This window comes from Candidatus Baltobacteraceae bacterium (genome assembly GCA_036489885.1).
Lineage (GTDB): Bacteria > Vulcanimicrobiota > Vulcanimicrobiia > Vulcanimicrobiales > Vulcanimicrobiaceae > JAFAMS01.
In genome coordinates this window covers 980416-1034878 of sequence record DASXEW010000001.1, presented here as the reverse complement: position 1 = coordinate 1034878, position 54463 = coordinate 980416, and the positions used below count along the sequence as shown (strand labels likewise).

The window sequence follows — 54463 nt, the reverse complement described above, 5'->3', positions numbered from 1 at the left end:
GAGCGATGGACGATCGTAATTCCAACCCCAGTCGATCATAAACCAAACGTAGATCACGCTAAGGGTTGCGAGCGTGTGGAGCGCGAGGTTCATGACCGTGCGCCACGTCCGTTGTGCGCGCAGGTCCAGGATCCAACGTGCGACGAGTCCGACGACGACGATGACGAGGATGCAATCACTGAATGCGAACGTCAGATGGTTCGTCAGTCCGGTAAGCATCGTTTGCGCAGCCGGATAGAACGTATTCGCGTAGTACCCGTCCAGAAAATTCTGAGAAGGCGTCAGCAACAACGCGGCCACGCCTGCGATAATCGCCAGAAGGCGAGCTATGCCCATTGGGAAAGAGGAACCCCATGGAAACGCTCGAGGTTCCGGTTGCTCCGGAAATAGTCACGCGAACGGTCGAAGTTCGCCGCTTGATTCACCGTCATCCCGAATTGGGTTTCGAGGAGCAGCGCACCGCCGCGCTGGTCGAGAGTGAGCTGGATGCGATCGGCATCGAACATCGTCGCGTTGCAAAGACGGGCGTCGTCGGGATCATTCGCGGCGCGAAGCCGGGGCACGTCGTCGGTCTGCGCGCCGACATGGATGCGCTCCCGCTCGACGAGCAATCCGGCGAGCCGTTCAGCTCGGAAGTTCCCGGTAAGATGCATGCCTGCGGACACGATGCGCACACGGCCATGCTGCTCGGTGCCGCACGCGAGCTGGTGCGGACGCGCGATCAGCTCGAGGGTACGACCGTCCTGCTGTTTCAGCCGGCGGAAGAAGGCCCGGGCGGCGCGCTGCCGATGATCGAGGCCGGCGTCATGGAGAATCCGAAGATCGAAGCAGTTGCGATGCTTCACGTCGACAATCGTCTCGACGTTGGAATCGTCGGCGTCACGCCGGGCGTCGTAAACGCTGCAGCTGATGAATTTCACGTGACGATCACCGGCGTCGGTGGTCACGGAGCTGCGCCGCATCGCGCGGTCGACACGATTCCGTGCGCAGCTGCGACCGTCTTGGCGCTGCAAAATATTGCGGCTCGCGAAACGGACCCGCTTGCGACCGTCGTCGTCACGGTCGGAACGATCAACGGCGGTTACCGCAACAACATCATCGCCGATAACGTGAAGATGACCGGCACGTTTCGTTCGCAAGACAAGACCGTGCGCGAAGGCCTCGAGACGCGCGCTCGCCGCATCGTGGAGAGCGTTGCCGCCGCATATAACTGCAAAGCCAAGCTCGAAGTGTTCTACATGTATCCGCCCGTTCACAATGACGTTCCGATGACGGAAGCGTTCGCGGTGCAGATGCGACATGCGTATCCGGGAATTCGCGTCGAGAGTCCGCCGGCGACAATGGGCGGTGAAGACTTCGCGTACTTCGCCGAACGCGCACCGGGCACGCTGGTGCGTCTGGGGATCCGGAACGAAAGCCAGGGGATAACCCACTCGGGGCACAGTCCGAAGTTCCGCATCGACGAACGGGCACTTCCAATAGGCATTGCGACGCTGGTCGAGTTCGCCCGCTCTGCGGGATCGGGCCGTATCTTGGGGCAGTGAGCCCGGGGGACCACTATATCTTGGGGTCGAACAACGTGGATGATGGCTGCTATGGGTCCCGGCGAACGTCTTGCCGGCTCACTGTACCAAAGCGCAGACCTAGACGTACCGGCGAAGACGGCCTTCGAGCTGCTCCGAGCGGTCGAGAAGTGGCCGGTATGGCTATCGTTTCTGCGCAGCGTGCGCCGCGTCGAGGCGGCTAAACCTTTTGGACCCGGGAGCGAGGTTACGATCCGCTCGATGATCCCGGGCGCCGAAGAAGAGCTCTACGAGGTCGATCGATTCGTCGAAGGCCACATGGTCTCGCTGGTCGGCGCATATTCGGTCCGGCGCCGCATCGACGTGCGCATTGAGGGGAAGACCGCGCGCTCGAAGCTGGTCGTGCGGCTTGATTATCCGACCTACGGTGGGGTCTTTCCGGCCCTCGTCGACCGGGTAACCACTCGCCGGCGGCTCGACGGTCAACTGGCCGACTCTCTCCTCCACTTTAAGGGCTTGGTCGAGTACGAAGGCGACCCGTCCGAAACCGCGGTTCTGGTTGCGGTCGAAGCCGTTAGCAGTCATTGACGCTAATTGCTAGAGGTGGGTATACTAGAAGGCACCCAGTTTAAGGAGAGACCCAGGCTTGCCATTGTATGAATACGGCTGCCCGAAATGCGGGCATGTCGCGGACGTTCGCCACGGCTTTGACGATAAGCCGGAGGTAGCGTGCGAAAAATGTAGCGCCGGCATGACGCGCCGTTTCAGCGCTGCGCCGATCGTATTCAAAGGGTCGGGATTCTACGTCACGGATTCGCGTGGATCGAATAGCAGCAACAAATCCGAAAAGTCCGAATCGACCGAGAAGCCTTCGGAGAAGAGCGAGCCCGCCAAGAGCGAGCCCGCCAAGAGCGAGACGAAACCAGAGCCGAAGAAAGACGCTGCCGCGTAGTTCTGCGATGATCGTCGTCGCGTTTACGATTGCGTGCGTTCTCGTCTTCGCCGCTGCGTTTTATAGTTTTGCGCGTGCCGTACTAATTGCGATGCACCTATCGCGCCGCGCCAATGCAATGGTTCCGCGCACGCTGCTCTCGCAGTTGCGCTTCGCGCAAATCGATGCAAAGCGCACTGCAAAATCGTTGGGCGCAATCGGCGCGCTCACACCGCGCGCTGGAATGGCGAGCGCGTCGATCCTGGCAAGTGTGCATACGTATCGCGCGCTGCTCGCGCGATGGGGATTAGCCTAAGCGATCATCCTCAGGCGGTTCCCACGTCCAGCCCGGAACGGCGGCAGGACCTGTGGAAGCGCCAAAAGCTGGTGCGTCGGGAGCCGGTGGAACCGGGAAAGGCGCGCCGAACGGCGGATGTTCTGCGGCTGGAGCTGCAGGCGGCGTTGGCGCTGCAAAGCGCGGATTCGCCGGCGTTGGTTGGAGCTGACTATCGGGGAGCCCGAACGGATTGAGGGTCAACTCCGGTGCGGCAAACGCCGGTGCTACGGCGGGTTGCGCGACGGGTTGAGGTGCGCCCATGGGCGCTACCGTTACGGGGGGTGCGGCCGGTTGGGGCGCGCTCGGCGCCGCTATTGTCTCTGAAGTGATAACTGTGGGTGCCGCGGGAGAGGCGGTATTGGCGGCAGCCGGTGCGAGAATCGGCGTCGGTTGCGGCGCGGAAATCGCGGGAGCGACCGGCGTCGACCGAACGGTTTCGACCGTTGTCGTAGGCGCGGGAGCGATTGCTGCGTCGGAATAAACGGGCTTCGGAATTTCGCCCATCGCCGCGCCGATTAATACCAGTCGCGCTTGCGGAAGCAGCATCGCATTCGAGCGCTTCGCAATGCGTCGCAGCTCCTCAACATCTTCTTCGGGCGCCTCTTCAGCCTCGATGGTGTCGAGCAGAAGATCAACGGTGTCGATCAAATACTCGATCGGCGGAAGTTTGCCGAACTGGAAGATCGACTGCGCGACGTCGGGTTTGACCATCATCAGCAGCTTTTTCCAGTAGTCGACGCCTTGATAGTGTTCGAACGAGCCGAACTCACGCTTCGCGCGCTGATAGAGCGCTGCGATGCGGCGGCCGAGCGGATCGGTCGGCGGCGCGAGCTCGATAAGTGCGACGCGCTTTGCAACGCGCGCCAGCTCGGTCAGAATCTGCGAGTGGAATGACGGATCGACTTCATGCAGGTATCCGACGGCTATTGCGGCGTCAAATGCGAGATCGCGCGCCGGAATAACGGACGTGCTGCCTCGGATCGTGCGCACGCCGAGGTCGGCGTATTCACGAATGGTCGCTTCGCGTGCTTCGATGACTGCAACTTTGCAGCCGATTTCGATTGCTCGGCGGATGTAGCCGATATTGCTGCTGAAGCCGCAAAAAACAACGGCTTCGCCCGCGGTTAACGCGAGCGTATCGAACGTAAGCGCTTCGATGCGGCGGGCTTCGTGTTCGAACTCTAGTGGTGAGTAGGTATGCGAAGGTCGAGCCGAGCTGATAGTCGTCGTCATCGTAGTTTGCGGTTCCACGACGCCGGGGGGCTCCCTTGCCCGTCCACAGGATAACGGTCAGTTATCGGTATGGGGACCGTAAACTTTTAGCAAGGCCTGGTGGGGGAGGTGGGATTTGAACCCACAAGGGCTTTCACCCGGTCGCTTTTGAGGCGACTGCGTAGACCGTTCCGCCACTCCCCCGTCCGTATGCGGCTTTCGCGTGTAGCAGGGGGGAGTCTTGCGGCTGGCGCGCACATGGGACACCTTTAGTGATGCGCACGATATCGCGAACGCGCAACGATCTCTCGGACCTCCTCGGAATCGAGGGAATCGTTGCGCTGGATGCCTTCGAAAGCAAAGCACTGGCCAACAATCCTCTCGGCGATCGTTCGGACCGCCCGCTGGGCGTTTACACGCCGCCGGGTTATGACCCCGAAGGCTCGAGACGCTATCCGGTTCTGTATCTGCTGCACGGATATACGGGCGATCTGGCCGGCGTCGTCGGCACGCGCCTGTGGGAGAAGAACGTCGTCCAACGTCTCGACCGTTTGATCGCCGGAAAGAAGATGTCGCCCGCGATCATGGTGATCGTCGACGGCGTGACGCGCCTGGGCGGATCGCAGTACGTCAACTCGATTCACAACGGGGACTACGCATCATACGTGGTGCACGAGACGCTCGCGCACGTCGATCGAAATTATCGTACGATTCCGCGAGCCGAGGGAAGAGGCGTACTCGGAAAATCGACCGGTGGCTTCGGATCGTTGTATCTTACGATGAACTATCCCGGGCATTTCGGGGCGTTCGCATCGCACAGTGGCGATTCGTATTTCCGAATGTGCCAGGTGAAGTCGCTCATCACGTGCGGACGCGTCTTGGAGAGATATCCAAACTTCGAAGCGTTCGTCCAAGCCTTCGAGGCGAAAGAGAAGCCAAAGTTTGAAGAGGTCTCCACGATGGAGATGCTCGGGTATGCGGCGGCGTATTCGCCGACGGCCGCAAAAGCGTTCGCGTTCGATTTGCCGATCGACGTGAAAACCGGTGCGTTCCGAGACGACGTTTGGGCGCGGTGGCTCGCATTCGATCCGACCGAGCAGATCCCGCACAAGCGAACGGAGCTCGCGGCGCTACGTCTACGGTATATCGATTGTGGACGGCGTGACGAATACGGCTTGGATATCGGAGCGCGCGTCATGGCGCAGCAGATTCGCGATCTGGGTCTCGACGTACGGCACGAAGAGTTCGATGATGACCACATGCGGATCGGCTATCGTTACGACGTTTCGCTTCCGGCTTTGGCCGAGGTTCTCGACCGGGAGTAAACGTAGACGAGCGCGCCGGCGGCGAGCGAGAGCAGCGTAAAGACGTCCGCGACGACGCCTGCGCTCAGGACGACGTAAACCCACGCTGCGAGCGCGATCAACGGCGGCAACGGAAAGAGCGGCATGCGATACGGCATCGCAACGTCTGCGCCGCGCAGGCGTAGAATCGACGCAAATGCCCCGATCCCGCCCAGCACGACGATGCCGACGCCGATGATCGCGATGATTTGATCGAGCGGCAGGAAGCAGCAGGCGAGCGCCGCGACGCCGATTGCGACAAGCGAGACGACCGGATAGGCGTCGCGCGGATGCAGTCGCGCAAAAACTGCAAGAAATAGTCCGTCGCGGGCAGCCGCATACGGAACGCGCGAAGCCGCAAGCAAGAGCGCAAAGGTCGACGCGAATGCGGTGATGAGGATGAGCACGGTAACCGCGCTCGCAAACGGCGCTCCGAGTGCGCGTTCGACGACGGTTGATGCAACGAATGAGGCGCCGAGCAACTGCTGCCACGGCGTGGATCCAAGAATCCCGGTCTGCAACGCGAGATACAATGCGGCGACGATCGCGACGGCGGCGATGATCGAGCGCGGGATCGTCTTCGCCGGCGTAATTACTTCCTCGCCGATGCTGGTTATCGTGTTGTAGCCGAGATAGTCGTAAAGGGTCACGGTCAGTCCGCTGCCCAGACCCGCGATCAAAGGCCAAAATGTGTGAGCTTGGGGATCGGGCGTAAAGGCGAGATGCGGATCGAAACGGATCCAAGCGGCGAGCGTTACGATGACGAGCGTCAGGGTCGCAGCGCCGAAGAGCACGACCGAGATCAAGGCGACGCGAACGATGACGCGTGCGAGCAAGAAGATCGTCACCACGCCGATTGCAACCGCAAGCAGATGCTGCGCAAGATCGCTGGCTCGCAGCGCGGGCAGAATATAGGTCGCGTACTGCGCGAAACCGATGTATCCGCTGGCGAGTAAGAACGGCGTCGTGATCACGAACTGCCAGACGAAAAGAAACGCCAACAGACGCCCGCTGCGCGGACCAAATAGCTCGAGAAAGAACGCGTAGAGCCCGCCCGAGCGCGGGAGAGCGGCGCCGAGCTCGGCCCATACCAGTCCGTCGCAAATCGCGACGAGCGCGCCCAATATCCACGCCGCAAGCGAAAGCGGCCCGTGCAAGGCGGCAAGGACGAGCGGAATTGTGATGAGAAGACCGATTCCGATCATTGCGATCGCATTGGTCGCGATCGCGGCGGAGAGTCCGACCCCGCGGATCAGGTCAGTGCGGCCGCTCGGGAGGTCGAGAGTGCGTGATCGAGGTCGGCAACGAGATCGTCAGCGTCTTCGATACCGACGGAAAGGCGAATGAGCCCATCGGTGACGCCGCGCCGCTCGCGGTCTTCCTTTGGAATCGAACCGTGCGTCATACGCGCTGGAATGGAGATCAAGGATTCGACGCCGCCTAGGCTCTCAGCGAGGCTGAAAAATTTGAGCCGTCGCACGAAGTCGTGCGCACGTTCTTGCGGGCCGCGGAGCACGAAGCTGAGCATCCCGCCGAATCCGCGCATCTGACGTTTGGCCAGCTGATGTTGCGGATGCGACTCGAGACCGGGATAGTAGACGCGCTCGACCTCACCATGCTTGGCGAGAAACTCCGCGATCGTGCGCGCGTTCTTTTCGTGTTCGCGCATCCGGATCGCGAGCGTCTTGGCACCGCGCATCACGAGATACGCATCCATTGGTCCCGGCACACCGCCGACGGCGTTTTGATGAAATTTGATCGTTTCGGCGATCTCGGGCGAGTTCGTCATCGTCGCACCACCGATAACGTCGCTGTGACCGCCGAGATATTTTGTCGTCGAGTGGACGACGACGTCTGCGCCGAGCGCGAGCGGCGACTGCAAGTAGGGTGTCGCAAAAGTATTGTCGACCACCACGACTTGACGCGGTCCTTTGAGTGCCGCGATTGCAGCAATGTCGATCAGCTTGAGCAGCGGATTCGTTGGCGTTTCGAGCCATAACATACGCGTGCTCGGACGCATAGCGCTGCGGATGCTCGCGTCATCGGTCATGTCCACGTACGTGAACTCGAGCCCGTAGCGGGCAAGCACGCGGGAAAACAGCCGGTACGTCCCGCCGTACAGGTCGTCCGTGACGACCACGTGATCGCCCGCTGAGAGCAGGTTGAGCGTCGCCGAAGCCGCGGCCATACCGCTCGCAAACGCACTGCAGAATTTGGCGTCCTCGAGCGACGCGAGCTGCGTTTCGAGTGCGACGCGCGTCGGATTCACGGTGCGACTGTAGTCGAACCCTTTGTGTTCGCCGACGGCCGTTTGCGTGTACGTTGAGGTTTGGTAAATCGGTACGATCGTTGCGCCGGTCGTGGGGTCCGCGTCCTGACCGGTATGAATGGCTCGCGTCGAGAATCGCATGGTATACTACCCTTCTCGCCGGACGAGGAGACGACATGCAATTGCGCGAGAAAGCAACGACCGCCGACGACATTCGCGAAGCGCAGCACGAGTGGGAGCAGATGTCACTCCTACCGTTCATGGAACGGCGTGCCGAGCGGCGGCCCGAGTTTCGGACGATCAGCGGTACGCCGCTCGAGCGCATCTACACGCCGGCGCACATCGAGAATCTCGACTACATCGCCGATCTCGGCTTTCCGGGACAGTTTCCCTACGCGCGCGGCCCGTATCCGACGATGTATCGCGCGCAGCCGTGGACGATGCGACAGATCGCGGGCTTCGGAACGGCCGACGACACCAACGGGCGGTTCAAGTATCTCATCTCTCAAGGTCAAACCGGCATCTCGACCGATTTCGATATGCCGACGTTGATGGGTTACGACAGCGACGACGTGCGTAGCGAAGGCGAAGTCGGGCGCGAGGGTGTCGCCGTCGATACCGTCGACGACATGCACGATCTCTACCGCGACATCGATCTCGAGACGATCTCCGTTTCTATGACGATCAATCCGAGCGCCTGGATATTGCTCGCGATGTATCTCGTCGTCGCCGAAGAGCGCGGCTTCGACTGGAAGAAGCTGTCGGGTACCGTTCAGAACGACATCATCAAAGAGTATATCGCGCAAAAGGAGTGGATCTATCCGCCGCGTCAGGCGATGCGGATCGTGCGCGATTCGATCGTCTTTTCGGCGAAGCATCTCCCGCGCTACAACCCGGTCAACGTGAGCGGTTATCACACGCGCGAGGCCGGCTCAACGGCGGTGCAAGAAGTCGCGTTCACGCTTGGCGCCGGGATCGCGTATGTCGAGGAGGTTCGCAAGCTCGGGATCGACGTCGACGAGTTTGCGCCGCGATTGTCGTTTTATTTCGTCTCGCAGATCGACTTCTTGGAAGAGGTCGCCAAGTTCCGGGCGGCACGGCGCATTTGGGCGCGCGTGATGAAGGAGCGGTTCGGCGCGAAGAAAGCCGAGTCGATGCGATTGCGCTTCCATTGCCAGACGGCCGGTGCTTCCTGTACGGCACGCGAGCCCCTGAACAACATCGCGCGCACGGCGATTGAAGCGCTGGCTGCGGTGTGCGGGGGGGCCCAGTCCTTGCACACCAACGGCTACGATGAGGCGCTCGCGATTCCAAGCGAACCGGCGATGAAGATCGCTTTGCGTACCCAGCAGATCATTGCCGAAGAGACGGGCGTCGCAAACACGATCGACCCTCTAGCCGGCTCGTACGCGATCGAGAAGATGACCGCCGACATCGAGCGCGACGTGTTCGCGTATTTCGCTGAGATCGACCGGCGCGGCGGCGTCGTCCGCTGCATCGAGGACAACTACTTCCAAGCCGAGATCGCGGATGCGGCCTTCGAATTCCATAAACGCAAGGAACGCGGCGAATTCCAGTTCGTCGGCGTTTCGAAGTACCGCGACGAGAGTGCGAATCCGAAAGTCGAGCTCCACCACGTCGATGAAGCCGCCTCAAACCGGCAACTTGGCCGCCTCGCAGCAGTCAAGAAACGACGCGACGAAGCCAACGTCGAAAAAACGCTGGCGGAACTCGTTCGCGTCGCGAAGTCGGACGAGAACCTGATGCCGGCGACGCTCGAAGCGGTTCGGGTCCGCGCGACGGGTGGTGAGATCGTCAACGCGCTACGGCCGATCTTTGGGACATATACGGAGACGCCGATTTTCTAATGCCGATCAAGGTACTCGTTGCAAAACCCGGACTGGACGGACACGACCGCGGCGCAAAGATCGTGGCGCGTGCGTTACGCGACGCCGGAATGGAAGTCGTATACACCGGCCTGCACCAGACGCCTGAGATGATCGTTACGGCGGCGCTGCAAGAAGACGTCGACGTCGTTGGCATCAGCATTCTGTCGGGCGCGCACATGACGATCTTTCCTCGCGTCTTCTCGCTTATGCAAGAGCGCGGAATGGACGACGTGATCGTGGTCGCCGGCGGCGTCATTCAGGAAGAAGACCGGCCCAAGTTGCGCGACCTTGGTGTCGCCGACATTTTCGACGCGGATGCGACGACGCAAGATCTCATCGACGGCATCAATCGCCTGGTGCGAGAGCGAGGCACCGATGATCGCCGCACCGCCTAAATCGAAATATTGGGATGAGCGGCTCGAAACGATGCCGCCGGATGAGCGCGATGCCGTCGTTCTCGCTAAAATTCAGAAGACGATGCAATGGGCGTACGAACGCTCAGCCTTCTATCGTAAGCGCTGGTCGGCTGCGGGACTGGAGCCGGGCGATATTCGAAGCCTCGCTGATTTCGAGCGCGTGCCGACGATCTCGAAAGCCGATCTTCGCGCCGATCAAACCGAGAATCCGCCGTTCGGTTCCTATCTGTGCGTCGACGTCGCGGACGTCAAACGCATTCACGGTACCTCGGGGACGAGCGGTCGTCCAACGGCCTTCGCGTGGACGCGTCGCGATATGGATGCGATCGCCGAGGATCACGCACGCATCATGTGGAGCTTCGGCCTGCGGCCGAATGATTGCGTCTTCGTCGGCTCGATACTTTCGCTCTATGTCGGATCGTGGGGCGCGCTCATGGGTGCGGAGCGGCTCGGCGCGAGCGTCTTTCCGTTTGGTGCAGGCGTGAAAGGACAAACGCAACAGGCGCTGACCTGGATCGATCAGATGCAGCCGACCGCGTTTTATGGAACGCCGTCATATGCGCTGCGCCTCGCGGAGACGGCCCGGACGATCGGTTACGATCCGCAAAAACTCGGCTTCCGTATCATGTTCTTTTCCGGCGAGCCCGGCGCCGGAATCCCGGCGACGAAGCATCTGATCGAAGAAACATTCGGCGTGATCTGCATCGACAGCGGAAGTATGGGCGAGATGACTCCTTGGATGAATTTGTGTGAGTGCAGTGAGCGCACCGGCATGCATTTGTGGCAGGACGTCGTGTACACCGAGCTTCTCGATCCGGGGACGTGGCGCCGTGTCCCGTTCGGTGCTCACGGCACGCCGGTCTATACGTCGCTCGATCGTGAGTGTCAGCCGATGATTCGTCTGGTCTCCGGCGACTTTGCGGAATGGACCGACGCGCCGTGTCCGTGCGGACGAACCTATCCGCGTTTCCCGCACGGCGTGATCGGGCGCATCGACGACATGCTCGTCATCCGCGGCGAAAACGTTTATCCGAGCGCGATCGAAGAAGCGATACGTGCGTTCGTGGGTGAGTTCTCAGGCGAGTTCGAGATCGTGGTTCGCAAGGAGCGGCACATGGACGAGCTGATCGTCCGGCTCGAGTATGCCGGAAACGCACCCGATGAATACGCCGAGAAGTTATCGACCGCCGTCCGGGCCAAAGCCGGCGTACGTCCGGCAATCGAACTCTGTGAACCCGATTCGCTGGCGCGAACCGATTTGAAGTCGCGACGCGTCCGCGACGAACGCTAAGAGGTCGCGCTCAGGAAGCTGATGATGTCTTGTCGCGCGATGATCCCGATCGGCTTGTCGTGTTCGCTGACGACGATCGCGGAATTCGCAAGCGTTAACAGCTTGTACGCCTGGTCGACTTCTGCGCCGACGTCGAGCGTCGGAAATGGCCGGCCCATCACTTCCTTGATCGGTTTGTGAATCAAATCCGAGTGATCGAAGACGGACTGCATCACCGCGACGTCGTTCACGCTCCCGACGACCGTATCGCCGCGCATCACTGGCATCTGCGAGATACCGTGCGTGCGCAGAAGATCGAGTGCGTGCTTGACGACGTCGTCCTCACCGATTGCGATCATCGGCGGTAACGGCCGTTTGCTGCGCAGAACGTCGCCGACGGTGACCTTCGCACGCTGATCCTCGAGAAAACCGTTTGCGATCATCCACTCGTCGTTGAAGATCTTCGACATGTAGCCGCGGCCCGAGTCGGGCATGACCACGACGAGAACGTCGCCTTCGTTCAAAGTCTGTGCGACGCGCGCGGCGGCAGCCACTGCCGTACCCGACGAACCGCCGACGAGCAGACCCTCTTCGCGTGCGATGCGGCGCGCCATGAGGAACGATTCCTTGTCTGAGACACGTAAGATCTTATCGATTACGCGCATGTCGACAGTCTGCGGGAGATACGACATTCCGATTCCCTCGACTTTGTACGATTTTGGCGTGTCGCCGGAATAGATCGAGCCTTCGGGGTCAGCGCCCGTCACGACGATCTTTGGATTCTGTTCCTTGAGAAAGCGTGCCGTGCCCGAGATCGTCCCGCCGGTGCCCATGCCGCAGACAAAGTGGGTGATGCGTCCTTGCGTCTGCTCCCAAATTTCAGGACCAGTGGATTTGAAATGCGCATCCGGATTCATGTGATTGTGCCATTGATCCGGAATGAAGGCGCCGGGGATCTCGGCGGCGAGCCGGCTCGCAACCGAATAGTACGATTCGGGTGAATCGTTCGCGACGTTGGTCGGCGTCACGACCACTTCCGCGCCGTACGCCCGCAAGAGATCGATCTTCTCTTTCGACATTTTATCGGGCATTACGAGGATGCAGCGATAACCGCGAATTGCGGCGGCCATGGCAAGACCCGTCCCCGTGTTCCCGCTTGTGGCTTCGATGATCGTCGCGCCGGGACGCAGTACTCCACTGCTCTCGGCGTCTTCGAGCATCGCGACCGCCGGGCGGTCTTTCACGCTTCCGCCCGGGTTCATGTACTCGACCTTGGCGAGGACAAGGCACTTCGCGCCGTCCATGACCTTGTTGAGCCGAACCAGCGGCGTGCGGCCAACGGCCTGGAGCGCGTTTTCGTAGTAGCCGTGCTGGGGAAGGACTGAAGGGGTCTGCGACTTCACAGCAGACATCGTTCCTCGCGATTCCGCAACCGAGGAACGGCAGCCTGCGTTTTGAAGATCACCGACGGACGAGAAGGGATTTTGATGCCAACGGATTTTCGCAGCGGGTCAGTTTTTCCGCGCCGTGGACGTGAGTCGTTCGGCGGCTACCTCTGGTTAGTACGCGTTTTCGACAAGGGGCGCGCGGCACGCGACAGCACGATTCACGATTATATTTATCCGTGTCCTATGGACCGCGGCGTATTCGACCGCTGGGGCATCACGTCGAATGCGTTTGATGCAGCCATCGCGACGCGCGATACCGACGATGAGATTTTGACGTGGATTCAAGCGCGGGTCCCCGAAGAGCGGCGTGAAGCCGCGAACCGGTGGCTGCTCGACGAGAAGAACGCGAATCTCGACCGTCAGGATGCCGAAGAAGGCGTGGTCCCCGCGTAAGGTGCGCCGCATCTTCGCGTTTGCTGCGATTGCAGTGCTGACTGCGTGCAACAACGCTGTCCCACCACAGCAAAATTATGCAACAATCACCGGCGTCATCACCGACGGCACTAGCGGACAGCCGATCGTAGGCGCAACGGTGACGGTCGATTCTGTTCTTTCGGCGACGACGGGTGCTGACGGAAGCTACACGATCGCGAACATTCCGGTCGGCCCATTTACGGCTAGTGAGACGGCCGGCGGGTTTCAAGATCACCAGGATCAAGGTTCGGTCGCAGCCGGCGACCACTTCACGCTAAACGCCACGCTCTATCACTAGCGGCCCCTTAGGGCGCGTCGTAATCGCGCCGGACAAGTTCAAGGGCTCTGCCAGCGCGCATGACGTTGCGAACGCCGTCGCACGCGGCGTTCGGTCGGTCTCGCCGGGGAGTAAACTGATCCTGCGTCCTATGGCGGATGGCGGCGACGGTACCGTGGAACTGTTCCTCGATTCGGGCGCGCGTGCGTGTACGGCGAACGTGCACGATCCGCTTGGACGCGTGATCTCGGCGAAGTTTGCACTCGATGGCGAGCAGGCAATCGTTGAGCTCGCGAGCGCAAGTGGGCTGGTTCTCGAGAAGCCCGAGGAGCGCAATCCGTGGCGCGCAGATTCGCGCGGCACCGGCGAGCTCATTCGCGCGGCGCTCGACTCCGGTGCGACGTCGATCGTCGTCGGCATCGGCGGCAGCGCGATCAACGATGCCGGCATTGGACTCTTGCGCGCACTTGGCGCGAGAACGCAGCCCGCGAACGCCTTGCACGGCATCGAGAGCATCGACTTGGGCGGGCTCGATCCGCGCATCGCAAAAACGAAACTGCTGGTCGCATCGGACGTCGACAATCCGCTTTGCGGTCCAAACGGTGCGTCTGCGATCTTCGGTCCGCAGAAGGGTGCGAAGCCCGAGGATGTGCCGAAGCTCGACGCCGCGCTGGCGCAGACGGCCGATGCGATGGCGCGCGCTCTCGGCCGTGATTTGCGCGACGTTCCCGGGGCGGGCGCTGCCGGTGGTGCGGGATTTGCACTGCTTGCGCTTGGGGCGAAACTACGCCGCGGCGTCGACATCGTCGCCGAGCTATGCGGCCTGCCGCAAGCCTTGACCGGCGCGACGCTCTGCATCACGGGTGAAGGCTCGATTGATGCGCAGACGCTCCGCGGAAAGACGGTCTTCGGCGTGGGGCGCTACGCGGCGAAAGCCAAGGTCCCGGTGATCGCGCTTGGCGGGCGCGTCGAGAGGAGCGTTGAGGCAGAGCTCGCTGCGCATGGGATCGTGTGCGAACCCATTGTCACGTCACCCATGCCGCTCGAAGCGGCAATGCACGATGCGGTCGCGCTGATTGAAGCCGCAGCCGCGCGCGTGGCGCGGACCTTTGCGCTAGAGTGACGCGGCCGGCGGCGCGATCGTCGGCGCCGGCGGCGTACGCTTGACGAAGGTCGCGCGTTCGGCGATAGCCTCCGCTATCAAATCGACGACGACTTCGGCTAGACGATCCGGATCGTGTCGCACGTTCGTCGTTTCACCGATGACGTCGGCTAAGACCGGACGCACACCGAGCTTCTTGATGGCTTCGACGTCCGGTTCAACCCAAATCTGGCCTTCCTCGGCATACACGTCACGCAGGCGGCGCGGCGGCTGGCTGTTTACGATGACGTAGTCACATACTTTTGCGCCGGCATGCGCGAGAAGAACCTCGAGATGGCGCGAGGCTTTGAATTCTTCGGTCTCGCCCGGCTGCGTCATGACGTTCGTGACGTAGACCTTGACTGCATTGGCGCTTTCGATCTCGCGCGAGATGCGATCGACCAGTAGATTCGGCAAGATCGAGGTGTAGAGCGACCCGGGCCCAAGTATGATCGCATCCGCAGTACGAATCGCATCGATCACTTCGCCCAGAGGTGCAGAGTGTTCGGGTTCGAGCGTGATCGATTCGATTTTCTTGCGCGCCTGCGTGATCGCGCTTTCACCCTCGATGATCGTTCCGTCTTCCATTGTAGCGCGCAGCCACGTCACCGCAAGGGTTGCAGGCAACACGCGGCCTTTGATGTTCAGAACGCGGCTTGATTCTTTCACGGCGGTATCGAAGTTTCCGGTCACGCCCGTCATCGCCGCGAGGAAGAGATTGCCGAACGAGTGCCCCGTGAGGCCTTCGCCTTCGTGAAAGCGATATTGAAAGAGATCGGTCACGAGCGCTTCGTCATCGGCCAAAGCCACGAGACAGTTGCGCAGGTCGCCGGGTGGAAGAATGCCGAGCTCTTTTTGCAAGCGTCCGGAGCTGCCGCCGTCGTCGCTGACGGTTACGACAGCGGTCAAGTTGTGCGTGTATCGCTTTAGTCCGCGTAACAACGTCGAGAGTCCGGTTCCACCTCCGACGGCGACGATGCGGTAACCCGCGCGTAAGCGCGATGCGAAGAGCGCATCGACGATACGGTCCTTACGATCCGGCGTGAGCGCATCGACGATCGAGTGCATCCACTGGCGCATGCCGACCGCAACGAGTATCGCGCCGCCGGCCATGAATAGCCATTGCAGCCACGCGAGCGGAAGATAGCCGTCGAGTGTTTCGTCGACCCAAGTATTGATCTCGAAATGCGCGCCTTCGGCCGTCAACCAACGGTTGAGTCCGTTGACGAACAGAATCGCGCCGAGAATCGCCATGACGAGCCAGCGTTTGACACCAAGGCCCGGATAGAACCAACGCGCGATCTGCTTTGCCCGCTGCCCGATCATTTTGAAGGCGCTCCGCCCCAGGCTGCGCGCGCCCCATGCGTTGCACGGGGCCCCCAAATGCGCGGGCCTGTCACTGTCGCGAAAGCGCAAGCATTCCCCGAGGTGGCCCGCAACAACATTATCTCAGAATGTCCCGCGCTGCCAGCTCGACGTCGAGTTGGCAGTTCTTTCTCAGAAATTCGTTCAGACGTCCAGCGAGATAGACGGAGCGATGACGCCCGCCGGTGCAGCCAATCGCGATCGTCAGTTGCGCTTTCCCCTCTTCGATAAAGCGTGGTATCAGGAAATCAAGCAACTTTTCGGCGTGCTGTAAAAAGGTCCGCGTTTGCGGTAATCGCTCGAGATAGTCGCCGACTGCTTTGTCGAGTCCCGTGAGCTCGCGAAGCTCGTCGACGTAATACGGGTTCGGTAAGAATCGCACGTCGAAAACCATGTCGGCGTCGAGCGGCAGGCCGTATTTATATCCGAACGACACGAGCGTAACGTGGAGCAGCGGTTCGCCGGTTTGCTGCGCGTATGTCTCCGCGATGCGCCGGCGCAACTGAATTGCACTCATCGTGCTCGTGTCCCAGACCCGTGCGGCGCGGTCGCGCACGGGTGCAAGCGCGCTCCGTTCGGACGCAATTGCTTCGGTCAATCGTTCGCGCGCGACGGGATGCTTGCGGCGCGTCTCGCTGAAACGGCGCACCAGCGCCTCTTCCGTGGCATCCAAGAAGAGTATCTCCGGGGAAGCGCCGTTGGTGGAGGCTGAAGCGATGCTCGTGGAGAGATCACCGAAGGGGCCGGATGTCCTAACATCCGGCGCGATTGCGAGCCGATCGTACCCGGAGGCCGCGGCAAGCGTCACTATCTGGGGAAGTAACGTGGGTGGTAAGTTGTCGAGGCAATAGAACCCCAAATCCTCGAACGCTGCCAACGCCTGGCTCTTGCCTGCGCCGGACAACCCCGTTACGATGACCAAACGGCGAACGCTCACCGAAGGAGCCTCTCTAGGATGAAACTGTTCTCGGCTGAGAAAGCGAACTCACTGATCCCCACGGTTTCGCCGCTCATCGAGGAGTTGTGGGCCAAACGGCGCGAGCTTGCAATTCGATTGCTCGAGAACGATCCGGCGCTGCGCCGTGGAGCGTCAACACGCTCACGCAAGTTCACGGAGCTCAAAGCTGAGATCGTACGGTTGATCAATCGCATCGAAGAGCACGGCTGCGTCGTGAAAGATCTCGATCTCGGCCTCCTCGATTTTCCCGCGCTGCGCGACGGACGCCCGATCTATCTTTGTTGGAAAGCCGGTGAGCCGGAGATCGGCCACTGGCACGGCACCGACGAAGCGTTCGTCGACCGCAAGCCGCTGGAGTAGCAGCCGCCCGAGCTATACGTGCTGCGGCTGAACCTTGATAAAGTCTTCAGCCAGCCCCTGGAGCCGTACGTCGCCGAATTCTACCGTGTAGGCGCCGGCTGCAACGTCTTTGACCTCGCCGGTCTCGGGGACGTTCGCAAGCTGCGGAACCTTGCTGCGAATCTCGTCCGGAAGACGAACCGTGTCTCCGACACTGAGCTCAGGTGCTTCAAAGAGCTTGTTGAGTTGGGACATCAACATGTCGAGCGGAATGCCGTAACCCTGGCTAACCTGTTCGATCGTCTCATGCTCGCTGATCGCGCAGTTCGAGCAGCCGCCCAAATGAAACCGGGCGAAGACACGGCGAGCACCCGCATGTACTTTGAACGCTTGCTCGACGGTCAGATCTTTCGAGAATTGGTCAGCCACGAGGTCACCCCACTAGAGAAATCTCTCTGCCTTAAGACGCTTGCGGCAGCCACTCGGTTTCGAGATACGCGGAGCTCGCCTATAAGCCGGATTCTGTCCCGGCGAAGCCGGGGATCATCATCTCTCTGGGTTCACCGTTACCGGTGAGCTCGGTGCGATGTTGCTCGTGCGGTTGGGCACCGCCCCCGAAGGGGTATTCGAGCGATCTTGCTCCAGGTGGGGTTTACCCGAGCCCGCGTCACCGCGGTGCTCCGTGAGCTCTTACCTCACGATTTCACCCTTACCGGTTGCCCGGCGGTATGTTTCTGTGGCACTTTCCTTCGAGTTACCTCGACAGGACGTTATCCTGCACCCTTGCCCATAGGAGCCCGGACTTTCCTCACGCGCCGTTCGGCGCGCGCGATGATCCGGCGAGCTCCGCGAAGCTCAGCCGTCATTATACCGGGGCGCGGCGAATTCGGCTAGGCCGAACCGAAAAGGCCGGCGGACAGAAATCCTTGGCTGGCGTTTGCGCCGCGCAGAACGTCGAGCGAAATCAAACTTTGCTCGATGCTCTTGTTGAAAGTGTTGACGGTGTTCGGAACGTTCGTATCGCCGATTGACGATGCCGACGCGGTGAGATTCGTCGAAGCGATATTGTTCGAGTTGATCTGATTTTGCAGCGACGTGGCTTGCGCACCAAGCTGTGCCTGAGCCGAGAGCACGGAGTTGAGCGCGTTGCCGATGACGCCGATGCTGCTTTCGGCATTTGCGGTCGTTCCGAAATCAAGGTTCGAAACGCCCAGCGACGATGACGACAGGTTGCTGAAGTTCAGCTGCGTTGTCGCGCCTTGGTTCGCACCGGTTTGCACCGTCAGCGAATTGCCGGCAGAGAAGCTGGTCGCGCCCGTTACGTCGATCGTCGCGGAGCCCGTGTCGGTGCTGCTGAAGTTGCCCAGCGTGAACGACACGCCGCCCGCCGTCACGGCTGAGCCGGACGAGAACGAGCCGACGTTGGTGACGTTACCGGTGGCGTCGTCGACGAGATTGACTTGAGCTTGGCCGGCGCTGACCGAGACTTGAATCGATTGGCCGGGCGTCGTCGCGGGCGTCGTGATTCCGGCGCTCGTGTTGATGACGCTGTTGCCGCTGCTCAGCAGAAGATCGTTGTTCGTGACGGCCGAACTTGCGGGCGTCGCTGCTTGCGTTCCGGCGAATTGACCTTGGAGCAGGTTTACGCCGTTGAAATTCGTGTTCTGCGCGATCGTGTTGATCTGCTGAATCTGCTGATTCGCTTGGGCTTGAATATCTTGCTGATCCGACGGGGAGAGCAGATCGTTCGAAGCTGCCACCGATTCGGTGTTCAGGCTCCCGAGGATGCCGGTGATCGATTGCGCGCCGCCTTCAGCGACGTTCGTAGCGTTCAGCGCATCTTGCGCGTTGAGCGAGCCCTGGTCGAATCCAGACGCCTGCGCCTCGAGCGCGTTGAAGATTGCAAGGCCCGACGGATCCACCGCCGCCGACGTTATCCGGTTACCGGATGAAAGCTGGTTACCCGACTGCAGTAAGCTTTGCTGGAAGCTATAAAGCGAGGTAAGGCTACTACTGCCTAAGCCACTAATACCGCTCACTGAGAGCCTCCTTGGAAGCGGGCAAACCCAAGCTCATCTTCCCATGAAATCGGCATGTCAGGCAAGCGAGCTGAGACACCTCTTCAAGAAAGTACGCTTGTCTTACTGCTCAGGACGAGAATCTGGTGGAGGCAAGGAGACTCGAACTCCTGACCCTCACGCTGCCAGCGTGATGCTCTACCAACTGAGCTATGCCCCCAGATCCGGCTTGGTGGAGATGAGGAGATTCGAACTCCTGACCCCCTGCTTGCAAAGCAGGTGCTCTACCAACTGAGCTACATCCCCGCGAGCGGCGTCGTCGTATTATCCCTTCGACGGGCAGGACCTCCGGTTTGACCCGTTGACATCGACGACGGCTGCAATTTACGATAAGCCGCCGAGAAAACGAGGGCCATTAGCTCAGCTGGTTAGAGCGCATGCTTGATAAGCATGAGGTCCGTGGTTCGAACCCACGATGGCCCACCAGAAACTAGAAGGACGCAAGAAGTGAGCACCGTCAGCTCGATTACCGTCGATCACAAGAACCTGCGCGACGTGGCACGCGCGATCGTGAAAGCGACGGGAAGCGACGATGCCGAGGCGGCCATCGTCGCCGATCACCTGGTTGAAGCAAATCTGCGCGGCCACGACAGTCATGGCGTCGGGATGCTGCCGCTCTACGTTAAGAATTTCCAAGGCGGCAACCTGAAGGCGAATCAACATGCGCGCATGTTGAGCGAAGACGGGGCAATCGCAGTCTTCAGCGGCGAGATGGGCTACGGTCAGAAGATCGCGCGTGAGGTGATGGATTGGGCGATCGAACGCGCTCGGAAAAACGGTGTTGCGATCGTCGCATTGCGCGACGTGCAGCACATTGCGCGCGTCGGCAGCTACGGCGAACAGGCTGCAGATGCGGGCTTGATCGCAATGTTATTTGTAAACGCGCTGAGCGGTCACCCGTTCGTGGCGGCGTTCGGCGGTTCGGACGGCCGGTTTTCAACGAATCCTATTTGCGTTGCAATTCCCGGCAAGAACCCTGATGAGCCGCTCGTCCTCGATTTTGCAACGAGCACGGTCGCGATGGGTAAAGTGCGTGTCGCGTACAACTCCGGCAAACAAGTCGCGCCGGGATTGTTGATCGATGAACGCGGAAAACCAACGACGGACCCCGGCGTACTCTGGCCGGATCGTTCCAAAGGTGCAATCTTGCCGTTCGGCTTGCACAAGGGCTTTGGTCTGGGGGTTGTCGCCGAGCTGCTCGGCGGCGCTCTGACCGGGAACCTTACGTATCAACCGGAAAATTCGCGTGACGTCGGCATCAAGAACGGAATGCTCGCAATCGTCTTCGATCCGAAGCGGTTCGGCAGTCTTGAAACATTCCAAGACGAGATGCAAGCGTTCTTGGATTTCGTGAAAGCCTCGCCGCCGTCGGATCCGAGCGCCCCGGTCCTAATTGCGGGCGAGCCGGAACGCAACACCCGCAAGAAGCGGATGGCCGAGGGGATTCCGATCGACGCAAAGACGTGGGCCGACATTCGCGCGGCTGCAGATTCGCTCGGTATCGGCGCCCGCAAGATCGAGGAAGTCGCGCACGGCGCAACCTGATTCGGTCGCGGAGCTCTTTGCGCGAGCCTGGCAGCTCGAAGCACAGGGACGCGATGCCGAAGCCCAGGCAGCCTACATCAAGGTGATCGAGCAGGACGGCAGACACTTCGACGCGCTCGTCGCGCTCGGTAATCTTTTGAATCGAACGGGTTATCGTAATGCGGCGCGCCTTTCGTATTTGGAGGCCGCAAAGGCTCGCGAAAGCGCGCTCGTCTATGTCAATCTCGGAAATACGTATCTCGACACGAACGACAACGAGCTTGCGGAGGCACATTTCGAACGTGCGCTGGAGCTCGACGCGACGCAACCCGAAGCGCACCAAGGCCTGAGCTACGTCTTTGCGCGGATGGGTGACGAAGAAGGCGCTGCGCGTCATCGCGATGCCGGCTTTCGTGACCGCGCGGTTACCGCGTTTCCTTATCGTGGTTCCGGCACGCCGATCCAAGCGGTACTCTTGGTTAGCGCGCTTGGAGGTAACGTCGCGACCGGCGAGTTTCTCGATGACCGGCTCTACGCGACGACGCGGATCTTCGTCGACTACTATCGTGAGACAAAGTTGCCGAGAGCCGATCTCACGTTCAATGCCATCGGGGATGCCGATCGCTGCGCCGATACCCTTGCGCGGGCGGCAAGTCTCCTCTTGGGGGGTTCTTCACCCGTCATAAACGCGCCGCAGTTCGTGCAGCGGACCGGACGCGTCGCCGTTAGCGAACGCGCGGCGGGCATTGCAAATCTCGTAGCGCCCAAGACTCTTAGCATCTCGAAAGCCGAGATCGCCGCGCGCCCGCCGTTCGCATTTCCGTTCCTCGTACGCGCACCGGGCTTTCACACCGGCATGTACTTTTCGCTCGTGCGTGATGAAGAAGAGCTTGCGTCCGCGCTCGGGGCGCTTCCGGGCGAGAACGTCATGGCGATAGAATTCCTCGATGCGCGCGGTGAGGACGGAAACTACCGCAAGTACCGGGTGATGATCGTTGACGGCGAGCTGTATCCGTTACATCTCGGCATCGCATCCGATTGGAAGGTGCACTACTTCACCTCGGACATGCTCGCCGATATGGAGTATCGCAGTGAGGAACAACGTTTTCTAAGCGACATGGATGGCGCAATTGGTGCGCGCGCTGTTGAAGCGTTGCGCGAACTTGCGCAACGCCTGGGCTTGGAATACGCCGGTGTCGACTTCGGCATCGATCGCGAGCGCAACGTCCTGCTCTTTGAGGCGAACGCAACGATGGTGGTCCCGTCACGTGAGGCAAATCCGGATCTTGCCTATCGCCTCCCGTACCAGGAACGCGTCATTGCAGCCGTCCGCGAGATGCTGACTAGATCAGCCGGATCCACTCGTTCATGAGCTGATCGTCGCGTTTCGTTTGCGCCATACCAAGATCGATGATGGCGTTGATCTCGCGCTGCTGCTCCGCGAGAACCTTCATCATCGCATCGAAACGCGCGGCTTGTGCAGCGAGTGCGAGTTGAATCTCGCTTTGCTGCGCGGTGTTGCCGCTCTGATCGACGCCGTCCGTCGTACGCGCACGGGGCGTGGGACGGCGTGGAGCCGGCGTCGCGACGTTCGAAGCTGGAGCCGGGGCGGGCGGAGCGGCGGGCGCCGCTCGCATTAGCCGATCGATCGGATGAACTCTTTCATGATGCCGATGTCCGCTTTGCGCTGCTCCATCGAGACTTCGCGCAACGTGTTGGACTCGCGCTGTAGCTCCGATTTCTCGTCCGTCATCATGTCGAATTGGTTGGCTTGCTTTTGGACGCCGAGCTGAAAATAGGCCATTTGCTCGTTCAGTGCGTCTTGCTGACCAAGCACGTTGCTCTCCCAACCCGAGAGGATGCCGTTTCCGACGTTCCCGGTCGTGGAAATCGGGTCGCCGCTGCCCAAGACGCCGCCACCAATCGCGCCCGCGACTGCGCCGCCCGGTCCGCCTACTGCAAACCCTTGAGCGGCGCCCGAGAGGGCGCCCAATATATTGAAGCTCATGCCCCTCGTTCACGGCGGAGAAGGCCGCGACAAGGCCTTCCGTTGACAAGGATGCCCCCTGCCGCATACGATAAGGCGTCTTTTTGGTCTCTTGTCTATGGGTTCCGCGGTTAATAAGGAAAACACGGTCGACGTCGGTCCTCTGCTCGGGCCCGCACGTCGGACGATTACCGTCGACTCCAAGATCGACGTGCCGGCCTTCGACGACCTTCGCTTCGTCGGTCCAGCCCACGTCGACTTAGAGCTCCGCGGGGTCGATCGTGGGATCCAGATCGAGGGAACCATCGATGCCCAGGCCGTTGCGGATTGCCGCCGCTGCTTGGAAGAGGTCGAGATCCCGCTACACCTGGACGTCGACGAGCGGATCGCGCCGGGCGAGGAAGCGGACCCACTTTCCGAAAGCAATGTACTAACCGGCGAACGGCTGGACTTGGGAGACTTCGTTAGGCAAGTAACGTTCACGGCGCTACCCATGGGGGCGCTGTGTTCGGAGGGCTGCCAGGGGCTCTGCCCGCAGTGCGGGCGCAATCGTAACAACGGCGCATGCACGTGCCCGCCACTAGGGGATACCGATAATGGCTAATCTTAAATGGAAGACACCGCGTTCAAAAACGCGTAGCCGCCGCGCGGCGAACTGGAAGCTCTCGGCGGTGACCGCGGTCGAGTGTCCGCAGTGCCACCAGCCCAAGCGACCGCACTTCGCGTGTGAGAACTGCGGCACGTACAACGGCCGCACCGTCGTCAAACCCAAAGACGAAGCAGCCGGTAAGCGCGGCTGAGATTGGGCGTACGGATCGCAGGCGTCGGACATTACGCGCCCGCTAAAGTCCTAACGAACGCAGATCTCGAGAAAATCCTCGACACGTCGGACGAATGGATTACAACTCGTACCGGCATGAAACGCCGTCACGTTTCGGCCGCGGATGAGGCCACCAGCGATCTTGCGATCAACGCCGCCAAAGAAGCGCTGGCGCGTGCGAACTTAAAACCCAAACAAATTGATTGCTACGTCGTCGCGACGGTAACGCCCGATTTCGCGTTCCCGGCGACGGGTTGCATCGTTGCCTCGAAGCTCGGCTGCTCCGGTAAGCCGGCCTTCGATATCGAAATCGCTTGCAGCGGCTTCATTTACGGTTTAACCGTCGTTTCGAGCTTGATCCGTGCTGGCGTGTACAAGCGCGTCATGTTGATCGGCGCAGAAACCTTGACGAAGCTCGTCAATTACGAAGATCGTTCGACTGCAATTCTTTTTGGTGACGGCGCCGGCGCCGTGATCCTCGAGGAGTCGGCAGTCGATTCGTTTTTATCGGCTGATCTCGGAAGCGACGGCACGACGCCCGAAACGCTGTATCTTCCGGCCGGAGGCTCACGACTGCCGATCACACCGGCGTCGCTCGCGGCGCATCAAGACAAGATTCACATGGCGGGACGCGAGGTGTTCAAATACGCGGTCAACCGCATGGTGGAATCTTCGCTCAATGCGCTCTCTCGCGCCAATCTTTCCCCGGCCGACGTTTCGTATCTGATTCCGCATCAAGCCAATCGCCGCATCATCGATGCGGCTGCGCAACGCCTCTCAATGCCGCCGGAAAAAGTCATCGTGAACATTCACGAATACGGCAACACGAGCGCGGCGTCGATTCCGATGGCGCTGTCCGAAGCCGAGAGCGAAGGCAAGCTCAAGAGCGATGATTTGATCGTCTTCACGGGCTTCGGCGCGGGGCTTTCGTGGGGGGCCGTGGCCTGGCGCTGGGCGGCCTGATGGAGGCACGCAGCCGCGCCGGGGTTATCTTTCCCGGGCAAGGCTCGCAGGTCGTCGGCATGGGCGCCGGCGTCGCTGCAAATTCGCAGGCTGCACGCGATCTTTTCGAGCGCTCGGCAAAAGTCGTCGGATATGATTTGCTTGCGCTGTGCCGCGAGGGTCCGGAAGACCGTTTGCGCGAGACGCGCTTCAGTCAACCCGCGATCTTCGTAACGAATTGCGCGCTCGCCGTCGCAGCAAACCTTTCGCCGGTCGTTTCGGCCGGACATAGTTTTGGTGAATACTGCAGTCTCGTGCTTGCAGGTTCACTCCTATTCGAAGACGCGCTCGAGCTCGTCAATGCGCGCGGTATTGCGATGCAACGCGCGGCAGAGATGGCAGCCGGCGGCATGTCTGCAATCTTAGGTCTCGATTCACAGAAGATCGAAGTCGCGGTGAACCAAGCGCGGGCTGAAGGCGCGGGGCGTGTCTCGCTCGCGAACTTCAACTCGCCAACGCAAATCGTGATTTCGGGAGATCTGGCGGCGGTTCGCCGGGCCGGCGATCTTTGTCTCGAAGCCGGCGCAAAGCGCGTCGTTGCGCTCAACGTCTCGGGTGCGTGGCATAGCGAGCTGATGCAACCGGCGGTTCCGCTCTTCTCGCCCGTCGTCGAGCGCGCGCGTGTAGCGATGCCGAGTTTCCCTGTTATTTCGAATGTCGATGCGCAAGCGTATCGCGACGTCCCTCACATCAAGGAAAACTTGATCAAGTCTTTGACGGCGGAAGTCTTGTGGCACGCGACGGCGATGAAGGTGATTGGTGTTGATGGCGGGATCGATCTCGTCGTCGAGTTCGGCGCCAGCCCCGTGCTCGTCCCAATGCTTAAGCGGCTCGAAGGCGTCCCCGAAACGGACAGCGTTTCCGACAACGCGGGAGTGCTTCGCCTGCAATCGCGTTTGGGCGCGTTGACCTCGCGCTGACATGGAGTTCTCGGGACGCAGCGCGCTCATCACCGGAGCAAGCCGTGGAATCGGACGGGCCATCGCGGTTGAATTTGCGCTGGCGGGCGCCGACCTGGCGCTGTTAGGTCGCGACCAGGCCGCGCTCGAGGAAACGCGCGCCGCCTGCATCGAGGTCCACCCGACCGGCAAAGTCGAGATCCTCGTCGCCGACGTGGCTGAACCGCCCGCCGTGGCGGACGCAGTCGAGCAGACTCTCGAGCACTTCGGGCGCCTGGACTTCGCGATCGCGAACGCCGGCCAATCGATCGATGGGCTCATTCTGCGCCTGCGGCACGGCGACGTCGATCGCTTGATCGACGTAAACCTCAAGTCCGCGGTCTATCTGGCGGAGGCGGCGGCTAAGCCGATGCTGCGCCAGCGGGGCGGGTCGATCGTGTTCCTCTCCAGCGTTGTGGGCATTACCGGAAATGCGGGCCAGTCGATCTACGCGTTGACCAAAGCGGGCCTGCTGGGCCTGGCCAAGTCCTTGGCAAAGGAGTTGGGGTCGCGGGGGGTAAGAGTCAACGCCGTCGCTCCGGGCTACATCGAAACCGCGATGACGACCGCTATGCCCGAGAACGCCAAGGCGCAGTATCTTAACACGATTCCGCTCGGCCGCCCCGGAAGACCTCAGGACGTCAGCGGTGTCGTGCGCTTTCTGTGTTCAGACGCAGCAGCATACATTACCGGTCAGACACTCGTGGTCGACGGCGGCCTCGTAACGTACTAGAGGAAGGAGTTCCATGTCAGCAGCCACCGGCACGTTCGATAAAGTCAAGAAAATTATCGTCGAGCAACTCGGCGTCGAAGAAGGCGAAGTGACGCCGGAAGCGTCGATCACCGACGACTTGGGCGCGGACTCGCTCGATCAAGTCGAGCTGGTCATGGCATTCGAGACCGAGTTCAACATCGACATCCCCGACGAAGAAGCGGAGAAGATCAAAACGGTCGGCGATGCCGTTACCAAGATCGACGCGATGAGTTCGGCGGGTTCGAGCAGCTAGGAACTCCGTGCTCGAAGCGCTCTCGGAACGACTTGGCGCGATATTTCAGCGCCTGCGTTCGCGTGGTCGTCTTACTGAATCCGACGTTGGCGAGGTCATGCGAGAAGTGCGCATCGCACTTCTCGAAGCCGACGTCAATCTTTCCGTAACGAAGGACTTTGTCGCGCGCATTCGCGAGCGCGCCGTTGGAAGCGAAGTCCTCACTTCACTAACGCCGGCACAGTCCGTTGTCAAGATCGTTCATGACGAACTCGTCACCTTGCTCGGCGGCGCGAACGCGCGTTTGCAGTTCGCAGACGCACCCCCGACCGTCATCATGCTCGTCGGCCTACAGGGTTCCGGAAAAACAACGCAAGCCGGTAAGTTGGCGCAACGCCTGAAAGAAGGCGGACGGCGGAGTTTGCTGGTCGCAGCGGACGTTTATCGGCCCGCAGCTATTACGCAGCTGCAGACGCTCGGCAAACAAATCGACATTTCGGTTTATGATGAAGGGGCCGGCGATCCGGTTCGCATTGCAGAGCACGGTGTCGCTGAAGCGCGCCGGCTTGGGATTCCGACCGTCATCGTCGACACCGCGGGCCGGCTTCAGATCGACGACGATCTCATGCGCGAACTCGAACGCATGCGCGCGGCAATTGCGCCGACCGAAATCCTGCTCGTCGCAGATGCGATGACGGGTCAAGAAGCTACGAACGTTGCCAAGGGCTTCAACGAGCGTCTCGGCATTACGGGCGTCATTCTTACGAAGCTCGACGGCGATACGCGCGGTGGTGCGGCGCTCTCGATTCATCACGTCACCGGCGCACCGATCAAATTCGTCGGCGTCGGCGAGAAGCTCGGAGCCCTCGAGCCGTTCCATCCGGAACGCTTGGCATCGCGGATTCTCGGCATGGGCGACGTGTTGACCCTGATCGAGAAGACGCAGGCCGTTTATTCGGAAGAGCAAGCGCGCGAGCTCGCGACCAAGCTGCGCACTCAAGATTTTACGCTCGACGATTTTCTGGGTCAGCTTCGTCAAGTGCGCAAGATGGGATCGATGGGCGAGCTGCTCAAGATGATCCCGGGAATGTCGCGTGCGCTGCCCAAAGACGTGGAAATCGACGAAGGCGAGCTTTCGAAAATCGAAGCGATCATCTGCTCAATGACTGCGCGCGAGCGTGGTAATCCCTCGATCCTGAACGGCTCGCGCCGCAAGCGCATCGCGCAAGGCAGCGGAACGCAAGTTTCTGACGTCAACCGGCTCGTGAAGCAGTTCGACGCCTCTCGTCAGATGATGAAACAATTTACCGGCGGCAAACGCGGCCGGAGATTCCCTATGGAGAGCTATGGTTAAGATCCGTCTACGGCGCATGGGCGCCAAGAAACAGCCAACGTACCGTTTTGTCGTCGCAGATTCGAAGAGTCCGCGCGACGGCCGGTTTATCGAAATTCTCGGTCATTACAATCCGCGAACCGAGCCGAAGACGCTCGTCGTCGATGAGACACGCGCGCGCGAATGGCTTTCCAAGGGGGCACAGCCGTCGGCTCCGGTCAGGCGTTTGTTTGCAGAGAAAGGTCTGTGCGAGCGCGGTCCGATTCCAGACACGAAACGCGCTCCCAAGAATGCGAAAGCGGACTAAACGATGAGCGCTTTCGACGACGAATTCGGGCTATTCGGCGAAGAGGCACCGCGCGAGGACGAAGAGCGCAAGCCGACTCTCGGCGCGCGCCGCATCGCGTCCAGTGAAACGATTATCGACGACGTTGAGCTGGAAGAAGGTGGTCCGCCGCGCCGCCGTGGGGAGCGTGGTGGCGGCGAACGTGGTGGTCCACGCGGAAGGCGCACGCGCCGGCCGGCGGCCGATCCCGCAACCTCAAGCCGCCGCGCCGCCGAGCTGCTGTATTTTCTCGTGCAAAAGCTCGTAAGCAAACCCGGCGTAATCGCGGTACAAACCGTGCCGTCGGATCGCGGGCCTGTACTTGAAGTGGAAGTCGATCAGGAAGACATAGGTAAAGTCGTCGGACGCGCAGGCCGCGTTGCGCAGGCTTTACGCACGCTCGTGCGCGCCAGCGCCGAAGGGAAAGTCGGCGTGGAAATCATCGAAGTCGAAGACCTCGATGACGAAGGAGAAGGAGCAGGCGACACGGTTGCGGCGGACGTGACTGACTCGTAAGAGCGCGGGTCATGTCGCGCTCGGGCGAATCGTCGGAACGTTCGGCGTCCGCGGTGAACTAAAACTCGCGCCGTCGAGCATCGGCGTCGACGCGGTGTGCAAGGGCACGCCTGTGAGGTTGCGTTTCGAAGACGGTCGCGATGAACGCGACGCGAAAATCGCGCAGTCACGTCAACAAAAGCGCCTCATGATCGTGCGCTTCGATGAGATCGAGACCGCAAATGATGCAGAATCCCTGGTCGGTGCCGAGCTCTGGACGTCGCGCGATAACGCCGCGCTCGCCGAGAACGAGTATTTAGACGACGACCTTATCGGCTGCGCGTTGCTCGATGGCGAACGGACGATCGGCGTTGTTCGCGCGGTGCGCCATTATCCCGCACAAGACGTGCTGGAGCTCGAGGGCGGCGCAATGGTACCTCTCGTTCGCGCGTTCGTACGCGAGATCGATGTCGATGCGCGTCTGATTCGCGTCGAACTACCCCCGGGTCTCGTCGAGGGTGAAGCCCTCTAGCTGCTGGGCTTGCTGGTAGGCGGCGCCGGGAACTCCATTTGTTGGATCGTGACTCCCGTTGCCGTTGGTCCCGGAGTCGGCGTCGGACCTGACGCAGCTTCATCCGGCGGGACGGTCGGAGCCGGCGTCGCCTTTGCCTTGCCTTTTCTCTTGAAGAGGCCGCCGAGTTTCTCGAGGTTCGCTCCCGGCGACTCTTTAGGTTCGGCAGTCGCCGACGGTTGTGGATTCTCTTGTAGCGACGCCAGCGCACGTTCAGCGTGCTCGTGAATCATTTGTCCGAGGAGCGCGCCTTGGCCATTCGCATCCGAGTACGTTAGGAATTGTACCGAGTTGCTGGCGACGACGGTGCCGCTCGAGGTGCTGACCACTTGTTCGACAACGCTGACTTCTGCGCCGAGCGGCGTGATGAAACCGGTGATGTAATAGTCGCAGCCGAGCTGGCGCGCCGAGATCAAGAAATCCGTTCGCTGCGTTCCGGGGACAGGCGGCACAACTTTGACGCCGTTGTCCGAGAGCTGCTGAGCGAACATTACCGCGAGGCGTTCGCCGGAGTCTTTTTGCGCATCACCGTTCACGGTCAGCGGATAGACGACGACGAGCGGCGGTGGGAGAAGCGAAGGCGATATCGCGCCAAGCCAGCAGACGCTCGCTGATAGCAGGGCAAGCGCCATAAGTATACGGGGACGCACTATTGCGTATTCGTCCCCAAGAGCGGCGGAGCCCCCTCTTCGAGCCCTACCGCGCTGATTTCGGCACCATATAAGAAGATGTTGCCTAAGAGATAGAACCAGAGCAGTAACGCGAGGACAGTCGAAAGCGCGCCATAGACGTGAAAGAGATTCGTACGCGCGGTGAAAATCGTGAACGCAATCTGAGCGACCTCGTATGCGATGGCCGTAAAGATCGCCCCGGAGATCCCGAAACTCCACGGCAGCTTGCGATTCGGCAAGAACCGATAGAGCGTAGCAGCCACGACGAAGATCAAAAAGATCGATACGCCGAACGCTGTAAGCTGCGCGAGGACCGGCGATGAAAAGCCTCCGGCGTGCGCGAGGTAGGTTACCGCCGGCGGGACAAACGTCGAGAGCAGTAAGAGCAGTCCCATCGCCGGAAGCATGACGATCGCCAATGCAATGTCGTGAACCAGCGGTCGGCCGGCCGGTACGTTCAGCGCACGGTTGAGAGCGAACGCCAAACCTTGAAAGAGATTCTTGCCGGACCATATGAGCGCGACGACGGCGATTGCGCCCGAGATACCGCGCACGGCGATTGCGTTCTTGAGGTTGTCGGCCAAGAGATCGTGCAACGCCGGAGCGACGTCATCGATCGTCGAGAGCACGAGATCCTGACCGTCTTGCGAGCCGAAGATGAAGCCGAAGACCGCGATCGCGAGCAACCCGAGCGGAATCATGGCAAAGACAGCATTGTATGCCAGTGCTTGGGCGAGAAACGCGCATCCATCGCGGGAAAAACGGACGCCGGCTGCACGCAGGATGCCGATCAATCGCCGCACCGGGACGTATTCGTCCCGAAGTGATCGCGTTCATCGTCGTCACGGTCGTCCTCGGCGGTATGTCGTTACCGTCGTCACAACCGGCGTGGGTGAGTCCGGACGGATTCGTCTATGCCCCGATCGATCCCATCGTGCGTAGGATCGCAGAACGCGTGCAAATCGATCCGCGGGACCTTGCCATTACGTTCGAAGGCAACGGGAAACGTGTCGTAGTCAGGACGCCGCTCGATGTAATTGCGGAAGCCGACGGGACGATTTACGTGCGACTGGGAACGGTCGTGCGCGATCTCGGGGGAAGCGCAAGCTTTGACGCTGTACGAAAAGTCGTGACAGTTGAAATGCCGGGTCCCTCGCCGGTGGCGACGGCGACGCCGTTCAATTCGGCGAATCCGAGCGTCGCACCGACGATGGTCTTTACACCCCAGCCGCTGACGACACCGCGAGCGTCGCCGACAGGCATTCCGCAGCCGCGGCGTACGCCGGTTCCCGTTGTGCCTTCATTTCCGTGAATCTGCGTGAAGCCGAGCCGGCGGAGATTCGTGCGGCAATTCGTTCGGGCGAATACGACGGACCGACTGCGGGTCTTGCGCCGCAGTACGTGCAGACGAACCTCGTCGTCATTCCGAGCGATCACGCCGGTGAAATGGCCGATCTCTGTGCCCGCAATCCCGTGCCGTGCGCGTTGATCGAAACGCTGCCGCCGGGAAAGTTCACGCCGCAATGTGCGCCGGATGCGGACATTCGCACGGACCTTTCGCAATACCGCGTTTATCGTAAAGGTTTGCTCCTGGACAAGCGGCACGACATTCTCGATCTCTGGCACGAAGATTTTGTTACGTTCTTGATCGGTTGCTCGTACACGTTTGAGTATGCGCTCGAACAAGCCGGGTTCCCGATGCGACATCACGCTGAAGGAAAGAGCGTTCCGATGTACCGCACCTCGCTGCGATTGATGCCGGCCGGACGTCTGTGGGGTCATATGGTGGTCAGCATGCGTCCGTTCAAGCCGGAAGATGTTGAAACCGTTCGTGAGGTCACGCGTCCGTATCGCGCTGCGCACGGTGAGCCCGTACATTGGGGCGACCCCGAAGCCATCGGCATTCGGCGTCTCGATCATCCCGACGAGGGCGACGCAGTCACACTCGAGCGTGGAGAGATCCCGGTGTTTTGGGGCTGCGGCGTCACGCCGCAGCATGTCGCTATCGAAAGCCGCATTCCGTATGTGATCGTGCACGAGCCCGGACACATGTTCATTACGGACATGCATCACGAGGAGCTGGCGCTACAGACCGGCCGCCGTTAGCTCCTCGATAAACGCCTGCGTGCGGGGGCTCTCGAACCATGCGGTAACGAGATCACGAAGCGACGCGTGTTTGCGTAGCTCCGTGACGTGAGATTGAATGTTTGCCGCCGTCGGGCGATCCGCGGCGAGCTCGCGTTTTAAGGCTTCGATGCGAGCTCGCGCTTCGGGATCGTTGGGAGTGACGGCATTGAGTTTGTCGGCTGGAAAGTCTGTGCGTTCGTCGGGCATGTCTCCTTAGTTCCCAGCCGCCTCCGGAGTTGCCGCTTTTCGGCGCGTCGCGGTGTTGCCGATTCCGCCGAGGATTCCAAGAGCAACAAATATCCAACTGAGCGTCGGTGTCCAGACGGAGCTGAGGCCGAATACGGCATCCAAGCTGTAGGCCCCAAATCCGGTGAAGGCGAGCAAGAACGCGAAGCCGCCGTAGACGAGTGGGAGCTCGTAGCCGTTGTTCTGGCCGAAGAATCCGTTGGGAACGTGCACGGTCAGCGCGGCTGTCGTCATCACGACGATGATAAACATCGGGCCGATGGGGCCGAGGAGTCCGAACGCAACCAGCAGGCCGCCGGCTAGCTCGCTAAAGCCCGCAGCTGCCGCGTACGCGCGTCCGGGGCGAAATCCGATTTGCTCGAAAAAGCTTCCCGTTCCGGCCAAGCCATAGCCGCCGAACATTCCGAAGAGTTTCTGCGCGCCGTGGGCGGCGAATCCGAGCCCGATAAGGCGTACAAGCAATAGTGCGAGGTCCAAAAGAGTTCTCCTTACGAAAGATAAGCTACCAACATTCTAGTAGGTATGGTATACTTACGTCAAGTAGCCTAGCCCATTGGAAATAAGTATGCACCTTCGGACCGAGCCCGTAATTGTTACGCACGACGACTCAACCGACAACGGCGAGATGAGCCCTTTTTGCCCGCGCTTCCAGTACACTCTCGAGCTGATCGGGCGGCGGTGGGTCGGGGCTATCCTTCGGACGCTGATGGCTGCTCCGCGGCGCTTCAATGAGATATTAGCCGCGATTCCCGGCCTCTCGGACCGGCTCCTGACGGAGCGTCTGCGCGAGCTCGAGTCGGAAGGCATCGTTGCGCGCGTCGTGCACGGCGAGCGGCCGGTTCGGGTCTGTTACGAGTTGACGGCTTGCGGGCGCAGCCTCGGGCCGATCATAAGCAACGTAGCCCAGTGGGCCGAAGCTTGGGTTCACTAGCCGCGCGCTAGTACGATTTCGGCATCCCCAAAACGTTGTGTGCGATGAACGCGAGCACGAGATTATTTGCAATCGGCGCGACGAGAAAGAGCCGCGATTCGCGGAACTTTCGTTCGATGCCATACTCTTCGGCGAGTCCGTAGCCGCCGTGCGTATCCATCGCGGCTTGCGCAGCTGCCCACGTGGCTTGTGATGCGAGCAGCTTTGCAGCGTTGGATTCGAATCCAGGTTGTTCGCCGGCGTCGAAGAGCTCAGCCGCTTTCCAGCGCATGAGGCTGGCTGCTTCCAGCTGCGCATACGCCTGGGCCAATGGAAATTGCACGCCCTGATTTTGGCCGATCGGCCGTCCGAAGACGACACGTTCGCTCGCATAGCGTGACGCACGCTCGATGAACCAATAGCCGTCGCCCAAAACTTCCGACGCAAGGAGAATACGCTCGGCGTTCATCCCGCTGAGAATGTAGCGAAAGCCCTTGCCCTCTTCGCCGATCAAGTTCTCCGCGGGCACCTTTAGGTTTTGGATGAAGACCTCGTTCGTTTCGTGATTCTCCATCGTGCGAATCGGTTTGACCGTGATCGCGCTGCCGGCTTCACGGAGATCGACGAGCAGAACGCTGAGACCGTCCGTTTTACGCTCGACCTCCTCGTACGCCGTTGTTCGGACCAGCAGTAGCATCAGATCCGAGTGTTGCACGCGCGAGGTCCAAACTTTTTGACCGTTGACGATGTAATGGTCGCCTTTGCGAACGGCCATCGTCTGAATCCGCGTCGTATCGGACCCTGCATTGGGTTCGGTCACGCCGAAAGCTTGTAGACGCAGCTTCCCACTTGCAATCCCGGGGAGATAACGTTGCTTTTGCTCGGCGTTGCCGTGACGAAGCACGGTGCCCATCGTGTACATCTGCGCGTGCGCGGCAACGGCGGTTCCGTCCGAACGATCGATGGTTTCGAGAACGATTGCGGCTTCCATGATCCCCAAGCCGCCGCCGCCGTACTCCTCGGGGATTAGGATCGAGAGCCAACCACCGTCGGTAAGGGCTTTCACGAATTCCTCGGGATATTTGCGTTCGCGGTCGAGCGCCGTCCAATATTCGTGTCCGAAGCGGCTGCACAGCTGCGCAACGGCGTCGCGTATCGCGATACGCTCGGGCGTCATAATCGTTGTCGTCACGTTGCTTATTTGCGGCCTCCGAGTCGCATCGCCTTGCGAAAGATCATGTCGCGAAAGCGCGCGGGCAGCAGCGGGACGATCGTCCCTCCCAAACGCGCCGAGGCGCCGATGAGATAGTGCGTCCGCGGCTTGCGCGCGAAAAGCGCGTCGACGATTGCGCGCGTAACTCGGCCGGTCGGAATCCCCATACGTTCCTCGCGTTCGGATTGAGCCCGCACGGCTTGCATCGCGAGCACATAGCGCGCGGGCAGCGTATCCCATCGTCCTTCATATTGTTCGCGGCCTTTGCGCCAGATGGGCGTCTTCACGGATCCGGGCTCGATAAGGGCGACTAAGATGCCGTCGGGTGCAAGCTCGAACCGCAGCCCGTCAACCAGCGCGCGTAGAGCGAATTTCGATGCACTGTAGGGTGCAATGTATGGCATTGAAATGCGCCCTGAGACCGAACCGACGAAGATGATGCGGCCGCGGCTCTCGCGCAGCTGCGGTAAGAATGCTTGTGTTACGGCGATTTGTCCCAGAACGTTGACGTCGAATTGCGAACGCAGCTCGGCCTCCGAGACGTGTTCGAGCGGTCCGGCAACGACGATCCCCGCGTTGTTGATCAGACCCACAAGCCGAAAGCCTGCGGCGCGAACGATTTGCGCTGCGGCCGCAATTGATGTGGGCTCGGTGACGTCGAGGCGCACGGGACGAAGATTGGAATGCGCGCGCAGCAGTCGTGCGCCGTCGGCATCATTGCGTACGCCCGCAAAGATGACGTTGCCCATTTGCGCCAGCTCGAGCGCGGCCGCTGCGCCGATCCCCGTCGACGCACCCGTTACGACGATCGCCTGCGTAACGTTCATGTTGCGTTTGCGCCGTCGAGCGTCTCGCGATGAAAATTGTAGAGGTACTCGATGATGTCGATAGTGCGCGGAAATTCCGGGTGAGCGCGCTGCGGCTTGAGACGATACGTCACCCCGTCTAACTCGGCGATGTCAAGCTGAAGAAGACCCTGCAGCGCACGCAGGGTCAACCGATTGGGATCGCTGCGCAACTCGGGCTCGACGAAAAGCACCCTCGGAAGCGTGGCGAGTGCGGCTTCGATTGCATGGTGCGCCTCGGGCGCAGTGAATGTTTGGTCACCACGTTCGTGCAGCCACGCGCCGAGCAACGCACTGGTCGTGACCGGACGGATACGCTTAATCTGCAGATCGAGTGGGACGTCGGGCTCCGCCTTTCCCACGCGATACAGCATCGAAAGCCTGCGGCCGACCAGCGGATCGTAGCTAATTCCTGCGAGCCAGATTTGCGCGAGGGGCGCGAGGCGCGGGAGCGAACCGCGCAAGCGCTGCATCTTTCCGTCGCCGGAATAATCGCCTTCGGGTGCAAGGAAGATTGTCGAGCCGGAGCGCTGCAGATTTTCGAAATGCTGTAAATCTTCCTCGAGTTGCGCGCGCGTAAACTGGAGGATCTCTTTGCGATAGGGTTCCAAGACTTCCATGAGCCTGACGCGCGAACGGCCGGCCGCGAAATGCTCGGCGCGCAGCAAGTCGCCGATGCGCGTCACCGTTCCGGGTAGCCGTGCTCGGGCTTTTTCGGTGAACACGACCTCCGCGTCGAGATCACCGTGCAGACCTTGCAGCACGTACGCGACGCTCACGAAGGGGCGCTCGTTCAGTTCGTTTTCGATCGGTTGTAAGCCGATCGAGGAGAAAAGCCAGCCGAAGTTTAGCATGCGCAGCACGGAACTCAGCCGGGGGATGCGTTCAGCGAAGAAACCCGGCTCCCACATCCGCCGCGACGACACGGTGAAAATCGGCCAGCGCCACGAGAACGTCGCAATCGTAAGATCCGAGATCAGCACGGCGGATTCGACCTCGTGCTGATGGTTTGCGATCAGAAGTGTCGGTCCGCGTTTGCGTGGGAATCGTCCCCAGCCGCGGATGCGGTAGGGAAAGCGATAGTAGATGGAGCCGAAGAGTACCGATCCCCACCGTAACGGCTGGAGTGGGAGTGGTGCTACACGAAGAGCGGACTGCGGATCGGACATCAGCTACGTGTCGAACCACGCTCAGCGCGTGCGTCGCGGTTGATCCGCTCTTGAATTCGCGCATCGCAGAATACGGCGTCGGCTAGCGCCGGAAATGCTCCGACGATAAACGCGGGGATCCGGTAAAACGCCGGAACGATGCGTTTGCGCTTTGGCCGGCGCAACGCTGCAACGATTGCATCCGCAACGATTTCCGGTCCCGGCAGATTGTTGCCATGCGCCGGATTCATCGGACTGCGGACGAAGCCGGGCTGGATCAAGGTGACATCGATTCCGCAGCTGCGCACTTCACGCCGAACGCTATCGGTAAGACCGCGCAAGCCGAACTTCGATCCCGAGTAGATGCCCATGATGCCGGCCTCGCCGGCAAGCGATCCGATGTTGACGATCGATCCACGTCCCTGCGCTTTCATAACCGGCAACACGGCGTGCATGAGCCGCGCCGGTCCGAGCAAATTGACCGCTAGGACTCTTTCGAGATCGTTGTCGCTCGAATCGCAGATCGACGGACTCGAGCCGATTCCCGCAGCGTTGATGAGGATGTCGATGCGTCCGAACTCGACGAGCGTCTTGGCGACGAGCACGTCGATTTGGTCGCGGCGCGTGATATCGGTTGGGACGATGAGAGCGCGCACGCCCTGCTCTTGGGCTTTGTGTGCCAATACGTCCAATGCGGGATCGGGAAGTGCTGCCAAGACGACGTTGACCTTTTGATTGATGAGGGCTCGCACCGTGGCGGAGCCGATTGCGCCGGAGGCGCCAGCTATGATCGCGACGCGTTCCGAGCCACGGGAGTCCATGGCGCGCAGTTATCCGGCGTCGAAGGCGCGGCCCTCCCGAATGGACTTGGGGCGAGCCACGGAGCGGCTATTTGGGGATGAGGTCTTCGATGCCCCAATCACCGTCGCTGCGCGAGCAACGCCGCTGGATGACCGTAGCTGCCGCTGTGACCGTCGTCCTGATCCTAGCGTTCGCTTTTTATCTGCTACGCCTCGTAATTCTGCCGTTCGGCGTTGCCGCGGCGCTGGCGTTTCTCGCGGCTCCGCTCGTACGGCGCCTACAAAAGCAGGCGGGGTGGCCGCACTGGGCAGCCGCGCTCATCGTCTATCTTGGCTACTTCGTCCTTATCGCGCTCGCCGGAACCGGCACGGCGCTCTATTTGATTCCGGAGATCTCGAGTGTCGTGAGTCGGGCGCCGCAGATCACCGAACACTTGCTGACCGTGGCGTTCCGCGGGCCACAGCTGCATGCACTCGGTCAAACATTCTACGCAAGGACCCTTTCGCAGAGCGCCGTCCGCGAATTCGAAACGCTGGTGCGTGACCCGGCGAAGTTGATTTTCGCAGGGATTGAATCAATCTCGGGTCTCGTCGGATTCTTCCTCACCATCGCGCTGCTAGGCTATTTTCTGTTCCAAGGCCCGGAGCTGGCGCGTGGAGTCCTGTGGCTGGTTCCACCAAAGCATCGGCGACGCGCGCGCGTCTTGGCTGCAGAGGTCGAGCCCGTCGTCTACTATTACGTGCGCGGCCTCATCGTGATCGTCGCCTACGCGATGATTGCAACGGGACTCGTGACCGGACTCATCTTGCATTTGCCTCATGCGATATTGCTGGCGATCGCCGTCGGTCTGCTCGAGTCGATTCCTATGGTTGGGCCGGCGCTCGCATTGATTTTGCTCGGCTTCGTCGTGGCAGAACACGCGACGCCGGCGCTCCTGTTCGGGTTCGGCGTGTTCGCAGCTGCGTTGCGGCTGTCGATCGACAACTTGATCGGACCGATCGTCCTGGGCCGCTACGTCATGTTACCGCCGCCGGTCATTATCTTTTCATTTCTTGCCGGCGGCGTCTTATTTGGTTTCGTCGGCGTACTGCTCGCTATTCCGACTGCGGCTGCGATAAGAGTCGTATTGGCCGATCTGTATGGAGATCGGCGCACGCTTAACTTGCTGCGGCAGGGCGAGATGGCGCTTCGTCAAGAAGCGCCGGGGTAGTGGCGGCCACGATCCTCTCGCGCATCGTTGTGATGTTTGCGTCGACGTTTTACTTAACGTGCGTTGCACGAGCCGATGAGGCAAGTCCCAAGCCTCCCGAGATCGTGCAGCGCGTTATCGCTTCCTACGAAGCGAACGTTCACGGCGTGGTTGGAATGCAGCGCCATTTTTCGACGCTGATTGATGCCGGCATCGTGAAACATACGGAACGAAGCGACAGCGCGATCCTCTTCAAGGATGGGGCCTTCGCCCAGCTCCATTATTACGCCGTTATCGAAGACGGCAAGGAGTTTTCCGCCGCACAGCTGAGCGATCGCGACGAACAAGCCTCCGAAGGCTGGTCGTCCGGCAAAGTGTTTTTCAAAGAGCCCTACGACCGCAGGTTTGCGCCGGACTATTCGTTTGCAGTCGTCTCGCCGTGCACTGATTGCGAGAGCGGGACGGTGGCGGTCAAATTCGAGAGCGCAAAACACGACGATCAACATGGCGCAGGGACGATGTGGATCGCGCCGGCTGACGGGCGCGTCGTCAAAATCACGTATTCTCCGTATGTGTTGCCGTCGAAGTATGCGACGGCGGGGACGGTCACTGAGACGACCGGCTCGCCGCTTGCGAATCTCTGGTACGTCGTTCGCATCGATGAATCGTATCAAGGGCGCATAATGCTGCTGCACGGGACAGGAACGTTCACTGCGCTCTTCGACCACTTTGAGCGCTTCGGATCCGTCGCCGAGGGTACGGCCGCGGTCCGCGAAGGGACGATCGGTACGGCCAAAATATAGTGCGCTTTCTTTGCGCAGCCGTCGTCCTCATGATCGTCGCAATGGGCGTCGGACGATTCGCGTACACGCCGCTTTTGCCTCTGATGGAACACGGTGCAGGGCTTTCATATCAGATGGCCGGCTTGATCGCGTCGTCAAACCTTGCCGGCTATTTGGTCGGCGCGATTTTCGCCAGTGGTGCGCGCTTTCGCGCGCGCCGATTGCAAGCCGCATGGTGGGCAATCGCGGTTGTCATCGTGACGACGGCGCTCGTCGCCGTTACGCCACAGGCGGCGTGGACCGTGATTCGATTCATCACCGGCGTTGCGAGCGGCTTTGCGTTCGTTCTCGGCTCGAGCATTCTGCTGGATCGCGCCGCGCGCGAAGGACGACCCGATTGGATCGCAATCTTTTACGGTGGCGTCGGTGCCGGGATTGCGCTGACCGCTATCGCAGTTCCGCCGCTCGGCGCGTGGGGAGGCTGGCGTGCTGGTTGGCTCGGACTCGCCCTTATCTCTTTCGCGATATGTTGCGTGACGATGCCGTGGCTGACGGATTCGGCAAATGCGGAGATTGCCTCGGATGAACAAGAAGGCTCGAATCTCGATCCCCGCTTGTTCGCTTGGCTGTTTGCCGCGTATAGCGCTCAAGGCATGGGCTATGTCATCCCGGCGACGTTCATGGTGGCGATGATTGCGTCGTCCCCGTCTATCGCCGGATTTGCATCTGCGAGTTGGATCGTGGTCGGTCTCGTCGCGATCCCCTCGACGATCATTTGGAATCGGCTCGGTATCGCATTCGGGCGCGACGTCGCACTCGTGCTCGCGCTCCTCGTTATGGCAATCGGCGCGATCGCGCCGGTCGGCGCGCCGAACGCCTTCGGCGTCATTGTTGCGGCGGCGACGCTCGGCGGGACCTTTCTGGGGGTTGTAGCCCTCACGACGGGGCTTGCGCGGGCATTGCAGCCGCACCAGAGCCACATCGCGATCGGACGATTGACGGCCGGGTTCGGCGTCGGTCAAATACTCGGTCCGGCGGTTGCGGGTATCCTAATCGCCGATTCGGGAAGCTACACGACGGCACTCGTCGTAGCATCAAGCGTGCTCTTTTTGTCAGCCTTATTGATGGCGTGCGGTGCTATCTCAGCCCGGACGCGCCTCGCATGAGAACGGTGAGTGAGCTTGCGCGCGCACTCGTTGCGTTGCTCTACGCGCGTCTGCCTGTTGGAGATGAGCCGGAGAAGGTTCTCTCGCGAGTCGATCGGGCGGTCCGTGATTTAGAAAAAGCCGACCGAGACTATCAGAAGACGATCGAGCGCACCCTGCCGCGAACGCAAGCGCGCGAGATGCTGGCTACTATGGAGAAATTCCGGCGCGACGTCGTCGCGATTCGCAATCAAGCCCGCAACTCGGCGCCGTACGGTGACTTCGATCCGCTCGACACGTTCGTTCCGTCCTTTGGCGGTTCGCACGCGGAGGCGACGCGCGCAGCCAACGTCGGCGATCGTGCACGTCAAATGGTCGACGACGCACGCGCCCACGTGAACTCGCACGTCGTCGAGAAGATCGGTCCAAGCGAGCTGCAGCGTCTATTGGATGCCAAACGAAAACGGGGCGTCGACTTCGAGCGTATCATCGCCAAGGCGGTGCCGCGCGACGTCGGTGAGCCGATGATCGCGCAGCTCGCACAGGTCGCGGACGGCTGGTTCTAGGCTACGTCGGCTTCTTAGGACGCAGCGGCTCGTACGTAGCTTTGGATTCGTCCTGGACGTTGCTTGGGCGTTCGCCTTTTTCCAATTTCGCAAGCAGCTCGTCAAAAAGCTTCGCACCGAGCGGGACGAGCGTTTCGTAATAAAGCGTCGATGGCTTGGTTTCGGCGGGAATCGGGACCGAGCCCTGAATCGCGAGCGGGCCCGTGTCGATGCCTTCGTCAACCCAAAACCAGGTAGAGCCCGTCTCTTTGTCGCCCATCTTGAGAGTCCAGTACACGGCGTCGCCGCCACGGTGACGCGGCAGCAAGCTCGGGTGGAAACAGAGAACGCCGAGTCCGGCCTCTGCAATCTCGGGCGCTTTGAGGATGCGCGTAACGTTCGAGAGGACGATCAGGTCGTAGGGGCGCTCGTCAACGACCTGATGCCCGCGCTTCGCGCAGATCTCGAGTGTCGCATCGTAGATCGGGCCCGTGCCGAAGACTTTAATTCGCATTGGCCGGGTTGTACGCAGTCTGCATCACATTACCTGGCGACCGACGTCGCATTTTCAGATGCGTGGTACCAGGCAGTTATGACGTATTTTTTGCCGGTTTGGACCGGATCGGCGCGATGGAGATATTCCGGCGGGAAGACGATCACGGTGCCGGTGAGCGGAGAAACGCTGACGTTCAGCTCGCTGAAGGTCGTCTCGCCGCCCGCGAAACGATCGTTGAGATAGCAGACAACGGAAAGCACGCGGCGTAGTGCGCCGGGCGTCGGGCCATCGCGATGGTCGACATACTTTCCGCCCGGGGCGTAGCGCACGAGTTGTACTTCTTGCAAGGTCGATCCGGGTGCGAGCGTGTCGGCAAGCGGGCGCGTGATCTGCTCTAGCCGCTCACGGTAAGTCGCGCTTAGCGCATGGACTTCCTCAAAAAGTATCTCGGCGTTTCGAATGTCCCGATCGATCTCGAGCGAGGCGTTGATGACCGCCGGGAACCATTTAGGTGAGAGCATCGCCTGAGAAACGATCATCGCCGCCTCGGCCGGCGTGAACACGCGCAGCGCATAGATCCGCGGACCGATTTCGACGGAATCGGCGTTTGGAGATGCAGGTAGGCTTGCCGCAAGCTCGGTTTTGGTCATTGGCGCGGGGGAATGGTATCATGCTCGTACGTACGGGCGCGCATGTTTCACCATCGGAGGTAGTTCAATGAAGAAGACGGACAAGCTCGACCGCCCCGAATTTCTCCGCAAGGTTGCGGGCGTCCCCATGGCTGCGGCTATGATAAGCCTCATCGCGGAGCCCGCGGAAGCCGCCGACAACAAGAAGCAGTTCCACTATCAGGACACGCCGGGTCCCGGCGGCAAGAAGTGCGCCGGCTGCCGCTTTTTTAGAAAGCCGAAGGGATGCAGCATCGTAACGGGCACGATCAGTCCGGACGGCTGGTGCATCGCCTGGGCCAAGAGGTAGCGTTACGAACGCAATCCTAGGCCAGACCGTTTCCGGTCCACGGGCGTGGACGCGCGATACGGTACGCGCCGAAGATTATCTGGTCCGGTTACCGCGCAGACGATGTACGACGTTCGCCGTCGGCTCGACGGGCCGCCGATGTTCGCGGTGGTCGATCGTCTCCCGGCCGAAGCGGCGACGGGGGAAGAGCTTGCGCAACTCTATTGGCTGCTTGCAAACCTTGTCGCGCGCCCGGTCGCGCAAAAGCTCGACGGTTCGATGTTTTATCCTGTACTCGACAGTCGCGTTGACGTGCATTTCCAAATCGGTCTCCGGTGGTAAGAGCCGAGTCATCAGCGTCGAGAGCGTCCATAACGCGTTGCTGCAGCGGCAGCCTCAACACCTCGAGCGTTTATATCGCCTGTTTTGGTATGACCGCCACCGCGAACACGAAGACGACGAGATTCCGTATTTTTCGGCACCGGTCTTCGAATACGACGGCGAGCAATTGCACGCGCGCCTAGCGCTGAATGAAATTTACGGCGGATACCAACTGCGCGGAGAAGCGATGGACACCCAAACGGCGAGTGCGCTCGAGACCGTGCAAGACGTGTTCAATACGCCGGAGCTGCGCGTTGAGCTCGAATTCGAGCCGGGTCAGATCCAGTTCGTGAACAATCGCAGGACCGGGCACGCTCGCACCGAGTTCATCGATGGAGCGCGGCCGGATCAAAAACGTCACCTCGAGCGCTTATGGCTGCGCGACACCGGAGCGCGATCCTACCGCGGGTAGCATGGACGCTTTACTCGCCTGCCTGCTGGGTATAGGCAGCTTGATGAAAGACGAAGACAGCGTAGCCGAACAAATGAACCGCGGGCTATTCCTCGCTCCAAATTTAATCGACGGAAACTCAGACAGCCCGCTGCTCGAGCAGGCGAAAAGAAACGTCGAAGCTACTGCAGAGCGCGCCGCCGCCGGCGAAGCCGACGAAGTGAAGAACCCCGGGATAAAGAAGCGGCGATTGTTCGGTACCGGCTCAAGGGGTCGCGAGAAGACGTAGGCGCTTGCCGCGCCGGTCGCCGCAGAGTTTCCCGTTCCGGACGACCATTTCGCCGGCTTGCATCACCCACGCGATTCCCTTCGGCACTCGAACAGGATCGCGATAATCCAGATCGTCCGCGATAGTTGCCCCATCGAACGCAACGAGATCGGCCGTCTTCTCTGTGGCGACCAAACCAACGTCACCAATGCGGAAGATTTCCGCGGGAAGTGCCGTCATTTTATAAACGGCTTGTCGTAGCGTGAGCACATTGCGCTCGCGTACGTAGCGCGATAGAACGCGCGGAAATGTGCCGAATAGGCGCGGATGCGGCTTGCCCCCCGCACCTGGAGCGAGCCCATCGGAGCCAATGGCAGTGCGATCGTCTCGCATGACTCGCTCGACGTCCTCCTCGTCCATAAGAAAGATGATCATCGTCGGTGTCAGGCGTTCGCTAACGAGTACGTGAATGAGCGCATCGAATGCTGTCTTGCCCAGCGAGGCAGCAATTTCCGCGAGCGTCATGCCCTCGAATGCGCCGCTGGCCGTGGACGCGATCAGGACGTTATCGTATCCGGCGTCCAGCAATCGGTTATCAAACGCGTCGCCGACGTCCGAAAGCTGTGTCTGTAATCGAGCGAGACTCGCCGGATCGGTAAGACGCGCGAGCGTTGCGTCGCGTCCGCCGGCATGGTATTCAGGAGGGATTAGCGTCGAGAGATACGTGCTTGCCGCGATATACGGGTAGACGTCTTGATAGACGTCGACGCCACGCTTGCGCGCCGCATGGATGAGTTCGAGCGAAGTTGCGGTCTTGCCCCAGTTACTCTTCCCCGTTGCTTTATGATGCGAGATCATCACGCGCCTCGAAGATTCTTCGCCGATTCTCAGCGCTTCCGACACTGCATCGAGAAGTGTTGATCCTTCGCCGCGGATATGCGAGGCATAAATGGCCGCTTCCGGCATCCGGTTTGCGAGCTTGACCAGTTCGTCAGTCTCTGAATACGTACCGGGAGGATAGATCAACCCGGACGACATGCCGAAGGCGCCGGCTGTGAGCGCTTCCTCGAGCAAGTCTTCCATATGCGTTTGCTCCTGAGCCGTCGGCGTCCGATCGTCCATTCCCATCGCAGCGACGCGTAACGTCCCGTGGCCGACTAGCGGCACGTAGTTGGTAACGTATCCACGCTTGTCGGTTTCTTCGAGGAACTCAGCAAACGTCGAGCCGGCGAATTCGTGCCGCCACATCGATAGGCGCCCAAGATGCTCGGATCGATACCGCGGATTAACCGGAGCGAGACTAAAACCGCAGTTGCCGACGACTTCTGTTGTCACGCCTTGAAATAGCTTTGAGGTATCAGACTCCGGAAGGAACGGTACGTTGTCGGCGTGCGAGTGCGCGTCGATGAAGCCGGGAGCGACCGTGAGACCGTACCGTCGACGATAAAGATGTCGTCGAGACGAGCGGAGTTCCCCGACCCATCGAGCACTGAGGCTCCGCTCACAACACGCTTCGTCACGTGCGGCGGCTAGCTGCTGAAGCTGTAGACGGTCGTAGCGGTGAAGGTCTCGCCCGGCCGCAAGACGGTGCTCGGAAAATTCGCATGGTGCGGCGAGTCGGCGAAATGTTGCGTTTCGAGCGCGATCGCTCCGGGCTTTCCTGTGAACAGCTGCATTCCGGGCTGCGTCGTTTCGACTTCGATCGAGCGGCCGGAATTTGGATCTGATAAGGTCGCGGCGCGGCGCAACGAGCCGTCCCATGCGTCGAGTACGAAATTACAGTCGTACTTTTCCGTTCCCACGGGACGCTCGGTGCGAAAGTCGCGTGCGACATCGACCGGGGCAATCGTTCCGATCGGGATATTCTCAGCATTGGTCGGTGTGTACGCCGATGCCGGAATTCGGAGCCGATAGTTCTCGATTGGCGTTCCCGCAACGCCGCTCAGATTGAAGTAGACGTGATTGGTGAAGTTCACGACGGTCGGTTTATTGGTCGTCGCCATGTAGTCAATGCGCAGCGCGTTCGCATCCGACCACGAATATGTCACGCGGCATTCAAGTGCGCCCGGGAATCCCTGATCACCATCGGGGCTATGAATCACGAACGTGACACGCGCGCCTAATTGCTCTGCCACGTCCCAGGTACGTTTGGAGAATCCGTCCGGCCCGCCGTGGAGCGTGTTGCCGCCTTCGTTCGTTTCGAGCTTGTAGGTCGTGCCATCGAGCTCGAACGATCCGCTCGCTATTCGGTTCGCGTAACGCCCGATGATCTTCCCGGCGCTGCCGCCTGCGTCGACGACAATATTCGCGCGTGATCCGGCCCGATCGGGAACGATCACGCTGGTCATAGCACCGCCCACCGGTGTGAGCGATACGGTGTGTCCATGGGTGTTCTTTAGTGTCAGTTCATCCATCGATGAGGGGTTTCGTCAGGTTCTGGTTTCACCCCGCGCTCGACTAACGTATTGGGAGTTGGGAGTGGTGGTGGAGCAGGACCGGCACTCGGATTGGTCCACGACGAGCCATTCGCGTATGTAGCTGTGACTACGTCACAACTCGATGGTTGATCAATCGATTCAAAAAACTCCGATGCGGGAAACTCGGGAATTCTGCTGTTAATCCAATGCTGGACGAGAGCTCCCGTGGAGAAATTACCCGCGTCGACAAAATCGTGGCCTCCCGTTCCGACGTGGGCTCGAAAGACGATGGAACGCAGTGTGGCCTGTGCAAGATTTCGAAAACGGACCCACAGCTGACCGTGATCGTTGAGTGCGATCACGAGTTTGCAAGATAGCACCCCGACCGGATCGTTCCTCGAATTGGGAAATATAGCGGGCACCGTTTCGGATTTGTACGGCGCGACGGTCGGAAAGGCGGTAGATGGAATCGTCGCAGCAGGATCGCGCCAGATGGAGCCGTTCTCCCGTTGGGCCGCGACAAGACGGCACGCTCGTGGCTCATCAAGGCCGGCATAGTATTGTTCGAAAGTCCTATGATATGGCGGATCAATAAAGAGCCGTTGCGCAACGAGTTTACCCGGTTCGAAGTTTCCTCGAGCCGTGAAATCGAGATCAGCGGCGCCGAAATTCACGCGCCATGTGACTCCCGACAGTGGCACTGGTCCATCATTGACGAAGCCGATGTAAAGAACCGCCTTGTTCGGCACACTCGTTTTACCATGATATGTAATCTGCAATCTGCACGTTCCGACATGAACGGTCGGAGCCTGAACCTGCTCATCGTTAGCTAACGAGGCCGTAGCAGCTTGAGGGCTGATGCATAGTAACAGGATGAAAACGAGCCAACGGATGAATCCCATTGGCTCGTTTGTATCGCGAGTATCTGGACCGACTCTGAGAATGCGGGTGTGCGATCTAGTCCATAGGTAAGGCGTACATATTTAACTACATCCGCTCGTTGATCCGCACGTGTCGCATTTGAGGCACGTGCCGTTGCGGACCATCGTGAACTGACCGCACTCGTTGCAGGCGTCGCCACTGTAACCTTTGGCGACTGCAATCCGCGCAGCTTCGGTTCGTGACACCGTTGCCGTACCGACACGCGAGTGCCCGTTGCCATTTCCGTTGCTCTCACCGCCACCTGCGAGGGCTTGCGGGCGTACCGGTGGTGGTGTTTGCGGACGCAAAACTTCTTGACGCGGCTCCTGCCCGCCCATGTGGAGGTGCGAGCTGCGCGGGTGAAGCTTGTCCTCGATTGCGCGCGGCTTCGGGTCCATGTAGCGAACTTCGACCTCTTCCTCAGCGACATACTCGGCGGCATCACCCATCGCATCGACTTCCATCGACGGCTGAACTTGTGCCAAGTCGTAGCGTCCGAGATAGCTGACCGCGAGCTCGCGGAAGATGTAGTCGAGAATCGAGGTTGCCATCTTGATATTCTCGTGCCCAACGACCGGGCCGTTCGGTTCGAATCGCGTGAAGGTGAACGCTTCGACGTATTCTTCGAGTGGGACGCCGTGCTGTAAGCCAAGACTTACGGCGATCGCGAAGTTGTTCATCAAGCTGCGGAAGGCTGCGCCTTCCTTATGCATGTCGATGAATATCTCGCCGAGCGTTTGATCGGTGTACTCTCCGGTGCGCAGGTACACTTTATGGCCGCCGATGACGGCTTTCTGTGTATAGCCGCCACGCCGGTCGGGCATACGCCGGCGCTTCGCGATATAGCGGTAGACGACACGCTCCGCGATTTGGACCGGCGTTTCGTAGGCAGAACTCGGCTGAGTCTCGTCGATATCGCCGCCGAGATCGACGCTGCTCGCAAGCGGTTGGGAAAGCTTCGAGCCATCGCGGTACAACGCGACCGCCTTGCACATCCGCTCCCATGAATAACGATAGGTCTCTTTGATGTCGCCGATCGTCGCATTCTGCGGAAGGTTGATGGTCTTCGAGATAGCGCCGCTGATGAAGGGCTGGGATGCTGCAAGCATGTCGACGTGCGCGATCGGGCGGATGAAGCGCGCACCGTGTTTACCGCACGGCGTCGCACAATCGAAGACCGGCAGATGCTCGTCTTTGAGGAACGGCGCACCCTCAAGCGTCATTCGGCCGCAGATATGGTCGGAAGCTTCATCGATTTGCGCGGGCGTGAAGCCCAGCACGTCGACAAGAATCGAAGTGTTGATGTCCGCGAGCTGTTCGTCGGTCATACCGAGCTTCGATTTGCAGAACTCGTCGCCGAGCGTCCAGCGATTGAACGGGAAGGCGAGCTCGAATGATCCGAGCAGCGCCTTTTCGATCCGATCCAATGCTTCGTCATCGAAGCCTTTGGCTCGCAATGTCGCACGGTTGATGTGCGGCGCTCCTTCGAGTGTGTTCGTGCCTTTGGCGAACGTCTCGATGCCTGCGATCTGTTCGGGCGTGTAGCCGAGATGCTTCAATGCCGAGTCGACAGATTGGTTGACGATCTTGAAGTAGCCGCCGCCGGCAAGCTTCTTGAACTTAACGAGCGCGAAATCAGGCTCGATGCCGGTCGTGTCGCAATCCATCAAGAGTCCAATCGTGCCGGTCGGCGCGATAACCGTGACTTGAGCGTTGCGATAACCCGCGATCTCGCCGATTGCAAGGGCGTGATCCCACGCATGGCGTGCGGCTGCCCACGTCTCTTGTGTGAACAGGGTCGGCGCGTGCGTGATCGGTGGAATGGTCAGCCCTTCATACTCGCTGCGCGGCGCCTGATACGCAGCGCGACGATGGTTGCGCATGACGCGTCCCATCGAATCGGCATTCTTAGGGTAGCGCGCGAACGGACCGTACTCGCGCGCCATCTCGGCCGAGGCTTTGTAGGCGGCGCCGGTCATCAAGGCCGTGATCGCACTGCACCAGCCGAAGCCTTCCTCTGAATCGTACGGCAGCCCCATGCGCATGAGCAGCGTCCCAAGATTCGCATAGCCCAGGCCCAGCGTCCGGAAGTCGTATGATTTCTGTGCGATCTCGCGCGAGGGGAATTGCGCCATCAGGACGCTGACCTCGAGCGTGAACGTCCACATCCGGCACGCATCGCCGAAGCGTTTCGGGTCGAAGCGCCCGGTATCGTCCGTGAACTTGACGAGGTTGAGGCTCGCGAGATTGCACGCCGTGTCGTCGAGGAACATGTATTCCGAGCAGTTGTGCACGACGATGCCGTTGGCCACGAAGTGAGCCGTATCAAATTCGGTGAGATCGAAGACCAGCTCAACGCCGAGCGCTTTGATCTGCGAAACTTCGTCGGTGAGGACTTCACGCGAACGCTCGAACGGCTCGCCGCCCTCGATCGTGCGCGCAAAACGCGAACGTGAGTGTGCGGCAATGCGAATGACGCCACGATCGCGATAGATCTTGCCTTTGACGCCGAAGTTAAGAAGAAGAAGCTGGACCTGCCACAGCAGCTCCATCGAGCCCGACGAAAACTCGCCGCACTCATCGAAAAGCGCCCGTAGCAGCATCGCTATCGAGGTACGATCGAGTTCGTAGATCGATGGTGCGAATTGCAAGTGTCCGTCTTGCTGGATGAACTCATCGACCGCTTCGGCGCCGGCGAGGCCGTTGCCGACCGCGACGAGCGACTGTGAACCGACACGGGCTGCGAGCGCAAGCAGCGTCGATTCGTCGAGCGGGCGCGTTCCGAAACCGGACCCGCGCAAGACGACGCGTTCGCCGATGATGACGTCCGCAAGCGCGACGTCGCCGCGCTCTTCGGTGAGAATCTTATGATCGGCAGTCAGTCGCAGCTCGTAACCGGCGCGCGTGCGCAAACGGTAGACGCGCTTCGCGCCGGTCGGAAATATCCTTGAGACGAAATGCGGTTTGCCGTCCGAACCAATGACGAAGGCCGAGCGTCCGACCATCGAGTCGATGCGCGCCAAACCATCGGCGGTGGCAACGAGCGTGTCGCCGGTTACGCACGGATTGCTGGCGTTGATGCGGCCGTCTTCGGGGCACGTATGCCACTCGTTGATCGTCGTATCGAATTGCAAGCCCGGATCGGCGCATTGCCAAGCAGCAACCGCGATGTCTTCCCACAGCTCCGAAGCAGGGATTGATTTCGAGACTCTGCCGTCGGTTCTCCAGCGCAGATCCCACTGTCTGCCGGCGTCGAGTGCCGCGAAGAAATCGTTCGACATGCGAACGGTATTGTTCGAATTTTGTCCCGAGACGGTCGCGTATGCAGCCGAGTCCCAATTGGTATCGTACGTCTCGATCTCGAGCGCCTTGTAACCTTGGCGAGCAAAATCAAGCGCGTACTGGACATTGGCTTGAGGGATCCCGTTCGAGAGCGCGGTTCGCATCGCAGAGCGGAGCTGCGGGTTGAGCGTCGGATCCAAACGTGCACTCTCGGGAAGTGTCTCGTCTTGTGCCGCGCGCATGATCGCATTGAGACTGCGCTCGCAAACGATCGAGCCTGCAACGAGGTCGGAGACCTTTTGTTCTTCTTTGACTTTCCAGTTGATGAAGTTTTCTATATCAGGATGATCGATGTCGAGGATCACCATCTTGGCTGCGCGGCGCGTGGTGCCACCGCTTTTGATTGCGCCCGCAGCGCGATCGCCGACGCGCAAGAACGACATCAATCCGGACGACGTGCCGCCGCCGGAAAGACGCTCTCCCTCGCCGCGTAAATTGCTGAAATTCGATCCGGTCCCCGAGCCGAACTTGAAAATGCGCGCTTCACGAACCCAAAGGTCCATGATCCCGCCTTCATTTACGAGATCGTCGTTGACGCTTTGGATGAAGCAGTTGTGGACGATGACGTTGTTCGTCAGGAAATTGTGACTTTCGGTCTCGATATCATAGACGTCTTGATCGCTGACGTACTCGATTGACTGGATGACTTCGTCGCGCAGGCCGGCAACACGCCGGCCGGGCAGCGTCAAGGCATTGCTCAGCTTCGTCCTCTTGTCGGTAGATACAAAACCAATTAGCGATGAAAACTTTTCCTTGGCGTCTTTCCAAGCAATGACGACATGATGGTAAGGCTGGCGATCTTCTCTGGAGTCGTTCCCAACGGAAATTCGGTTATAAATTCCCAAATGAGAAAGAATCCGCGAGACGCCGTCAGCTAGTTTTGGCGATATCGTTCCAAAGACAATATCACTAGAGGCACGATCCTCTCTAATCCTTACACAGCCGTCAGCTTGAAAGAGGGCACGAAGATACGCTGATATGACAGTCCGCCCGCCGCTCAAAACAACCGGCGGCACTTGCATCTCGAGGCCACGATCTAGCAACTGGTAACGCTCGACGAATGGCCTTAATTGCTCGCCATAGTACCGTTTACGGCGTACCGATAGGCTTTGATCTATACTCTTTACCGAGCGCTCGTGTGAATGTACGCCTGCAAATACTTCTTGGAAGAGTGCATGAACGTATCCGCGTTCGTCCTCATTGACCGTTATCGCCTCAATTGTGAGGCTGCGGTTAGTTCCAGCTGCATACTGGCCGACGAACCCGTCTGCCTGAAGCCAACCCGCAAGCGCTGCTTCGCTCTCCAGTTTGCTATTTTCGGAAGCGTCAATCGCCGTGTCCGTGCGCTGAATCAAGCGCATGCCTGTCTTCAGCTCGGAAACAAGACGCCAGCGCTTCTGTCCTTTATCACCTTCCGCAGCGAGAACGATGTGGTCCGAAGTTGCATCGATCGCGTTTCCGTTTGCAAGGCGAATTCGATAGACAGATTTAACGCCATTATATTGGACTGCTAGGACGCGGGTTGTACCTTTTGCATCATAAACTGGTAGCCCGATAAGATTCTTGGTGACAATATCACCGATTGCGATCGGGCCGTCGGGCGTGCTGACTGCAGCATAGTATGGCAGGCACGCGTGCGGTGCGGGATGTTCGTATGCGTTGATCGACCGCGTCAGCTGCGCTGACTTGGGATCGACGAAATAGTGACCTTGTGAAGGGCCTTCGATTCCGTACGCCCAGTGCAAGCCCGTGTTGAACCACTGCGGCGAGTTCGGCGCGCCGACTTGACGCGCGAGCATCGCGCACATCTCGTCGTAATAGGCGCGTGCATCGCCCTCGGAATCGAAGTAGCCGTATTTATAGGCCCAATACGTCCAGGTGCCGGCCAGCCGGTTGAAAACTTGGCGCGCATCGTTTTCGTGCGTAAAGTGTTCTTCACGAGGTACGTCGGCTAGCGCGACCTCGTCCGGTACGGAGCGCCACAGCCACTCGGGAATGCCGTCCTCCGGGAGCGTGCGGAGGCGCGCCGGAACACCCGCCTTGCGGAAGTACTTCTGCGCGAGCACGTCGACCGCGACCTGACTCCAGTCGGCCGGGACCATACAGTTCTTAGCTTCGAAAATAAGCGAACCGTCGGGATTGGTGATCCTGGACGTCCGCGCCACGAACGTGAGGCCCGCATAGGGCTCACCAGGACGTGAATACGCGCGCTCAAACTTCATGCCTCGGCGCCTCCAACAAGAACTTTATTGAGCGGTAGCGATCGAACACCTGTTCGATGTCCCAGCACGGGATACGAAGCAAGCGTCGACGCTCGGTGACGAACAGCATACCGCTTCCAAACTTCAAACACAAGATATAGGGGTCAAGATGCTTCATTCTCCACTACATCTAGGTTCCGAGTACCTTGGGCAGAGGCTGTGCGTAACCCGAAATATTCGTGGATGACTGGGCCTGCGGCGGTGGATGCCCGGCGAACAAGGCGAGCGCCCTGTGGAGAGAGGCGGGGATAGCGGGGATGGATGCTCCCTGACGCTTATGCCCGCGGGCTCGCAGAAATTTCACTCGACGGGCTGGCCGAAATGGGCGTGCGCGGTATCATCGTGGACCTCGATAACACGCTTGTCGCGTACCGCGCCGCATCCGTCGAGCCGGCGATCGCGAACTGGGTGCGCTCCGCCCTAGCCCGCGGATTTCGCGTCGTGCTCGTCTCCAACAATTGGAGCGAACGGGTCGCAACCTTTGGATCGCAAATCGGCGTACCGTCAGTACCCAGCGCAATGAAGCCCTTACCGCTGGCGTTCTTGCGCGCGCTCCGCGCGCTGGGAACGCCGCGGGCTGCGACCGTAGTAGTCGGCGATCAGCTTTTTACCGACATTTTAGGAGCGAAAATACTCGGAATGCGCGCGATTCTCACGGACCCGATCTCGGAGCATGGATTTATCACGACGCGTGCGATGCGCGTCGTCGAACGCACGCTATTACGCTGGGCGCGCCGATAGTGGCCGCCACAAACAAGGTTGATGCGGTCGTTTTCGATCTGTTCGGGACGCTACTCGACATCGCGTCGTTGCGTACGCTGGTCGGCACCGCCTTAGGGAAGAAGAACGCAGATGCGTTCGTCCAGCGCTGGCGCGACAAGCAAATCGCGTACTCGTTCGCGGCCACGCTGATGGACCGGTACGATGACTTCGATGCGTTGACCGCGCGTTCGCTGGATTATGTTCTGGCCGCACTCGAGATCGACGCCGATGCCGAGATGCGCACGAGGCTGTGCGACGGATGGCTGGAGCTGCGTCCCTATCCGGATGCGACGCTTGCCCTCGAGGCATTTCGTTCGCAAGGCATGCGCACGGCGGTGTTGACCAATGGAACGCTCGCAACGGCAAAGCGCGCGCTCGCAACCACCGGCCTTGACTCGCTGCTGAACGACGTCTGGAGCGTCGACGAAGTTCGCAAATTCAAGCCGGCGCCGCAAGTGTATGCGCTGGCCAGCATGCGGTTCGGAAAACAACCGTCGCAGATCGGCTTCGTTTCTTCCAACGGTTGGGACGCGACAGGGGCTGCAGCGTTTGGGTTTCAGGTCGCGTGGTGCAATCGCGGCGGACTCCCAACAGAAACGATGCCTCCCGCGCCGGCGCATATCGTGACGTCACTGCAGGAGGTCGTCGCGATTTTTGGCGATTGAACGCCTGACGTAATTCATGGAGAGGTGGCAGAGTGGTCGAATGCACTCGCTTGGAAAGCGAGCAGACCCGAAAGGGTCTCGGGAGTTCGAATCTCCCCCTCTCCGCCAGTCGTACAGTTCCTAGCGACGAAAGAGGGCGCTGAAGTACGCGACCTTCGCGCACTCTTCGGCGAGATCGGTTTGCACATACGCGTCTTCCATCTCGCCGGAAACCGCTACCAGTCCGTGACGCGCGAGCAGCGCGAGCGGGGTTCCGTCGACAAGCGCCTCGCGCGTCGCGTCCGCGAGTGCTTGCGTTCCATTCGGGTGAAACGCAACGATCTTCATGGGCCGCAATGACTCCGTTGACGCAACCGTCTCGCGCGGAAAGAGCTTATCTTCGCTCGACCAGACGACGCAAAACGTCGGATGCGTGTGCACGACGACTTCAATTTCATTGCGTGCGGCATACGCTGCGACGTGTAAACGCCACTCGCTGGACGGAATGCCGTCCTTACGCGGCTTCCCATCCATGTCGATGCGTACGACATCGGATTTGCGCAGAAACCCGAGCGCTTTGCGCGTCGGCGTGATCAGAATGTCGCCGTCGTCGAGCCGTGCACTGATGTTGCCGCTCGAACCCGTAACGAGTCCGCGCTCCCAGAGCGCGTGGGCGCAGCCCACGATCTCTTCGCGCGCGTCGCGCGCTTTCAAATAGCGGCCGGATGCCAGATCGTTTTTGTTTCGACGAAGGCTGCGACGCGATCGAGATCCTCGAAGCGCGCGTCAGTCCAGGCGTCCTCGACGGCG

At 60.3% G+C, this 54463-nt stretch carries 63 protein-coding genes, 5 tRNA genes, 1 other RNA gene and 1 pseudogene (2 of these 70 running past the window's edge); 39 read left to right on the top strand and 31 right to left on the bottom strand.

Going from position 1 to position 54463, the window contains the following annotated elements; genetic code table 11:
- Positions 1-336 carry the beginning of a DUF3810 family protein gene (locus VGG22_04925; protein ID HEY1727695.1) on the bottom strand. The gene continues 720 nt to the left of window position 1, outside the view, so 336 of the gene's 1056 nt are visible here — the first part of the coding sequence; its start codon is at positions 334-336; its stop codon lies beyond the left edge, outside the window.
- A gap of 17 nt (positions 337-353) precedes the next feature.
- Between VGG22_04925 and VGG22_04920 the strand changes: the two genes are divergently transcribed.
- Genes VGG22_04920 through VGG22_04905 form a run of 4 tightly spaced genes read left to right on the top strand, consistent with a single transcriptional unit; the run spans position 354 to position 2770 of the window.
- Positions 354-1544, top strand: coding sequence for a M20 family metallopeptidase (locus tag VGG22_04920; GenBank protein ID HEY1727694.1), 1191 nt, complete (start codon positions 354-356; stop codon positions 1542-1544).
- 39 nt (positions 1545-1583) lie between these two features.
- Entirely contained in the window at positions 1584-2111 is a 528-nt protein-coding gene (locus VGG22_04915; GenBank protein HEY1727693.1) for an SRPBCC family protein, read from the top strand.
- Between the two features lie 58 nt (positions 2112-2169).
- The gene (locus VGG22_04910) at positions 2170-2475 is read left to right on the top strand and encodes an FmdB family zinc ribbon protein (GenBank protein HEY1727692.1); all 306 of its coding nucleotides are present in this window, start codon (positions 2170-2172) and stop codon (positions 2473-2475) included.
- 7 nt (positions 2476-2482) lie between these two features.
- The gene (locus tag VGG22_04905; protein ID HEY1727691.1) at positions 2483-2770 is read left to right on the top strand and encodes a hypothetical protein; all 288 of its coding nucleotides are present in this window, start codon (positions 2483-2485) and stop codon (positions 2768-2770) included.
- Here the strand turns inward: VGG22_04905 and VGG22_04900 are convergent.
- Entirely contained in the window at positions 2762-4024 is a 1263-nt protein-coding gene (locus tag VGG22_04900; GenBank protein ID HEY1727690.1) for a hypothetical protein, read from the bottom strand. The two genes, VGG22_04905 and VGG22_04900, sit on opposite strands and share 9 nt — an antisense overlap.
- 97 nt (positions 4025-4121) lie before the next feature.
- Positions 4122-4207: transfer RNA gene (locus tag VGG22_04895), tRNA-Leu, on the bottom strand.
- Positions 4208-4278: 71 nt separating this feature from the next.
- On the opposite strand from VGG22_04895, the gene VGG22_04890 reads away from it, so the two are divergent.
- Positions 4279-5328: an alpha/beta hydrolase-fold protein gene (locus VGG22_04890; protein HEY1727689.1), complete on the top strand. Its 1050-nt coding sequence runs from the start codon at positions 4279-4281 to the stop codon at positions 5326-5328.
- Here VGG22_04890 and VGG22_04885 read toward each other — a convergent pair.
- Both VGG22_04885 and VGG22_04880 read right to left on the bottom strand, forming a co-directional pair.
- A complete protein-coding gene (locus VGG22_04885; GenBank protein ID HEY1727688.1) occupies positions 5280-6551 on the bottom strand; it encodes an amino acid permease in 1272 nt (423 codons plus the stop codon). The two genes, VGG22_04890 and VGG22_04885, sit on opposite strands and share 49 nt — an antisense overlap.
- A 47-nt stretch (positions 6552-6598) precedes the next feature.
- Positions 6599-7756, bottom strand: coding sequence for a cystathionine gamma-synthase (locus VGG22_04880; protein HEY1727687.1), 1158 nt, complete (start codon positions 7754-7756; stop codon positions 6599-6601).
- A 35-nt stretch (positions 7757-7791) separates the two neighbouring features.
- On the opposite strand from VGG22_04880, the gene VGG22_04875 reads away from it, so the two are divergent.
- The 3 genes from VGG22_04875 to VGG22_04865 are packed head-to-tail and all read left to right on the top strand — an operon-like array spanning position 7792 to position 11211.
- Positions 7792-9483 (top strand): methylmalonyl-CoA mutase family protein, encoded by a 1692-nt coding sequence (locus VGG22_04875; GenBank protein HEY1727686.1) that lies wholly within the window; start codon positions 7792-7794, stop codon positions 9481-9483.
- On the top strand, positions 9483-9899 hold the full coding sequence (locus VGG22_04870; protein HEY1727685.1) for a cobalamin B12-binding domain-containing protein: 417 nt from the start codon (positions 9483-9485) through the stop codon (positions 9897-9899). The genes VGG22_04875 and VGG22_04870 overlap by 1 nt, the downstream gene beginning before the upstream one ends.
- A complete protein-coding gene (locus VGG22_04865; GenBank protein HEY1727684.1) occupies positions 9880-11211 on the top strand; it encodes a hypothetical protein in 1332 nt (443 codons plus the stop codon). The genes VGG22_04870 and VGG22_04865 overlap by 20 nt, the downstream gene beginning before the upstream one ends.
- Here VGG22_04865 and VGG22_04860 read toward each other — a convergent pair.
- Positions 11208-12602, bottom strand: a complete 1395-nt coding sequence (locus VGG22_04860) for a cystathionine beta-synthase (GenBank protein ID HEY1727683.1) — start codon at positions 12600-12602, stop codon at positions 11208-11210. The two genes, VGG22_04865 and VGG22_04860, sit on opposite strands and share 4 nt — an antisense overlap.
- Before the next feature lie 75 nt (positions 12603-12677).
- Here VGG22_04860 and VGG22_04855 point away from each other — a divergent pair, with 75 nt between their 5' ends.
- Genes VGG22_04855 through VGG22_04845 form a run of 3 tightly spaced genes read left to right on the top strand, consistent with a single transcriptional unit; the run spans position 12678 to position 14452 of the window.
- The gene (locus VGG22_04855; protein HEY1727682.1) at positions 12678-13031 is read left to right on the top strand and encodes a DUF5069 domain-containing protein; all 354 of its coding nucleotides are present in this window, start codon (positions 12678-12680) and stop codon (positions 13029-13031) included.
- A 1-nt stretch (position 13032) separates the two neighbouring features.
- Positions 13033-13350, top strand: coding sequence for a carboxypeptidase-like regulatory domain-containing protein (locus VGG22_04850; protein HEY1727681.1), 318 nt, complete (start codon positions 13033-13035; stop codon positions 13348-13350).
- Positions 13343-14452 carry a glycerate kinase gene (locus VGG22_04845; protein ID HEY1727680.1) on the top strand — a complete coding sequence of 370 codons (1110 nt, stop codon included), beginning with the start codon at positions 13343-13345 and terminating at the stop codon, positions 14450-14452. Before VGG22_04850 ends, VGG22_04845 begins: the two co-directional genes overlap by 8 nt.
- Here the strand turns inward: VGG22_04845 and VGG22_04840 are convergent.
- On the bottom strand, positions 14444-15796 hold the full coding sequence (locus VGG22_04840; GenBank protein HEY1727679.1) for a YvcK family protein: 1353 nt from the start codon (positions 15794-15796) through the stop codon (positions 14444-14446). The two genes, VGG22_04845 and VGG22_04840, sit on opposite strands and share 9 nt — an antisense overlap.
- A 118-nt stretch (positions 15797-15914) precedes the next feature.
- Positions 15915-16772, bottom strand: a complete 858-nt coding sequence (gene rapZ / locus VGG22_04835; GenBank protein ID HEY1727678.1) for an RNase adapter RapZ — start codon at positions 16770-16772, stop codon at positions 15915-15917.
- Positions 16773-16790: 18 nt separating this feature from the next.
- On the opposite strand from rapZ, the gene VGG22_04830 reads away from it, so the two are divergent.
- The gene (locus VGG22_04830; protein HEY1727677.1) at positions 16791-17153 is read left to right on the top strand and encodes a DUF2203 domain-containing protein; all 363 of its coding nucleotides are present in this window, start codon (positions 16791-16793) and stop codon (positions 17151-17153) included.
- Between the two features lie 12 nt (positions 17154-17165).
- Here VGG22_04830 and VGG22_04825 read toward each other — a convergent pair whose 3' ends face one another.
- The 5 genes from VGG22_04825 to VGG22_04805 all read right to left on the bottom strand — a co-directional run bounded on the left by VGG22_04825 (position 17166) and on the right by VGG22_04805 (position 19456).
- Complete coding sequence (locus tag VGG22_04825) at positions 17166-17561, bottom strand: hypothetical protein (GenBank protein HEY1727676.1); 396 nt, start codon at positions 17559-17561, stop codon at positions 17166-17168.
- A gap of 66 nt (positions 17562-17627) precedes the next feature.
- Positions 17628-17980, bottom strand: an RNA gene (gene rnpB, locus VGG22_04820) — RNase P RNA component class A.
- Between the two features lie 42 nt (positions 17981-18022).
- Positions 18023-19171: a hypothetical protein gene (locus VGG22_04815; GenBank protein HEY1727675.1), complete on the bottom strand. Its 1149-nt coding sequence runs from the start codon at positions 19169-19171 to the stop codon at positions 18023-18025.
- Between the two features lie 123 nt (positions 19172-19294).
- Positions 19295-19370: transfer RNA gene (locus VGG22_04810), tRNA-Ala, on the bottom strand.
- Between the two features lie 10 nt (positions 19371-19380).
- A tRNA-Ala gene (locus tag VGG22_04805) sits at positions 19381-19456 on the bottom strand.
- A 103-nt stretch (positions 19457-19559) separates the two neighbouring features.
- Here VGG22_04805 and VGG22_04800 point away from each other — a divergent pair.
- The 3 genes from VGG22_04800 (at position 19560) to VGG22_04790 (ending at position 22106) form a co-directional block, all read left to right on the top strand.
- A tRNA-Ile gene (locus VGG22_04800) sits at positions 19560-19636 on the top strand.
- Between the two features lie 21 nt (positions 19637-19657).
- Positions 19658-20755, top strand: coding sequence for a malate/lactate/ureidoglycolate dehydrogenase (locus tag VGG22_04795; GenBank protein ID HEY1727674.1), 1098 nt, complete (start codon positions 19658-19660; stop codon positions 20753-20755).
- An 82-nt stretch (positions 20756-20837) separates the two neighbouring features.
- Positions 20838-22106, top strand: coding sequence for a tetratricopeptide repeat protein (locus VGG22_04790; protein HEY1727673.1), 1269 nt, complete (start codon positions 20838-20840; stop codon positions 22104-22106).
- On the opposite strand, the gene VGG22_04785 is transcribed toward VGG22_04790, so the two are convergent.
- Together VGG22_04785 and VGG22_04780 are read right to left on the bottom strand one after the other, a co-directional pair.
- Positions 22078-22371 (bottom strand): hypothetical protein, encoded by a 294-nt coding sequence (locus tag VGG22_04785; protein HEY1727672.1) that lies wholly within the window; start codon positions 22369-22371, stop codon positions 22078-22080. The two genes, VGG22_04790 and VGG22_04785, sit on opposite strands and share 29 nt — an antisense overlap.
- Positions 22371-22742 (bottom strand): hypothetical protein, encoded by a 372-nt coding sequence (locus tag VGG22_04780; GenBank protein ID HEY1727671.1) that lies wholly within the window; start codon positions 22740-22742, stop codon positions 22371-22373. The genes VGG22_04785 and VGG22_04780 overlap by 1 nt, the downstream gene beginning before the upstream one ends.
- A 97-nt stretch (positions 22743-22839) precedes the next feature.
- On the opposite strand from VGG22_04780, the gene VGG22_04775 reads away from it, so the two are divergent.
- Genes VGG22_04775 through rimM form a run of 10 tightly spaced genes read left to right on the top strand, consistent with a single transcriptional unit; the run spans position 22840 to position 29152 of the window.
- Entirely contained in the window at positions 22840-23325 is a 486-nt protein-coding gene (locus VGG22_04775; GenBank protein ID HEY1727670.1) for a DUF177 domain-containing protein, read from the top strand.
- Positions 23318-23521, top strand: coding sequence for a 50S ribosomal protein L32 (rpmF, locus tag VGG22_04770; GenBank protein ID HEY1727669.1), 204 nt, complete (start codon positions 23318-23320; stop codon positions 23519-23521). The genes VGG22_04775 and rpmF overlap by 8 nt, the downstream gene beginning before the upstream one ends.
- Positions 23522-23523: 2 nt before the next feature.
- A complete protein-coding gene (locus VGG22_04765) occupies positions 23524-24504 on the top strand; it encodes a beta-ketoacyl-ACP synthase III (GenBank protein HEY1727668.1) in 981 nt (326 codons plus the stop codon).
- Positions 24504-25463: an ACP S-malonyltransferase gene (locus tag VGG22_04760; GenBank protein HEY1727667.1), complete on the top strand. Its 960-nt coding sequence runs from the start codon at positions 24504-24506 to the stop codon at positions 25461-25463. The genes VGG22_04765 and VGG22_04760 overlap by 1 nt, the downstream gene beginning before the upstream one ends.
- Before the next feature lies 1 nt (position 25464).
- Positions 25465-26214 (top strand): glucose 1-dehydrogenase, encoded by a 750-nt coding sequence (locus VGG22_04755; protein HEY1727666.1) that lies wholly within the window; start codon positions 25465-25467, stop codon positions 26212-26214.
- A gap of 13 nt (positions 26215-26227) precedes the next feature.
- On the top strand, positions 26228-26488 hold the full coding sequence (locus VGG22_04750) for an acyl carrier protein (protein HEY1727665.1): 261 nt from the start codon (positions 26228-26230) through the stop codon (positions 26486-26488).
- A 7-nt stretch (positions 26489-26495) separates the two neighbouring features.
- Positions 26496-27821 carry a signal recognition particle protein gene (ffh, locus tag VGG22_04745; protein ID HEY1727664.1) on the top strand — a complete coding sequence of 442 codons (1326 nt, stop codon included), beginning with the start codon at positions 26496-26498 and terminating at the stop codon, positions 27819-27821.
- On the top strand, positions 27814-28107 hold the full coding sequence (gene rpsP / locus VGG22_04740) for a 30S ribosomal protein S16 (GenBank protein HEY1727663.1): 294 nt from the start codon (positions 27814-27816) through the stop codon (positions 28105-28107). Before ffh ends, rpsP begins: the two co-directional genes overlap by 8 nt.
- A 3-nt stretch (positions 28108-28110) precedes the next feature.
- Positions 28111-28641: a KH domain-containing protein gene (locus tag VGG22_04735; protein ID HEY1727662.1), complete on the top strand. Its 531-nt coding sequence runs from the start codon at positions 28111-28113 to the stop codon at positions 28639-28641.
- A complete protein-coding gene (rimM, locus tag VGG22_04730) occupies positions 28631-29152 on the top strand; it encodes a ribosome maturation factor RimM (protein ID HEY1727661.1) in 522 nt (173 codons plus the stop codon). Before VGG22_04735 ends, rimM begins: the two co-directional genes overlap by 11 nt.
- Here rimM and VGG22_04725 read toward each other — a convergent pair.
- Together VGG22_04725 and VGG22_04720 are read right to left on the bottom strand one after the other, a co-directional pair.
- The gene (locus VGG22_04725) at positions 29149-29841 is read right to left on the bottom strand and encodes a hypothetical protein (GenBank protein ID HEY1727660.1); all 693 of its coding nucleotides are present in this window, start codon (positions 29839-29841) and stop codon (positions 29149-29151) included. The genes rimM and VGG22_04725 overlap by 4 nt on opposite strands.
- Entirely contained in the window at positions 29841-30665 is an 825-nt protein-coding gene (locus VGG22_04720) for a YihY/virulence factor BrkB family protein (protein HEY1727659.1), read from the bottom strand. The genes VGG22_04725 and VGG22_04720 overlap by 1 nt, the downstream gene beginning before the upstream one ends.
- 20 nt (positions 30666-30685) lie before the next feature.
- Here VGG22_04720 and VGG22_04715 point away from each other — a divergent pair, with 20 nt between their 5' ends.
- Positions 30686-31174 (top strand): hypothetical protein, encoded by a 489-nt coding sequence (locus VGG22_04715; GenBank protein ID HEY1727658.1) that lies wholly within the window; start codon positions 30686-30688, stop codon positions 31172-31174.
- A complete protein-coding gene (locus VGG22_04710; protein ID HEY1727657.1) occupies positions 31171-31968 on the top strand; it encodes a putative hydro-lyase in 798 nt (265 codons plus the stop codon). The genes VGG22_04715 and VGG22_04710 overlap by 4 nt, the downstream gene beginning before the upstream one ends.
- On the opposite strand, the gene VGG22_04705 is transcribed toward VGG22_04710, so the two are convergent.
- Both VGG22_04705 and VGG22_04700 read right to left on the bottom strand, forming a co-directional pair.
- On the bottom strand, positions 31948-32196 hold the full coding sequence (locus VGG22_04705) for a hypothetical protein (GenBank protein ID HEY1727656.1): 249 nt from the start codon (positions 32194-32196) through the stop codon (positions 31948-31950). The two genes, VGG22_04710 and VGG22_04705, sit on opposite strands and share 21 nt — an antisense overlap.
- Positions 32197-32202: 6 nt before the next feature.
- On the bottom strand, positions 32203-32697 hold the full coding sequence (locus tag VGG22_04700; protein HEY1727655.1) for a DoxX family protein: 495 nt from the start codon (positions 32695-32697) through the stop codon (positions 32203-32205).
- 103 nt (positions 32698-32800) lie between these two features.
- Between VGG22_04700 and VGG22_04695 the strand changes: the two genes are divergently transcribed.
- On the top strand, positions 32801-33166 hold the full coding sequence (locus tag VGG22_04695; protein ID HEY1727654.1) for a helix-turn-helix domain-containing protein: 366 nt from the start codon (positions 32801-32803) through the stop codon (positions 33164-33166).
- 7 nt (positions 33167-33173) lie between these two features.
- Here VGG22_04695 and VGG22_04690 read toward each other — a convergent pair whose 3' ends face one another.
- From VGG22_04690 to VGG22_04675, 4 genes are read right to left on the bottom strand one after another with little or no spacing between them, the layout of a single operon-like run.
- Positions 33174-34337, bottom strand: a complete 1164-nt coding sequence (locus VGG22_04690) for an acyl-CoA dehydrogenase family protein (protein HEY1727653.1) — start codon at positions 34335-34337, stop codon at positions 33174-33176.
- A gap of 5 nt (positions 34338-34342) precedes the next feature.
- Complete coding sequence (locus tag VGG22_04685) at positions 34343-35185, bottom strand: SDR family NAD(P)-dependent oxidoreductase (protein ID HEY1727652.1); 843 nt, start codon at positions 35183-35185, stop codon at positions 34343-34345.
- Positions 35182-36372 (bottom strand): hypothetical protein, encoded by a 1191-nt coding sequence (locus VGG22_04680; protein HEY1727651.1) that lies wholly within the window; start codon positions 36370-36372, stop codon positions 35182-35184. Before VGG22_04680 ends, VGG22_04685 begins: the two co-directional genes overlap by 4 nt.
- A complete protein-coding gene (locus VGG22_04675) occupies positions 36372-37172 on the bottom strand; it encodes an SDR family NAD(P)-dependent oxidoreductase (GenBank protein ID HEY1727650.1) in 801 nt (266 codons plus the stop codon). The genes VGG22_04680 and VGG22_04675 overlap by 1 nt, the downstream gene beginning before the upstream one ends.
- A gap of 89 nt (positions 37173-37261) precedes the next feature.
- Here VGG22_04675 and VGG22_04670 point away from each other — a divergent pair, with 89 nt between their 5' ends.
- Genes VGG22_04670 through VGG22_04655 form a run of 4 tightly spaced genes read left to right on the top strand, consistent with a single transcriptional unit; the run spans position 37262 to position 40834 of the window.
- Entirely contained in the window at positions 37262-38362 is a 1101-nt protein-coding gene (locus VGG22_04670; protein HEY1727649.1) for an AI-2E family transporter, read from the top strand.
- On the top strand, positions 38362-39144 hold the full coding sequence (locus VGG22_04665; GenBank protein ID HEY1727648.1) for a hypothetical protein: 783 nt from the start codon (positions 38362-38364) through the stop codon (positions 39142-39144). Before VGG22_04670 ends, VGG22_04665 begins: the two co-directional genes overlap by 1 nt.
- A complete protein-coding gene (locus VGG22_04660) occupies positions 39144-40289 on the top strand; it encodes a YbfB/YjiJ family MFS transporter (GenBank protein HEY1727647.1) in 1146 nt (381 codons plus the stop codon). The genes VGG22_04665 and VGG22_04660 overlap by 1 nt, the downstream gene beginning before the upstream one ends.
- Positions 40286-40834 carry a hypothetical protein gene (locus VGG22_04655; protein HEY1727646.1) on the top strand — a complete coding sequence of 183 codons (549 nt, stop codon included), beginning with the start codon at positions 40286-40288 and terminating at the stop codon, positions 40832-40834. Before VGG22_04660 ends, VGG22_04655 begins: the two co-directional genes overlap by 4 nt.
- Before the next feature lies 1 nt (position 40835).
- Here the strand turns inward: VGG22_04655 and VGG22_04650 are convergent, their stop codons facing one another.
- The gene (locus VGG22_04650) at positions 40836-41327 is read right to left on the bottom strand and encodes a formyltransferase family protein (protein ID HEY1727645.1); all 492 of its coding nucleotides are present in this window, start codon (positions 41325-41327) and stop codon (positions 40836-40838) included.
- 29 nt (positions 41328-41356) lie between these two features.
- On the bottom strand, positions 41357-41959 hold the full coding sequence (locus VGG22_04645; GenBank protein HEY1727644.1) for a 2OG-Fe(II) oxygenase: 603 nt from the start codon (positions 41957-41959) through the stop codon (positions 41357-41359).
- Between the two features lie 67 nt (positions 41960-42026).
- On the opposite strand from VGG22_04645, the gene VGG22_04640 reads away from it, so the two are divergent.
- The 4 genes from VGG22_04640 (at position 42027) to VGG22_04625 (ending at position 43327) form a co-directional block, all read left to right on the top strand.
- Positions 42027-42287: a high-potential iron-sulfur protein gene (locus tag VGG22_04640; GenBank protein HEY1727643.1), complete on the top strand. Its 261-nt coding sequence runs from the start codon at positions 42027-42029 to the stop codon at positions 42285-42287.
- A gap of 102 nt (positions 42288-42389) precedes the next feature.
- On the top strand, positions 42390-42608 hold the full coding sequence (locus tag VGG22_04635; GenBank protein ID HEY1727642.1) for a hypothetical protein: 219 nt from the start codon (positions 42390-42392) through the stop codon (positions 42606-42608).
- Positions 42508-43059, top strand: coding sequence for a TauD/TfdA family dioxygenase (locus tag VGG22_04630; protein ID HEY1727641.1), 552 nt, complete (start codon positions 42508-42510; stop codon positions 43057-43059). The genes VGG22_04635 and VGG22_04630 overlap by 101 nt, the downstream gene beginning before the upstream one ends.
- Position 43060: 1 nt before the next feature.
- Complete coding sequence (locus VGG22_04625; protein HEY1727640.1) at positions 43061-43327, top strand: hypothetical protein; 267 nt, start codon at positions 43061-43063, stop codon at positions 43325-43327.
- Here the strand turns inward: VGG22_04625 and VGG22_04620 are convergent.
- From VGG22_04620 to VGG22_04605, 4 genes and pseudogenes are all read right to left on the bottom strand, one after another.
- Positions 43304-44725, bottom strand: a pseudogene (locus tag VGG22_04620) (amidohydrolase family protein). The gene VGG22_04625 and the pseudogene VGG22_04620 sit on opposite strands and share 24 nt — an antisense overlap.
- A gap of 110 nt (positions 44726-44835) precedes the next feature.
- Entirely contained in the window at positions 44836-45720 is an 885-nt protein-coding gene (locus tag VGG22_04615) for an aldose epimerase family protein (protein ID HEY1727639.1), read from the bottom strand.
- Positions 45708-46625: a hypothetical protein gene (locus VGG22_04610; protein HEY1727638.1), complete on the bottom strand. Its 918-nt coding sequence runs from the start codon at positions 46623-46625 to the stop codon at positions 45708-45710. Before VGG22_04610 ends, VGG22_04615 begins: the two co-directional genes overlap by 13 nt.
- An 81-nt stretch (positions 46626-46706) precedes the next feature.
- On the bottom strand, positions 46707-52208 hold the full coding sequence (locus VGG22_04605) for an LAGLIDADG family homing endonuclease (protein ID HEY1727637.1): 5502 nt from the start codon (positions 52206-52208) through the stop codon (positions 46707-46709).
- A 300-nt stretch (positions 52209-52508) separates the two neighbouring features.
- Here VGG22_04605 and VGG22_04600 point away from each other — a divergent pair, with 300 nt between their 5' ends.
- The 3 genes from VGG22_04600 (at position 52509) to VGG22_04590 (ending at position 53782) form a co-directional block, all read left to right on the top strand.
- Positions 52509-52988 carry a YqeG family HAD IIIA-type phosphatase gene (locus VGG22_04600; protein ID HEY1727636.1) on the top strand — a complete coding sequence of 160 codons (480 nt, stop codon included), beginning with the start codon at positions 52509-52511 and terminating at the stop codon, positions 52986-52988.
- Complete coding sequence (locus VGG22_04595) at positions 52988-53674, top strand: haloacid dehalogenase type II (GenBank protein ID HEY1727635.1); 687 nt, start codon at positions 52988-52990, stop codon at positions 53672-53674. The genes VGG22_04600 and VGG22_04595 overlap by 1 nt, the downstream gene beginning before the upstream one ends.
- Before the next feature lie 18 nt (positions 53675-53692).
- Positions 53693-53782: transfer RNA gene (locus VGG22_04590), tRNA-Ser, on the top strand.
- A 12-nt stretch (positions 53783-53794) separates the two neighbouring features.
- On the opposite strand, the gene VGG22_04585 is transcribed toward VGG22_04590, so the two are convergent.
- Both VGG22_04585 and VGG22_04580 read right to left on the bottom strand, forming a co-directional pair.
- A complete protein-coding gene (locus tag VGG22_04585; GenBank protein ID HEY1727634.1) occupies positions 53795-54337 on the bottom strand; it encodes a class II aldolase/adducin family protein in 543 nt (180 codons plus the stop codon).
- Between the two features lie 26 nt (positions 54338-54363).
- Positions 54364-54463, bottom strand: partial view of an aldehyde dehydrogenase family protein gene (locus tag VGG22_04580; protein HEY1727633.1) — the final stretch only. It continues 767 nt past the right edge of the window; the window shows 100 of its 867 coding nt (coding positions 768-867); the start codon falls outside the window, past its right edge — the gene reads right to left on this strand; the stop codon is at positions 54364-54366.

Bases quoted from the DNA above. Each gene is read 5' to 3' on its own strand.
- VGG22_04875 (HEY1727686.1), top strand. From the start codon at position 7,792: ATGCAATTGCGCGAGAAAGCAACGACCGCCGACGACATTCGCGAAGCG.
- VGG22_04650 (HEY1727645.1), bottom strand. From the start codon at position 41,327: ATGCGAATTAAAGTCTTCGGCACGGGCCCGATCTACGATGCGACACTC.
- VGG22_04670 (HEY1727649.1), top strand. From the start codon at position 37,262: ATGCCCCAATCACCGTCGCTGCGCGAGCAACGCCGCTGGATGACCGTA.
- VGG22_04830 (HEY1727677.1), top strand. From the start codon at position 16,791: ATGAAACTGTTCTCGGCTGAGAAAGCGAACTCACTGATCCCCACGGTT.
- VGG22_04600 (HEY1727636.1), top strand. From the start codon at position 52,509: ATGCTCCCTGACGCTTATGCCCGCGGGCTCGCAGAAATTTCACTCGAC.
- VGG22_04780 (HEY1727671.1), bottom strand. From the start codon at position 22,742: ATGAGCTTCAATATATTGGGCGCCCTCTCGGGCGCCGCTCAAGGGTTT.
- VGG22_04735 (HEY1727662.1), top strand. From the start codon at position 28,111: ATGAGCGCTTTCGACGACGAATTCGGGCTATTCGGCGAAGAGGCACCG.
- VGG22_04655 (HEY1727646.1), top strand. From the start codon at position 40,286: ATGAGAACGGTGAGTGAGCTTGCGCGCGCACTCGTTGCGTTGCTCTAC.
- VGG22_04750 (HEY1727665.1), top strand. From the start codon at position 26,228: ATGTCAGCAGCCACCGGCACGTTCGATAAAGTCAAGAAAATTATCGTC.
- rpmF (HEY1727669.1), top strand. From the start codon at position 23,318: ATGGCTAATCTTAAATGGAAGACACCGCGTTCAAAAACGCGTAGCCGC.
- VGG22_04905 (HEY1727691.1), top strand. From the start codon at position 2,483: ATGATCGTCGTCGCGTTTACGATTGCGTGCGTTCTCGTCTTCGCCGCT.
- VGG22_04685 (HEY1727652.1), bottom strand. From the start codon at position 35,185: ATGAACGTTACGCAGGCGATCGTCGTAACGGGTGCGTCGACGGGGATC.
- VGG22_04855 (HEY1727682.1), top strand. From the start codon at position 12,678: ATGCCAACGGATTTTCGCAGCGGGTCAGTTTTTCCGCGCCGTGGACGT.
- VGG22_04645 (HEY1727644.1), bottom strand. From the start codon at position 41,959: ATGACCAAAACCGAGCTTGCGGCAAGCCTACCTGCATCTCCAAACGCC.
- VGG22_04900 (HEY1727690.1), bottom strand. From the start codon at position 4,024: ATGACGACGACTATCAGCTCGGCTCGACCTTCGCATACCTACTCACCA.
- VGG22_04785 (HEY1727672.1), bottom strand. From the start codon at position 22,371: ATGCGAGCGGCGCCCGCCGCTCCGCCCGCCCCGGCTCCAGCTTCGAAC.
- VGG22_04640 (HEY1727643.1), top strand. From the start codon at position 42,027: ATGAAGAAGACGGACAAGCTCGACCGCCCCGAATTTCTCCGCAAGGTT.
- VGG22_04775 (HEY1727670.1), top strand. From the start codon at position 22,840: ATGGGTTCCGCGGTTAATAAGGAAAACACGGTCGACGTCGGTCCTCTG.
- rpsP (HEY1727663.1), top strand. From the start codon at position 27,814: ATGGTTAAGATCCGTCTACGGCGCATGGGCGCCAAGAAACAGCCAACG.
- VGG22_04865 (HEY1727684.1), top strand. From the start codon at position 9,880: ATGATCGCCGCACCGCCTAAATCGAAATATTGGGATGAGCGGCTCGAA.
- VGG22_04605 (HEY1727637.1), bottom strand. From the start codon at position 52,208: ATGAAGTTTGAGCGCGCGTATTCACGTCCTGGTGAGCCCTATGCGGGC.
- VGG22_04760 (HEY1727667.1), top strand. From the start codon at position 24,504: ATGGAGGCACGCAGCCGCGCCGGGGTTATCTTTCCCGGGCAAGGCTCG.
- VGG22_04840 (HEY1727679.1), bottom strand. From the start codon at position 15,796: ATGATCGGGCAGCGGGCAAAGCAGATCGCGCGTTGGTTCTATCCGGGC.
- VGG22_04920 (HEY1727694.1), top strand. From the start codon at position 354: ATGGAAACGCTCGAGGTTCCGGTTGCTCCGGAAATAGTCACGCGAACG.
- VGG22_04755 (HEY1727666.1), top strand. From the start codon at position 25,465: ATGGAGTTCTCGGGACGCAGCGCGCTCATCACCGGAGCAAGCCGTGGA.
- VGG22_04860 (HEY1727683.1), bottom strand. From the start codon at position 12,602: ATGTCTGCTGTGAAGTCGCAGACCCCTTCAGTCCTTCCCCAGCACGGC.
- VGG22_04680 (HEY1727651.1), bottom strand. From the start codon at position 36,372: ATGTCCGATCCGCAGTCCGCTCTTCGTGTAGCACCACTCCCACTCCAG.
- VGG22_04610 (HEY1727638.1), bottom strand. From the start codon at position 46,625: ATGGGATTCATCCGTTGGCTCGTTTTCATCCTGTTACTATGCATCAGC.
- VGG22_04625 (HEY1727640.1), top strand. From the start codon at position 43,061: ATGGACGCTTTACTCGCCTGCCTGCTGGGTATAGGCAGCTTGATGAAA.
- VGG22_04615 (HEY1727639.1), bottom strand. From the start codon at position 45,720: ATGGATGAACTGACACTAAAGAACACCCATGGACACACCGTATCGCTC.
- VGG22_04885 (HEY1727688.1), bottom strand. From the start codon at position 6,551: ATGATCGGAATCGGTCTTCTCATCACAATTCCGCTCGTCCTTGCCGCC.
- VGG22_04675 (HEY1727650.1), bottom strand. From the start codon at position 37,172: ATGGACTCCCGTGGCTCGGAACGCGTCGCGATCATAGCTGGCGCCTCC.
- VGG22_04870 (HEY1727685.1), top strand. From the start codon at position 9,483: ATGCCGATCAAGGTACTCGTTGCAAAACCCGGACTGGACGGACACGAC.
- VGG22_04890 (HEY1727689.1), top strand. From the start codon at position 4,279: ATGCGCACGATATCGCGAACGCGCAACGATCTCTCGGACCTCCTCGGA.
- VGG22_04705 (HEY1727656.1), bottom strand. From the start codon at position 32,196: ATGCCCGACGAACGCACAGACTTTCCAGCCGACAAACTCAATGCCGTC.
- VGG22_04880 (HEY1727687.1), bottom strand. From the start codon at position 7,756: ATGCGATTCTCGACGCGAGCCATTCATACCGGTCAGGACGCGGACCCC.
- VGG22_04915 (HEY1727693.1), top strand. From the start codon at position 1,584: ATGATGGCTGCTATGGGTCCCGGCGAACGTCTTGCCGGCTCACTGTAC.
- VGG22_04695 (HEY1727654.1), top strand. From the start codon at position 32,801: ATGCACCTTCGGACCGAGCCCGTAATTGTTACGCACGACGACTCAACC.
- VGG22_04635 (HEY1727642.1), top strand. From the start codon at position 42,390: ATGTACGACGTTCGCCGTCGGCTCGACGGGCCGCCGATGTTCGCGGTG.